Source organism: Streptomyces viridochromogenes DSM 40736, assembly GCF_000158955.1.
In the GTDB taxonomy this organism is placed as follows: domain Bacteria; phylum Actinomycetota; class Actinomycetes; order Streptomycetales; family Streptomycetaceae; genus Streptomyces; species Streptomyces venetus.
This window is the reverse complement of sequence record NZ_GG657757.1, coordinates 805,805-858,260: the sequence shown is the minus strand read 5'-3', so window position 1 is coordinate 858,260 and position 52,456 is coordinate 805,805. Positions and strand designations below refer to the sequence as shown.

The 52,456-nt window shown below is 71.8% G+C and carries 50 protein-coding genes and 5 pseudogenes; 29 read left to right on the top strand and 26 right to left on the bottom strand.

All coding sequences use genetic code 11. The features are described from left to right. Positions 1–143 precede the first annotated feature (143 nt). Both SSQG_RS03920 and SSQG_RS03915 read right to left on the bottom strand, forming a co-directional pair. On the bottom strand, positions 144–932 hold the full coding sequence (locus SSQG_RS03920) for a pectate lyase (protein ID WP_003988404.1): 789 nt from the start codon (positions 930–932) through the stop codon (positions 144–146). Between the two features lie 106 nt (positions 933–1,038). Then, complete coding sequence (locus tag SSQG_RS03915; RefSeq protein WP_003988403.1) at positions 1,039–2,016, bottom strand: pectate lyase family protein; 978 nt, start codon at positions 2,014–2,016, stop codon at positions 1,039–1,041. A gap of 358 nt (positions 2,017–2,374) precedes the next feature. Here SSQG_RS03915 and SSQG_RS03910 point away from each other — a divergent pair, with 358 nt between their 5' ends. After that, on the top strand, positions 2,375–3,646 hold the full coding sequence (locus SSQG_RS03910) for an extracellular catalytic domain type 1 short-chain-length polyhydroxyalkanoate depolymerase (protein ID WP_039931898.1): 1,272 nt from the start codon (positions 2,375–2,377) through the stop codon (positions 3,644–3,646). 19 nt (positions 3,647–3,665) lie between these two features. Here SSQG_RS03910 and SSQG_RS03905 read toward each other — a convergent pair whose 3' ends face one another. Further along, a complete protein-coding gene (locus SSQG_RS03905) occupies positions 3,666–4,745 on the bottom strand; it encodes an NADH:flavin oxidoreductase/NADH oxidase (protein ID WP_003988401.1) in 1,080 nt (359 codons plus the stop codon). 157 nt (positions 4,746–4,902) lie between these two features. Between SSQG_RS03905 and SSQG_RS03900 the strand changes: the two genes are divergently transcribed. Further along, complete coding sequence (locus SSQG_RS03900) at positions 4,903–5,250, top strand: ArsR/SmtB family transcription factor (RefSeq protein WP_003988400.1); 348 nt, start codon at positions 4,903–4,905, stop codon at positions 5,248–5,250. A 228-nt stretch (positions 5,251–5,478) separates the two neighbouring features. Here the strand turns inward: SSQG_RS03900 and SSQG_RS03895 are convergent, their stop codons facing one another. After that, positions 5,479–6,825, bottom strand: coding sequence for an FAD-dependent oxidoreductase (locus tag SSQG_RS03895; protein WP_003988399.1), 1,347 nt, complete (start codon positions 6,823–6,825; stop codon positions 5,479–5,481). 210 nt (positions 6,826–7,035) lie between these two features. On the opposite strand from SSQG_RS03895, the gene SSQG_RS03890 reads away from it, so the two are divergent. Beyond that, the gene (locus SSQG_RS03890; RefSeq protein ID WP_039931897.1) at positions 7,036–7,497 is read left to right on the top strand and encodes a DUF6214 family protein; all 462 of its coding nucleotides are present in this window, start codon (positions 7,036–7,038) and stop codon (positions 7,495–7,497) included. 33 nt (positions 7,498–7,530) lie between these two features. On the opposite strand, the gene SSQG_RS03885 is transcribed toward SSQG_RS03890, so the two are convergent. The 5 genes and pseudogenes from SSQG_RS03885 to SSQG_RS03865 form a co-directional block, all read right to left on the bottom strand. Further along, positions 7,531–8,214 carry a TetR/AcrR family transcriptional regulator gene (locus SSQG_RS03885; protein WP_003988397.1) on the bottom strand — a complete coding sequence of 228 codons (684 nt, stop codon included), beginning with the start codon at positions 8,212–8,214 and terminating at the stop codon, positions 7,531–7,533. Between the two features lie 166 nt (positions 8,215–8,380). Continuing rightward, entirely contained in the window at positions 8,381–9,070 is a 690-nt protein-coding gene (locus SSQG_RS03880) for an HAD family hydrolase (RefSeq protein WP_003988396.1), read from the bottom strand. A gap of 10 nt (positions 9,071–9,080) precedes the next feature. Beyond that, positions 9,081–9,776: a phosphatase PAP2 family protein gene (locus tag SSQG_RS03875; protein ID WP_003988395.1), complete on the bottom strand. Its 696-nt coding sequence runs from the start codon at positions 9,774–9,776 to the stop codon at positions 9,081–9,083. A gap of 151 nt (positions 9,777–9,927) precedes the next feature. After that, positions 9,928–10,864: pseudogene (locus tag SSQG_RS03870) on the bottom strand (M56 family metallopeptidase). A 98-nt stretch (positions 10,865–10,962) separates the two neighbouring features. Next, positions 10,963–11,520, bottom strand: a complete 558-nt coding sequence (locus SSQG_RS03865) for a DUF5134 domain-containing protein (protein ID WP_039931895.1) — start codon at positions 11,518–11,520, stop codon at positions 10,963–10,965. A gap of 150 nt (positions 11,521–11,670) precedes the next feature. Here SSQG_RS03865 and SSQG_RS03860 point away from each other — a divergent pair. Together SSQG_RS03860 and SSQG_RS03855 are read left to right on the top strand one after the other, a co-directional pair. Next, positions 11,671–13,342, top strand: a pseudogene (locus SSQG_RS03860) (FUSC family protein). Between the two features lie 239 nt (positions 13,343–13,581). After that, positions 13,582–14,118 carry a MarR family winged helix-turn-helix transcriptional regulator gene (locus SSQG_RS03855; protein ID WP_052310434.1) on the top strand — a complete coding sequence of 179 codons (537 nt, stop codon included), beginning with the start codon at positions 13,582–13,584 and terminating at the stop codon, positions 14,116–14,118. 43 nt (positions 14,119–14,161) lie between these two features. Here SSQG_RS03855 and SSQG_RS03850 read toward each other — a convergent pair whose 3' ends face one another. Then, the gene (locus SSQG_RS03850) at positions 14,162–14,923 is read right to left on the bottom strand and encodes a VOC family protein (RefSeq protein WP_003988390.1); all 762 of its coding nucleotides are present in this window, start codon (positions 14,921–14,923) and stop codon (positions 14,162–14,164) included. A gap of 179 nt (positions 14,924–15,102) precedes the next feature. Here SSQG_RS03850 and SSQG_RS03845 point away from each other — a divergent pair, with 179 nt between their 5' ends. Continuing rightward, positions 15,103–16,017: a hypothetical protein gene (locus tag SSQG_RS03845; RefSeq protein ID WP_003988389.1), complete on the top strand. Its 915-nt coding sequence runs from the start codon at positions 15,103–15,105 to the stop codon at positions 16,015–16,017. Between the two features lie 2 nt (positions 16,018–16,019). Here the strand turns inward: SSQG_RS03845 and SSQG_RS03840 are convergent, their stop codons facing one another. After that, entirely contained in the window at positions 16,020–16,412 is a 393-nt protein-coding gene (locus SSQG_RS03840; protein WP_003988388.1) for a VOC family protein, read from the bottom strand. 236 nt (positions 16,413–16,648) lie between these two features. Here SSQG_RS03840 and SSQG_RS03835 point away from each other — a divergent pair, with 236 nt between their 5' ends. Further along, positions 16,649–17,188 carry a GNAT family N-acetyltransferase gene (locus tag SSQG_RS03835; RefSeq protein WP_003988387.1) on the top strand — a complete coding sequence of 180 codons (540 nt, stop codon included), beginning with the start codon at positions 16,649–16,651 and terminating at the stop codon, positions 17,186–17,188. A gap of 3 nt (positions 17,189–17,191) precedes the next feature. On the opposite strand, the gene SSQG_RS03830 is transcribed toward SSQG_RS03835, so the two are convergent. Next, positions 17,192–17,875: a glycerophosphodiester phosphodiesterase gene (locus tag SSQG_RS03830; RefSeq protein ID WP_003988386.1), complete on the bottom strand. Its 684-nt coding sequence runs from the start codon at positions 17,873–17,875 to the stop codon at positions 17,192–17,194. Between the two features lie 250 nt (positions 17,876–18,125). Between SSQG_RS03830 and SSQG_RS03825 the strand changes: the two genes are divergently transcribed. From SSQG_RS03825 to SSQG_RS03815, 3 genes are read left to right on the top strand one after another with little or no spacing between them, the layout of a single operon-like run. Beyond that, complete coding sequence (locus tag SSQG_RS03825; RefSeq protein WP_003988385.1) at positions 18,126–19,523, top strand: DUF6421 family protein; 1,398 nt, start codon at positions 18,126–18,128, stop codon at positions 19,521–19,523. A gap of 50 nt (positions 19,524–19,573) precedes the next feature. Beyond that, entirely contained in the window at positions 19,574–20,323 is a 750-nt protein-coding gene (locus tag SSQG_RS03820; RefSeq protein WP_039931893.1) for an SDR family NAD(P)-dependent oxidoreductase, read from the top strand. Further along, complete coding sequence (locus tag SSQG_RS03815; RefSeq protein WP_003988383.1) at positions 20,320–21,390, top strand: threonine aldolase family protein; 1,071 nt, start codon at positions 20,320–20,322, stop codon at positions 21,388–21,390. The genes SSQG_RS03820 and SSQG_RS03815 overlap by 4 nt, the downstream gene beginning before the upstream one ends. A gap of 16 nt (positions 21,391–21,406) precedes the next feature. On the opposite strand, the gene SSQG_RS03810 is transcribed toward SSQG_RS03815, so the two are convergent. Further along, on the bottom strand, positions 21,407–22,771 hold the full coding sequence (locus SSQG_RS03810) for a hypothetical protein (protein WP_003988382.1): 1,365 nt from the start codon (positions 22,769–22,771) through the stop codon (positions 21,407–21,409). Between the two features lie 169 nt (positions 22,772–22,940). On the opposite strand from SSQG_RS03810, the gene SSQG_RS03805 reads away from it, so the two are divergent. Beyond that, positions 22,941–23,513 (top strand): transglutaminase domain-containing protein, encoded by a 573-nt coding sequence (locus tag SSQG_RS03805; protein ID WP_039931891.1) that lies wholly within the window; start codon positions 22,941–22,943, stop codon positions 23,511–23,513. A 20-nt stretch (positions 23,514–23,533) separates the two neighbouring features. Here SSQG_RS03805 and SSQG_RS03800 read toward each other — a convergent pair whose 3' ends face one another. Both SSQG_RS03800 and SSQG_RS03795 read right to left on the bottom strand, forming a co-directional pair. After that, on the bottom strand, positions 23,534–24,262 hold the full coding sequence (locus SSQG_RS03800) for a lysophospholipid acyltransferase family protein (protein ID WP_003988380.1): 729 nt from the start codon (positions 24,260–24,262) through the stop codon (positions 23,534–23,536). A 188-nt stretch (positions 24,263–24,450) separates the two neighbouring features. After that, complete coding sequence (locus SSQG_RS03795) at positions 24,451–24,867, bottom strand: DUF4395 domain-containing protein (RefSeq protein ID WP_003988379.1); 417 nt, start codon at positions 24,865–24,867, stop codon at positions 24,451–24,453. A 77-nt stretch (positions 24,868–24,944) separates the two neighbouring features. Between SSQG_RS03795 and SSQG_RS03790 the strand changes: the two genes are divergently transcribed. The 4 genes from SSQG_RS03790 (at position 24,945) to SSQG_RS03775 (ending at position 27,958) form a co-directional block, all read left to right on the top strand. Further along, the gene (locus SSQG_RS03790; RefSeq protein ID WP_039931890.1) at positions 24,945–25,358 is read left to right on the top strand and encodes a thioredoxin family protein; all 414 of its coding nucleotides are present in this window, start codon (positions 24,945–24,947) and stop codon (positions 25,356–25,358) included. An 83-nt stretch (positions 25,359–25,441) separates the two neighbouring features. Beyond that, entirely contained in the window at positions 25,442–25,933 is a 492-nt protein-coding gene (locus SSQG_RS03785) for a flavin reductase family protein (RefSeq protein WP_039931889.1), read from the top strand. 219 nt (positions 25,934–26,152) lie between these two features. Further along, positions 26,153–26,941, top strand: a complete 789-nt coding sequence (locus SSQG_RS03780) for an electron transfer flavoprotein subunit beta/FixA family protein (protein WP_003988376.1) — start codon at positions 26,153–26,155, stop codon at positions 26,939–26,941. A gap of 54 nt (positions 26,942–26,995) precedes the next feature. Beyond that, positions 26,996–27,958, top strand: a complete 963-nt coding sequence (locus SSQG_RS03775; RefSeq protein WP_003988375.1) for an electron transfer flavoprotein subunit alpha/FixB family protein — start codon at positions 26,996–26,998, stop codon at positions 27,956–27,958. A 56-nt stretch (positions 27,959–28,014) separates the two neighbouring features. Here SSQG_RS03775 and SSQG_RS03770 read toward each other — a convergent pair whose 3' ends face one another. Beyond that, positions 28,015–28,920, bottom strand: coding sequence for an endonuclease/exonuclease/phosphatase family protein (locus tag SSQG_RS03770; protein WP_003988374.1), 906 nt, complete (start codon positions 28,918–28,920; stop codon positions 28,015–28,017). Between the two features lie 194 nt (positions 28,921–29,114). Between SSQG_RS03770 and SSQG_RS03765 the strand changes: the two genes are divergently transcribed. Next, positions 29,115–30,416, top strand: a complete 1,302-nt coding sequence (locus SSQG_RS03765) for a DUF6986 family protein (protein ID WP_003988373.1) — start codon at positions 29,115–29,117, stop codon at positions 30,414–30,416. Positions 30,417–30,575: 159 nt separating this feature from the next. Then, positions 30,576–32,240: a serine/threonine-protein kinase gene (locus tag SSQG_RS03760; protein ID WP_003988372.1), complete on the top strand. Its 1,665-nt coding sequence runs from the start codon at positions 30,576–30,578 to the stop codon at positions 32,238–32,240. Here the strand turns inward: SSQG_RS03760 and SSQG_RS03755 are convergent. Both SSQG_RS03755 and SSQG_RS03750 read right to left on the bottom strand, forming a co-directional pair. Then, on the bottom strand, positions 32,186–33,001 hold the full coding sequence (locus SSQG_RS03755) for a hypothetical protein (RefSeq protein WP_003988371.1): 816 nt from the start codon (positions 32,999–33,001) through the stop codon (positions 32,186–32,188). The genes SSQG_RS03760 and SSQG_RS03755 overlap by 55 nt on opposite strands. A 7-nt stretch (positions 33,002–33,008) precedes the next feature. After that, positions 33,009–34,073 carry a LacI family DNA-binding transcriptional regulator gene (locus SSQG_RS03750; protein ID WP_003988370.1) on the bottom strand — a complete coding sequence of 355 codons (1,065 nt, stop codon included), beginning with the start codon at positions 34,071–34,073 and terminating at the stop codon, positions 33,009–33,011. Between the two features lie 161 nt (positions 34,074–34,234). Here SSQG_RS03750 and SSQG_RS03745 point away from each other — a divergent pair, with 161 nt between their 5' ends. From SSQG_RS03745 to SSQG_RS03715, 7 genes and pseudogenes are all read left to right on the top strand, one after another. Then, positions 34,235–35,188 (top strand): ROK family protein, encoded by a 954-nt coding sequence (locus SSQG_RS03745; protein WP_003988369.1) that lies wholly within the window; start codon positions 34,235–34,237, stop codon positions 35,186–35,188. Between the two features lie 121 nt (positions 35,189–35,309). Then, complete coding sequence (locus SSQG_RS03740; RefSeq protein WP_003988368.1) at positions 35,310–35,750, top strand: helix-turn-helix transcriptional regulator; 441 nt, start codon at positions 35,310–35,312, stop codon at positions 35,748–35,750. 10 nt (positions 35,751–35,760) lie between these two features. Continuing rightward, entirely contained in the window at positions 35,761–36,177 is a 417-nt protein-coding gene (locus SSQG_RS03735) for a VOC family protein (protein ID WP_039934688.1), read from the top strand. Positions 36,178–36,309: 132 nt separating this feature from the next. Continuing rightward, positions 36,310–38,700: pseudogene (locus SSQG_RS03730) on the top strand (ATP-binding cassette domain-containing protein). Between the two features lie 245 nt (positions 38,701–38,945). Next, complete coding sequence (locus SSQG_RS03725; protein WP_003988364.1) at positions 38,946–39,170, top strand: hypothetical protein; 225 nt, start codon at positions 38,946–38,948, stop codon at positions 39,168–39,170. Between the two features lie 67 nt (positions 39,171–39,237). Next, positions 39,238–39,456, top strand: coding sequence for a hypothetical protein (locus tag SSQG_RS03720; protein WP_039931885.1), 219 nt, complete (start codon positions 39,238–39,240; stop codon positions 39,454–39,456). A gap of 147 nt (positions 39,457–39,603) precedes the next feature. Then, positions 39,604–40,647: an NUDIX hydrolase gene (locus SSQG_RS03715; RefSeq protein WP_003988362.1), complete on the top strand. Its 1,044-nt coding sequence runs from the start codon at positions 39,604–39,606 to the stop codon at positions 40,645–40,647. 254 nt (positions 40,648–40,901) lie between these two features. On the opposite strand, the gene SSQG_RS03710 is transcribed toward SSQG_RS03715, so the two are convergent. Both SSQG_RS03710 and SSQG_RS03705 read right to left on the bottom strand, forming a co-directional pair. Then, positions 40,902–41,612 (bottom strand): MBL fold metallo-hydrolase, encoded by a 711-nt coding sequence (locus tag SSQG_RS03710; RefSeq protein ID WP_003988361.1) that lies wholly within the window; start codon positions 41,610–41,612, stop codon positions 40,902–40,904. A gap of 61 nt (positions 41,613–41,673) precedes the next feature. Continuing rightward, positions 41,674–43,029, bottom strand: a complete 1,356-nt coding sequence (locus SSQG_RS03705) for a dipeptidase (RefSeq protein ID WP_003988360.1) — start codon at positions 43,027–43,029, stop codon at positions 41,674–41,676. Between the two features lie 134 nt (positions 43,030–43,163). Here SSQG_RS03705 and SSQG_RS03700 point away from each other — a divergent pair, with 134 nt between their 5' ends. After that, positions 43,164–44,408, top strand: coding sequence for a geranylgeranyl reductase family protein (locus SSQG_RS03700; protein ID WP_003988359.1), 1,245 nt, complete (start codon positions 43,164–43,166; stop codon positions 44,406–44,408). On the opposite strand, the gene SSQG_RS03695 is transcribed toward SSQG_RS03700, so the two are convergent. Then, a complete protein-coding gene (locus SSQG_RS03695) occupies positions 44,392–44,841 on the bottom strand; it encodes a nitroreductase family deazaflavin-dependent oxidoreductase (RefSeq protein WP_003988358.1) in 450 nt (149 codons plus the stop codon). The two genes, SSQG_RS03700 and SSQG_RS03695, sit on opposite strands and share 17 nt — an antisense overlap. A 152-nt stretch (positions 44,842–44,993) precedes the next feature. On the opposite strand from SSQG_RS03695, the gene SSQG_RS03690 reads away from it, so the two are divergent. The 3 genes from SSQG_RS03690 to SSQG_RS03680 are packed head-to-tail and all read left to right on the top strand — an operon-like array spanning position 44,994 to position 47,707. Next, positions 44,994–45,728 (top strand): TetR/AcrR family transcriptional regulator, encoded by a 735-nt coding sequence (locus SSQG_RS03690; protein WP_003988357.1) that lies wholly within the window; start codon positions 44,994–44,996, stop codon positions 45,726–45,728. Between the two features lie 59 nt (positions 45,729–45,787). Then, complete coding sequence (locus tag SSQG_RS03685) at positions 45,788–47,005, top strand: sensor histidine kinase (protein WP_086025065.1); 1,218 nt, start codon at positions 45,788–45,790, stop codon at positions 47,003–47,005. A 36-nt stretch (positions 47,006–47,041) separates the two neighbouring features. After that, the gene (locus tag SSQG_RS03680) at positions 47,042–47,707 is read left to right on the top strand and encodes a response regulator (protein ID WP_003988355.1); all 666 of its coding nucleotides are present in this window, start codon (positions 47,042–47,044) and stop codon (positions 47,705–47,707) included. On the opposite strand, the gene SSQG_RS03675 is transcribed toward SSQG_RS03680, so the two are convergent. Both SSQG_RS03675 and SSQG_RS03670 read right to left on the bottom strand, forming a co-directional pair. Next, positions 47,668–47,952, bottom strand: coding sequence for a DUF6332 family protein (locus SSQG_RS03675; RefSeq protein WP_003988354.1), 285 nt, complete (start codon positions 47,950–47,952; stop codon positions 47,668–47,670). The two genes, SSQG_RS03680 and SSQG_RS03675, sit on opposite strands and share 40 nt — an antisense overlap. A 70-nt stretch (positions 47,953–48,022) precedes the next feature. Further along, a pseudogene (locus SSQG_RS03670) lies at positions 48,023–49,505 on the bottom strand (MFS transporter). Positions 49,506–49,590: 85 nt separating this feature from the next. Between SSQG_RS03670 and SSQG_RS03665 the strand changes: the two are divergent. Further along, a complete protein-coding gene (locus SSQG_RS03665) occupies positions 49,591–49,992 on the top strand; it encodes a MarR family winged helix-turn-helix transcriptional regulator (protein WP_039931883.1) in 402 nt (133 codons plus the stop codon). Positions 49,993–49,998: 6 nt separating this feature from the next. Here SSQG_RS03665 and SSQG_RS03660 read toward each other — a convergent pair whose 3' ends face one another. From SSQG_RS03660 to SSQG_RS03650, 3 genes and pseudogenes are all read right to left on the bottom strand, one after another. Then, positions 49,999–50,727: a maleylpyruvate isomerase family mycothiol-dependent enzyme gene (locus SSQG_RS03660; protein WP_039931882.1), complete on the bottom strand. Its 729-nt coding sequence runs from the start codon at positions 50,725–50,727 to the stop codon at positions 49,999–50,001. 43 nt (positions 50,728–50,770) lie between these two features. After that, entirely contained in the window at positions 50,771–51,649 is an 879-nt protein-coding gene (locus tag SSQG_RS03655; RefSeq protein ID WP_003988350.1) for an SDR family oxidoreductase, read from the bottom strand. Positions 51,650–52,085: 436 nt separating this feature from the next. Further along, a pseudogene (locus SSQG_RS03650) lies at positions 52,086–52,456 on the bottom strand (MFS transporter); the annotation flags it as partial.

Sequence of the window (52,456 nt, the reverse complement as noted above, 5' to 3'; positions counted from 1 at the left end):
TATCAGGGGGAGCTGACCCGGGACGTGGGCACGGGGGCCCGGGACATGGGCGCACGCCCCGCATGACGCCGACGGCCGTGCGAAACGCCCGCAGGGACGCTTCGCACGGCCGTCTTCACCGTGGGGGGAACGCCCTGAGGGGGCTACCGGTAGGTGATGTCCGAGGTGGAGTAGAGGCAGTTCTTGCTGTCGGGCCCGGATCCGACGGCGGTGTTGTTGTTGTACTTCTGGCAGGGCACGACCTTGCGGCCGGAGTCGTTGCGGATCGTGATGCCCCGCAGCGTCGCCACGTCGTCGCGGTTGACGTTGATGCCGACGATCCGCGCGGTGGAGCCCGTGCCGGTCACGTCGATGGAGTTGAGGTTGACCTTGCGGGTGTACTGCGTGGAGCAGTCGCCGCAGGAGCGGTAGAGCGTCTTGAACTCCTGCACCGCGAAGTTGGAGATGGTCAGGGTCCCGCCGCCGTTGTGCTGGAAGACCTTGTCCGCCGCCTTCTTCGCGCCGCCGCCGATCACCTGGTAGGTGGCGCCGTTGCCGCCGCGGAAGGTGGCGGCGTCCTCGCCGACGTCCTCCCACCAGACGTTCTGCAGCGTGCAGCTGCCCTCGCAGTGGATGCCGTCGGCCGCGGGGGCACCGAGGATGACGTTCTTCAGCACCGCGCCGTCCGCGAGCTTGAAGATCGGGTCCTGGCCTTCCTCCTGGCCGTCACCGGCCAGGTCTCCGGTGCCGTAGAACCGCTTCATCCCGTAGTCCTTGGTGCCGGACACGGAGATGGTGGAGGAGGTCCCCTGGCTGCCGTTGGGGGTCGGCCACGTGGCGGCGCTCGCGGCGGGCGCGTTGGTCGTCATGATCATGCCAACCGACAGGCCGAGCGTGGCCAGTGCGCCGGCCAGCGCGCGCCTGCGGGCGCGCGGACGTGTCGCAGAAGTCATGTCCCGATTCCTTCTGTGGTCTGAGCGGACGTGTCGTCTGAGCGGGATGTGTCACTGAGTGGATGTGTCACTGAGCGGATGCGGGGTGTCCCGGCGGGCGGGGGTGTCAGAGCCTTCCGGCGCCCGCGCCCGACGTCACCGAGGCGACGACGGACGAGGCCGGCTCCGCCGAGTAGCCGTAGGGCGGGCTGGTGAAGGTGCCGACCCGCGAGACCTCGGTCGCGGCTCCCCCGAGGTCGTTCCCACGCACGTTGGCGTATCCGTCGACGTCGCTGCTGCGGTTCGTGGTGACCGCGACCTTCGTCGAGCGGAAGACGTTGTTCTCGACCAGCATCTGGGCGCCCATGCGCGAGTGGCAGGCGGTCTCGGCGCCCTCGACGTAGTTGTTGTAGAAGTGCCCCGTGCCGAAGCGCAGGCTGGGGATGCGTGAGTACACGTCGGCGAAGTGGTTGTGGTGGTACGTCACCTTCAGGTGGCCCGTGTCCTGGCTCGCGTTGTTGTCGCTGTGGCCGACGAGCGAGCCCTTGAAGTGGTTCTTGAAGGTGTTCCAGGACACCGTGACGTTGTCCGCGCCGTGGTTGACGTCCAGCAGGCCGTCGTAGAAGTCCTTGTCGTGATCGCGGTCGGCCGAGAAGGAGTTGTGGTCGATCCAGACCTTGGTGGACGCCTCGACGGTGATGCCGTCGGCGGGCGCGACCGGCTTGCTGATGTTCAGGTTGCGCACGACGACGTTCGACACCTTCTTCAGCCGCAGCCCGCCGCCGGTGAAACCGGACGACGAACCCACGCCCAGGACGGTCGTGTTGGAGCCGACGTCGACCTGTCCGCTCAGCGAGATCAGGCCGCTGACCCGGACGACCTTGGCCGAGTTGCCGGTCACGGCCGACTTGAAGGCGCTCAGGGTGGAGACGGTGACCGCCGTGGCGTTGCCGCCGCCCGTCGTGCCCGCGCCGAATCCGACGGGTGAACTGTCGGCGGCCCCGGCCGGCTGGGGAACGGCCAGGACCGCCATCGTCGCCAGGGCGGATGCGGCGGCGACGACCAGAGTGGATCTCTGTACGCGAGTGCGTGGGGGAGTACGCATGTGGGGTGCGTCCCTTCGTGGTGCCTTCATGGAGCCAGGTGGTCATGTACTTGAATGACGTTCGCCATGTTGTTCACCGCGCATGCTATGTGCGACCCATCTGCGCTTCCGGGTCACACTGATGAACGGAACGTAAGGGGCAAGCGCTTTCTAGTCAACGCCTCGCGCAGTACACATTCGGACAGCCCTGGTCACGGCGGGGAAGGTGTGGGAGCGCTTCCATGAAGGCCATGCCCATGTCACGATGCTTTCCATCTGCTGGACGCCGCACCACGCCCCGAGAGCCGCTCCCCACGACGGAAGGGACACAGGCGTGTCTGCCACTGCCCACCCCACGGCGAGGAGACCACTGCGGTCGATGCTCCTCGCGCTCGTCGCCGCCCTGCTGCCGTTACTGGCGGCCACCGTGCTCACCGCGCCCGTGGCCGCCGCCCGGGAGAGGGCCGTACCCGCCGCGGCCCTCACCGAGGTCACGAACTTTGGCACGAACCCCAGCAATCTGCGGATGTACCTGTACGTGCCGCAGAGCGTCACCCCGAACCCGGCGGTCGTGGTCGCCGTGCACTGGTGCACCGGCTCGGGCCCGGACATGTACAACGGCACCGAGTACGACACGCTGGCCGACCGGTACGGGTTCATCGTGCTCTACCCGTCCGTCACCCGCAGCAGCAAGTGCTTCGACGTCTCCTCGCCCCAGGCGTTGCGACGCGGCGGCGGCAGCGATCCCGTCGGCATCAAGTCGATGATCGACTGGGTGACGCGCACCTACGACGCGGACACCGACCGGGTGTTCGCCACGGGCATCTCCTCCGGCGCGATGATGACGAACGTCCTGCTCGGCGACTACCCGGACGTGTTCGCGGCGGGAGCCGCCTTCTCCGGCGTGCCGTTCGCCTGCTTCGCCACCACCGACGGCTCCGAGTGGAACAGCGCCTGCTCGGGCGGCACAGTCACCCACACCCCGCAGCAGTGGGGCGACCTGGTCAGGAACGCGTATCCCGGCTACAGCGGCCCCCGCCCGCGGATGCAGACCTGGCACGGCACCCAGGACGACGTCCTGCGCTATCCCAACTTCGGGGAGCAGATCAAGCAGTGGACGAACGTCCAGGGGGTGAGCCAGACCCCGGCCGCGACCGACACCCCCCAGTCGGGCTGGACCCGCACCCGCTACGGCGGCACGGGTGACCAGGCCCCCGTGGAGGCCATCAGCCTCCAGGGCGTCGGCCACAACCTGTACGCCCAGGGCATGGCCTCCCGCGTGCTCACCTTCTTCGGCCTCGACAAGTCGGGCCCGGCTCCCCAGCCGCAGCCCGGCGCCTGCAAGGTGACGGCCGGGGTGAACGCCTGGAGCACCGGCCTGACCGCCTCCGTCACCATCACCAACACCGGCACGACGACGGTCGACGGCTGGAAGCTCGGCTTCACCCTGCCCTCGGGGCAGACGGTCACGGGCGGCTGGGGTGCCACCTATGCGCCGTCGTCCGGGGCGGTCATCGCGACCAACGTCTCGTACAACGGCACCATCGCGCCCGGTGCGAGCGTGAGCATCGGCTACCAGGCCAGTCACGGCGGCAACAGCGCCGCTCCCGCCGCGTTCACCCTCAACGGGACGGCGTGCGCGGCCGGTTGACGTACTCCCGGGTGCCGGCTCAGACCGACCGGTGGTACTGGTCCGGCACCCGTACCTCACCGCCGAGCTCGCGCGCCGCGAGCCGGGCCCACGAGGGGTTGCGCAGCAGCTCGCGGCCCAGCAGGACCGCGTCCGCCTCGCCGTTGGCCAGGATCTTCTCGGCCTGCTCGACCTCGGTGATCAGCCCCACCGCGGCGACCGGCAGCGTCGTCTCCCGCTTCACCCGGGCGGCGAAAGGCACCTGGTAGCCGGGGCCGGTCGGGATGCGGACGCCGGAGGCGTTGCCACCGGTCGAGACGTCCAGCAGGTCGACACCGTGGGCCTTCAGGTCGGCGGCGAAGCGGACGGTGTCGTCCGCGCTCCAGCCGTCCTCCTCCAGCCAGTCGGTCGCCGAGATGCGGAAGAACAGCGGCTTGTCCTGCGGCCACACCTGACGCACGGCGTCGACGACCTCGAGCGCGAAGCGGGTGCGGTTCTCGTAGGAGCCGCCGTAGGCGTCGGTGCGGTGGTTGGAGTGCGGGGAGAGGAACTCGTTGATCAGGTAGCCGTGGGCACCGTGGATCTCGGCGATCTCGAAACCGGCGGCGAGCGCGCGGCGGGCCGCGGCGGCGAACTGCCCCACCACGTCCCTGATCTGGTCGGTGGTCAGCTCGGCCGGGGCCGGGTGACGGTCGTCGAACGCGATCGGGCTCGGCGCCACGGAGTCCCAGCCGTGCGCGTCCGGGCCGATCGGGGCGCCGCCCTTCCAGGGGCGGTCCGTCGACGCCTTGCGGCCGGCGTGGGCCAGCTGGATCGCCGGCACCGTGCCCTGCGAGGCGAGGAAGCGGGTGATCCGGCGGAAGGCCTCGACCTGCGTGTCGTTCCAGATGCCGAGGTCGTACGGCGAGATGCGGCCCTCCGGCGACACCGCGGTGGCCTCCACGATGATCAGGCCCGTGCCGCCGGCCGCGCGGGCGGCGTAGTGCGCGAAGTGCCAGTCGGCGGGGGCGCCGGTCTCCGGGCCCTTGGGTGCCGCCGAGTACTGGCACATCGGGGGCATCCACACGCGGTTGGGGATCGTCACATCGCGCAGGGTCCAGGGCTCGAAGAGCGCGGTCACGGCGGACTCCGTTCGTCACGGGGAAGCTGGCAGCTCGTACGATAGGCATCGTAGTACGGTGGATGTCAAACTACGAGGGTTCTCGTACTATGGGGTCCCCGGAAGGAATATCGGGGTCCCGTGAAGAGACGGGGTTCCTCGAAGGAGTGGAGTTGCCGTGACCTCGCCCGCCGTCAGCAGCCGTGACCTCCCGCATCCCGGGTGTGACGAGATCCGGCTGGAGGGTGTGCTGCACGCGCTCTCCGACCCGATGCGGTTGCGGATCGTGCGGGAGCTTGCCGCCGTGAGCGGGGAGTTGTCCTGTTCGGACTTCGAGCTGCCGGTCACCAAGTCGACCACGACGCACCATTTCCGGGTACTGCGGGAGAGCGGGGTGATCCGGCAGGTCTACCGGGGGACGGCCAAGATGAACGGGCTGCGGCGGGACGATCTGGACGGACTCTTCCCCGGGTTGCTGGATGCTCTGCTCGATGCGGCGGGGCGGCAGGCAGCCGGTGGTGGGTGAGGGTTCGTGGCGTGAGCAGGGCCGCATGCCGCATGCCCCTTGCTCGTTGACCGCGGCCCCTGCCACAGGCGGTCAGCCGATGCCGCACCTCTGATGTCACGTCAAGTGGGACTGGGCGCTCGTTCGTCACCGGGGCCGAGTTCGTCGTCGACGGCGGGCTCACCGCGCGCTGACGTGTCGGTACTTCGCGGCGCGGACGAACCTCATGGCGGCGCGGAGCCCGCGAACCTACTGAAGGACGTTGTGGTGCGCGGCGTTCAGCAGGGACTGCCAGTCGGCGAGCTTCACCACACCTCTGCCGAGCGATGCGCCCAGTTCCGCCTCCGCCCGCTCGATCGACTGCCAGCCCAGCCACTCGACGGGGTCGGTGCCCGCCGCGCGCAAGGCCGTGAGGGAATCCTGAGGGACGTCCTTGAGGGCGAGTGACGGAGCGTCCTCCAGGACGGACGTCGCCGTCTCCTTCGCGCAGGGGCGGTTCGTGCCGATGACTCCCGTCGGCCCGCGCTTGATCCAGCCGGCCACGTACTGGCCAGGGGTGACGATTCCCTCGCGCAGGACACGCCCGGCCAGGTTCGGCACCGTGCCGGTGGTGGTGTCGAACGGCAGACCCTCCAGCGGCACTCCGCGGTAGCCCACCGAGCGCAGCACCAACTGCGCCTCGATGTCCTCGTAGCGGCCCGTGCCCGTCACGCCGCCCCGCCCGTCCGGTGCGGTCCGTTCGAAGCGGACCGCGCCCACATGGTCCCCGTCGGCGAGCAGAGCGACCGGACGGAGGAAGAAGCGCAGCCTGATACGGCGCGGGGCGCCTCCCGGCGGTGCCCCGGCCCAGCCGCGCAGCGCTTCCACGTTCCGGCGCTGCGGGGCCGGCAGCGCGGACGGGTCGGTGTACCCGGGGTCCGGTGCCACCTCAGCCGGATCGACGGTGACGTCCGTCTTTGGGAGGGTGCCCAGCTCGCGCAGTTCCTTCGTGGTGAAGCGGGCCTGCGAGGGTCCGCGCCGGCCCACCATGTGGATCTCGGTCACCCGGCTCGCCGCCAGCGCGGTCAGGGCCGCCTGCGGCATGTCGGTCGGGCTCAGCTCGGCGAGGCCGCGCGCCAGCATCCGGGTGACGTCCACGGCGACGTTCCCCACGCCGATCACCACGGCCGACCGGGCGTCCCGCAGGAACCTGTCGTCCACGGCGTCCGGGTGGGCGCTGTACCAGGCGACGAACTGGGTCGCCGACCAGCTTCCGGGCAGGTCCTCCCCGGGGATGCCCAGGCGCCGGTCCGTGGCGGCACCCACGCAGTACACCACCGCGTGGTAGATCTCCCGCAGCCGGGCGACCGGCACCCCGCCGGGGCCGGCCTGGACGCCCCCGAGGAACCGGATCCGGTCGTGCTCCAGGATCGCGCGCAGATTGTTCTGCAGGGACTTGATCTTCTCGTGGTCCGGAGCCACGCCGTAGCGGACCAGACCGTACGGGCACGGCAGCCGGTCCAGGACGTCCACGCGCACCTGGGAGTCCAGCTGGACGAGGCTCTGGGCGGTGTAGCACCCGCTCGGCCCGGAGCCTACGACGGCGACTCGCAGCACGGCACAACTCCTTACCCGAGGGATCCCGGCGGATCTCAGGAGGGCGCTGACGCCTCCAGCATCGCACCGGTGGGGCTCCGCTGACAGGGTGCTGTGCTCCGCTCGGGGCGCGTGTCCGATCTGTAGGGAAGGTGATCATTCGGTTACGTTTCGTGTGTGCTGGAAGCATCCTTTCTTAATCTTTCTGATCGCTCTCCGGCGGACGGAGCGGTGTCCGTGCGGCCCGCCTGGGAAGTGCGGGAGAACCAGGACGCCACGCGGTGGTTCGACGTCCGGCTGGCCTTCGCGGACGGCGCCTGTGTCGACGCGCTGGCCGTCGTGACCGGGGGAGGGGTCGGCGTCGAGGAGGTACGCGCCGAACCCGCGCTGTCCCTCGACGATTTGGCGGTGCTGGCCGACTGGATCGAGGCGCCGCTGGCCGAGGCTTGCGGCGCCGCCGCCGACACGGTCGGTAGCCGTGGTGGTCAGGGGCGTCGCGCGCGGCAGGACTGGCCGCGCGGCGCTGAGGGGCGGTGGCTGGTGGCGCAGGAGTACCGCGCGGCCCAGCAAAACGGCGCCGACCCGGTCCTCGCCGTGATGTGCGCGACCGGGCACAGCCGCCGCACGTCGCTCCGGCTGATCGGCCAGGCCCGGGACGCGGGCCTGCTGTCCCCACGCCGCGCCCGGCGCTGAGCCGGCTGCCGTGAGGGGCAGGCCCCCCGACCGCTAGGCCTGGACCTCCGGTTCGCGTCCCTGTGCGCTGCCCGTCGCGAAGAACCGGGACAGATCCGCGTCGCCCGTCCCGCCGGGCACCGTCGCCTCCGGCGGGACGCCCATCTCCCAGTCGAGCCGGTAGCGCTTGAACAGCTCGGCCCGCAGTACGGGCACCGGCATCGGCACCCCCGGCACCAGGACCGCGTACACCGCGCCCATCAGCAGGGCGCGCAGCATCGGGTAGTCGCTGTCGACGTCCCGCGAACCGCGCCGGGCGACGGTGTCCCGCAGCAGTTCGGCCAGTCGGCGCTGTTCCGGGCAGGGCATGAAACCCTCGGCCTGCAGCAGCCCGGCCATGTGCTGGCGCATCAGCACCGGCCGGTCCCTGGCCAGGCCCAGGATCGCGTCGATGGCCCGGGCCATCCGCTCCCGGCCGTCCTCGGTGCGCGGCTCGCGCTCCAGCGCCTCCTCCAGCGTGCGGTGCATCAGCCGGTGCACGGCGGACTGCACCAGCTGGCGCTTGCCCGGGAAGTAGTACGAGACCAGACCACGCGCCGAGCCCGCCCGGTCCGCGATGTCGCCGAGGGTCGTGGCCTCGAACCCGTGCTCGCCGACCAGCTCGACCGCCGCCTGCAGAAGCCGCTCCTTCGAACGTCTCCGCAACTCTTCGTTGACCGAGGCGCTGCGCGGGGACATGCTGTAACTCCTGCGTTGACTGGCTGCCAGCCAACTATACTCGGATACGTCCGGCCGGGACCGTGCGGTCCAGGGCGGTGATGCCGTCTGCCTCGGGCGACGCGGGGGATCGTCCGAGGCGGGCGAGCAGACGACCAGGTGGTGGCCTCGGGCTACTTGTTGGCCCTCAGCCCACCAGTTCCAGAACCGGAAGCAGCCCATCCGGCCGGTCGGTCACGGGCAGGTGGTCCACGAAGTGCACCCCGCATCCCAGAGCGGTGGCGCCGCCGTCGGCCCTGCGGTCGTCGCCGACCATGAGCGTCCGGCGCGGATCGGCGCCGAGCGCCTCGCAGGCGGTGGCGAACAACCGCGGATCGGGCTTCTGGATGCCGTGCTCGTACGACAGGACGTACGCGTCGACGTAGGGATCCAGGCCGTGCTCGCGGAAGACCGGGCGCAGGTCCCAGCCGATGTTGCTGACCACCGCGACGGGGATGCCCCGCTTCCGCAGGGTGCGGAGCACCTCCACGGCGTCCGGATAGGGGGCCCACGCCGCGGGGCTCATGTGGCGGTCGTAGAGCGCTTCGTGCAACGCCGGGTCGGGCAGCGTCACTTGGCGGGACAGACCGGTGTAGGCCGCCCGGTGCAGTGCGGCACTCCGGTCGCGGATCACCCAGGCCTCGGCGAGTTCCTCCGGCACGCGCGCCGGATCACCACCGCCCGGCAGCGCCCCGACCGCCTCCAGCGCCCGCGCCGCCGCGGTGAACTCCGCCTCGGCGAGCCGGAGTCCGGCGTCCGTGAGGGTGCCGCGCAGCCAGGAGTCGGTGGACTCGACACGGAAGAGGGTTCCCGAGAAGTCGAACAGCACAGCCGTCATGGGGGCGATCCTATGAGGCCGCCGCGCCCGGCGAGGTCCGCGGCAGCCGGCGCTCGTACGTCCACACGGCCAGGGCCACCACCAGCGCGCCCAGCAGCCAGCCGCCCACCACGTCCGACGGCCAGTGGACTCCCAGCCAGATGCGGGTCAGCCCGACGCCGACCACGGAGACGACGGCCACGGCCAGGGCCGTGCGCCACACCGCACGGCCGACGCCGTGACGGTGCAGCAGCCACAGCAGCAGGCCGCACACGACGGTGGCGGTCATGGCGTGCCCCGACGGGTAGGCCGAGTAGTGGGCCGAGTCGACGGGGTCGGGCCACACCGGGCGGGGGCGGTCCACCAGCGCCTTGATGCCCTGCTGCAGCAGCGTGCCCAGCGTGACGGCCAGCGCCAGCCACACCGCCGTCCAGCGGGCCGCGAGCCGCACCACCAGCCACACCACGACGACCGCCGTCAGCAGACGCATCGTCCACGGGTCCCACACCCAGTCGGTCAGGATGCGGCACGTCCGGGTGAGGGCGGGCTCCTCGACCGCCCAGTCGTGGGTGGTGGCGGCGATGTCTCCGTCCGCGCTCATCAGCGGGCTCCATCTGACCGCCACGAGGCTCAGCAGCAGAACCGAGCACAGGGCCAGGACACCGGCCGAACCGGCGGCGGTGCGGTGCTGGGGGCGGGGCGGGGACTCGACGGACTGGGTGTGCATGATGCGATCCTCGCCGAACCGGGGGGTCCGGATCCAGTACGGTGACGATCTTCCGGCCCGGAAGGGCGGCCTTCGGCCACGCCGCGCCTGCGGCTTCGGCCACGCCCCCGCTCCGGACGTGGACCACCGGGTACCCGCGATCCGGGCCTGGTCAACCCAACGCGCGCAGTCCCGGCACGAAGGCCACCAGCACCGGCACCACGGGCACCAGCGCGGCCGCAGCCGTCAGCCGCAGACGCCGTGCGGCGGGCAGCCGGTCCGGGGGAGTCAGCAACCGGTGCACCCGGGCCGGTACATGGGCCTGCGGTGTCGGGCAGGGGCCGAACGCGCCGCGGTGCTCGTTGAGTTCGACCAGGGCCAGGGCGGTGGTCAGACGGCCGAAGCGGCGGGACGCCGTGTCGTCGGCGGCGAGTTCGACCAGGCGGTGCATCTCGTCGCGGAAACGCGGCGAACACCGGCACCTGCGGAAAGCCGCCCGCCAGGGCGGAGGAACAGTTCAGCAGCCAGTCGTGGCGGGCCCGTGCGTGTCCCTGCTCGTGGGCCAGCACGGCGTCCAGCTTCCGGCCCTTCAGGCGGCCCAACGCGGCCGTGGTGACGACCAGTTGGGGCGGAGTGCCGGGCAGCCACCACGCGTCGGGACGCTCGCTCTCCAGCACGACGAGCCGACCGGACACGGCCACCTCGCCCGGCAGCAGCGGGGCCCGGACCAGCAGGTCCGCCCGCCGGCGGCGGCGCCGGGCGCGGGTCAGCCCGACCTCGCGGACCAGCATCGCCACGCTCCACAGCCCGCCGCAGGCCAGCGCGACCGCGGTGGTCGCCGCCCAGGGGCCCGCCGTACCGAGGGCGTAGGCCTCGACGACCCGGCCGGGCGCCGTCGCGAAGACGTGCCCGCCGACGGCGTGCCAGGCCGCCGCCGCGCTGAGCGTCATCGACAGCGCACAGCACACGATCACGGCCGCCACCACGCACTGCCACACCCACAGCGCCACCACCGGCTCACGATCGGGCCAGTCCGCCCGGGCGAGCAGCCGGGGAGCGACCACAGCGGTCAGGGCGCCGAGCAGCAACAGTGCCGCGGGGAGCATCATGAAGGGCAGCTTATGAGTGCGGCACCGCCCACGGGTACGACTTGCGCCGCCCAAGTGACGCAGGCAACGGAGTCCGCATGCCGTGCCGCCCCCCCTGATCACAGCGTCAGCAGCATCGCCACCATCGCGATCCCCATGGACAGCCGGCAGGCCCGCGCCAGCTCCGGCCGGTCGCCCCAGCCGCCGGACCCGCCCCGGGCCCCGCTCCCGGCCACGGCGGCCACCGGCACCAGCCGGACCCCGGTCAGCAGCACGTATCCGGCGAAGTAGAGCAGCAGCGCCCCCGTCAGGAGCGGGATCCCCGATCCGCCCCGACCGTGCAGGTGCGCGGGGGAGCCGGCCATGACGACGGACATGTAGACCATGGCCGCGGCCCCCACCAGGTGGTGCAGGTGGTGCGCACCGGCCCGCGCGGCCCACAGCGCGCGCACCGCGGCCGCGCCGAACACGGCCGCGTAGAGGGGCCAGGCCCACGAAGGCGGGGTGTAGACGGCCGCCGGCACGGCCATCGCGGCCATTCCGAAACCCATCAGCGCCTCGCCGCCCGCGGCGCTGCGCTGCTCCCCGGCGCCACTGCGCATCCGCAGCAGGCAGTAGGCGCCGGCCGCCGCGCACAGCGCCACCAGCAGCCAGCCGGACGAAGCCGGTCCGTGCACGGGCACCTCCCCGCTCGACAGTCGGTCATTCGATGCCCGGGCCATGTGGCGCGCACGCGAGCGCAAGGGTGTACACGGGGAGCATTCGACGGAGCACCCCAGATGAGAGACTGTGTTTTACCGGTAAAACACCTGCTAACCTTGTCAGCTATGAGCAGTGCGACCCCTGTCCCGCCCCCCACGCCCGCCCGGCGTCTTCCGCTGGCGGGCGTGCTGCGCGTCGGCCGTCCCTCGGAGATCTGGTTCAAGCCCGCGCTGAGCGTGGTCGCGGCGATCGCCCCGCCCAACCTCACCCTGCTGGCGCTCGGCCGGCTCGACCTCGCGATGTACACGATGGCCGGGTCCCTGTGCGCGCTGTACGCCCACAACCGTCCGTACGCCGCCCGGGCCGGGACCCTGGTGCGGGTCGTGCTCGGCATGCTCGGCGGCCTCGCCGTCGCCCTGGTCGCGGCGTCGCTCACCGGCAGCGCCGTGGTGCTGGTCACCGTCGGCGCGCTGCTGGCCGCCGCGCAGAAGGTGCTGTGCGACGCCACCCGGATCGGCCCGCCGGGCAACGTCGTCCTGACGTTCGTCAGCTCCGCCTCCCTGTTCGCGCCGCAGACCCTCGGCCAGGTCCCGGGCCATCTGGCCCTCGCCGCCGCGACGGGGGCCTGGGCCTGGCTGGTCTGCATGGCGCCCGCGCTCGTCCGCCCGCACGGCCCGGAGCGCCGCGCCACCGCCCACGCCCTGAAGGCAGCCGCCGCGTACGCCGACACGGGCGGTGCGGGCGAGGGGCACGCCCGGGCCCGGGCCGCGGGCTACGCCGCCGTGCACGCGGCCTGGCAGTCGCTGCTCGCCACCGACGCCCGCTCCCGGACCCGGCGCGGCCTGGAACGGCTCGTGGTCCGGGCCGAGGTCGCGCTCGCCGCGCCGGCGGAGGCCGACGCCGGCCGGCTTCGCGCCTGGGCACACTCCCTGCGCGGCACCGGGCCCGTCCCGCGGGGCCGGTCTGCCCCGGGCGGCCGCCGACGAACTCCTCGGTGTGGATGCGGCCAGGTCCCTCTGGAGGCGGCTGGGCCCCTTGACCCCCCTCGCCGTGCGTACCGCGCTTCGGCTGCGCGCTCGCCGGCTACGCCCTCCCTCGCGCTCGGCATCGGACGCCCCTACTGGGCCCTGGTCACCGCCGCCTCGCTCTACCAGGCCAACATCGCCCTGTACCTGGAGCCGTGCCGTGCAGCGCGTCGTGGGCAACGTCGTCGGGGTGCTCGTCTTCGCGGCCGCCGTGCCGCTCGCGCACCTGGGCCGGACGGCCCTCGTGCTGTGCTGCCTCGCCTTCAGCTTCGGAGCGGAGCTGCTGATCAGCCGCAACTACTGGCTCGGCAGTGTCTGCGTGACCCCGATGGCCCTGCTCATCACCGAGTTCGCCGGACAGCAGAAGCCGGGCGAGCTGGTGACGGAGCGGGTCGTGGACACTGTGGTCGGCGCCGTCGTCGGCTTCGTCGCCGCCGTGGCCGTCACCAACCGCCGCGCGGGCGACCGGGTCGAACACGCCCTGACCACCGCCGACCAGGCCCGTGAGCGGGCCGCCCGTCTCCTGGCCGAGCCGGACGCCGATGCGGCCGCCCTGGACACCGCCCGCCGCGGTCTCGCCGTCGCCCTGATCGACCTGCGAGCCACGGCCGACGCCGCGGCCGGCGAATGGTGGCAGCCCGCCCTGCCCGAGGAGCGGGTCGTGCTCACCGAACAGTCCGGACACCGTACGCTCGCCGCGACGGTACGACGCCAGGGGCTGCTCCCGGACCGGGGCGCGGGCGCCGAGAAGACGGAGGACGTACGGCCATGACGGCGACGGAGGGACCACCGCCCACGGGGGGAGCACCGGGGGCCGGCCTGGATCCGGTGGCCGGGACCGGACGGGGGCCCGGCTCGCGGTCCTCGGCCGAAGGCGACCCGGTGACGGACGGCCGGGCGGCCGGCGGGGAGGCTTCGGCCGGCGGGGACCCGGCCAAAAGCGCGGCCGTGGTCGGCGAGGACCGGGACGGCGGGGCCTTCGCTGCGGGTGACGATCAGGCCGGAGAGCCCCTGACGGGCGGGAACGGCCTGGACGGCGTCCGGCGGGGTGACACCGTCGCCGCTGTCGTCGGGCAGTGGCAGGCCGTTCACCCCGGGCTCGACACCGGGCCGATGGAGATCATCGGGCGGATCAACCGATGCGCGGCCCTGCTTCAGCAGGCCGAGGACGCGCCACTGCGCAGGGCCGGTCTCAGCCGCCCCGAGTTCGATCTGCTCGGGGCACTGCGCCGTACCGGGCACGAACTGACGCCGGGGGAGCTGGCCCGGGAGACCTTCTCCTCCGGGGCCGCCGTCACCAAGCGGGTGAAACAGCTGACCGAACGCGGTCTGGTCGAACGCCGTGGCGACAGCCGCGACCGCCGAGTCGCCCACCTCCGCCTCACGGACACCGGGCGCGACCTCGTCGACGCCATCCTGCCCGCCCAGCTCGCCTACGAGGCCGCCGCCCTGTCCGGCATGGACGCCCCCGACCAGGGCGAACTCGCCGCCCTGCTGGGGGCGTTGCTGGGCCAGCTGGAGGGGCGCCTGGGCGGGCTGCGGACCTGAGCCGGGCCGCGTCACTCCTCAGTCCCCGCGGGCACGGAGGCGATCAGTCCTCCTCGCCCGCCCGGTACACGCCGAACACCGCCCCCTGCGGATCCCGCAGCACCGCGACACGCGGCCCGTCGGGCACGGACGTGGGCAGCATCAGGACATCGCCGAACTCCTGGACGACGGCGGTCGTGGCGTCCACGTCCGCCACGGCGAAGTACGGCAGCCAGTGCGCCGGCACCTCGGGCGGGAACTTGTCGTCCATCGTCACCATGCCGCCGAAGTCCGCGCCCCCGACGCCCCACCGGGGGTAGCGCTCCGACGGGCCGACGGTCCAGCCGAACACGCGCGTGTAGAAGGCCACGGCCTGTTCCGGGTCCCGGGTGTACAGCTCGACCCAGCCCAGCGAACCGGGCGCGTTGAACAGCCCCGCGCCCGGGAACGTCCCCGCCTGCCACAGCTGGAACACCGCACCGGTCGGATCCGAGGCCACCGCGAAACGGCCCACGTCGAACACGTCCACGGGGCCGAACAGCACCGTCCCGCCCGCCTCGGTCACCGCGCGAACGGTGGCGTCCGCGTCCGTCACCGCGAACGACACGTTCCACGTGACGGGCTGCGACGGCTGGTACAGCGGTGCGAGGGCGGCGACGGCCGCGTCTTCGAGGTGCGCGACGGTGTAGCCGCCCTCCTCCTGACGCGGATCCGTCTCGGCCCGCCAGCCGAACAGCCTCGTGTAGAACCGCTGGGCCGCTGCCATGTCCGTGGTCCCCAGCTCGGTCCAGCAGGGCCCGCCGGGCACCGGTGCGTCGAGCTTCATGGCGTTCCTTCCGCAGGGACAGCCCCGGGCATGAGCTACCCCAGCACGCTAAGCCGCGGCCCGTTGCCTCTGCCATCCGGGGAAACCCACTGGTGTGCCGCTCGGGCCCCGTCGTACGCTCGGCCCGTACCGCACCGAGTGGCGGCCACCGGCTCCTTCACCCTGCCCGGAGGTTTCCCATGCCCGCTCTCGAGGTGCGGCCGTTCCGCCGAGTCGACCGCGACCAGCTCACCGACCTGGTCAACCTGCACGTGGCGGCCGTCGTCCCCGGCGTCTCCGTGTCCGTGAACACCGTCCTCAGCGACCTGGAGCGGCAGCCCGGCGAGTTCATCACCGACCCGTGGGTGGCCGAGCGGACGACGCTCGTCGCGGAGCAGCGCGATCACGTCGTCGCCGCGGCGCACCTGCTGCGCTACCGAGCCGGCGCCGAGGTCGGCGAGGCCTACCGGGACGCCGCCGCGATCGACTGGTTCGTGTGCCGTCCGGCGGCGTCCTTCTGCCCGGACGCCGACGGGGCCGCCGACCTGCTGATGCGGGCGTGCCTGGCGCGGTTCGCCCGCTGGAACGTCCGCGTGAGGTACGCCGACGGCGCGCTGCCCGCCCCCCTCGTCTACGGCCTGCCCCGCAACTGGCCGCACATCCGGTCCGTCTACCGACGCGCGGGCTTCCGGCACGTCGGGGACACCGAGGTCGTCCTGATCGCCCGGGTGGCGGACCTTCCGGAGCGGGAGCCCATGCCGGGCGTGACGGTCGAGCGCACGCTCGGGGAGTGCGGCACCCGCTTCACGGCCCGCGCCGACGGGCACGCCCTCGGCTTCGTGGAGATCGACACGACCCTGGCCCGGCCGGAACGCCACGCCCGCGCCGCGGGCCTGGCCGACATCGGCAATCTGCACATCGACCCCGGCCGGTACGGCACCGGACTGGAGCACTGGCTGCTCGCCCGGGCCGCCGACTGGCTCCGCCTGTGCGGCGTCGACCGGCTCGCCGCCTACGCGTCCGCGGCCGACGGCGCCGAGCTCGACCTCCTGACGGCGGCGGGCTTCCACGAACTGACCCGCACCGACCGGGGCTGGGAGCACCGCCCGGGGTGACCTCAGATGCCCGGCCGGTAGCGCATCGGGTGGTCCGCCGGGACCTCCACCAGCACGACCGGCGTCCCGTCCGGATCCGCGATCCACATCTCGACCAGGCCCCACGGCTCCTTCACCGGGGGCCGTACGATCTCGACCCCCTTCGCCTTCAGCTCGTCCCGCGCCGCCATCACGTCGTCGACCTGGAGCCACAGCCGCGTGGCCGGCGCCGGGGGTGTCTCGGACCGTCCCGAGACCTCCAGGAAGCCGCCGCCGAGGAAGTAGACCGTGCCGCGCTCCGGTCCCGTGCCGAACTCCCGGTAGACGGCGAGGCCGAGCTGGTCGCCGTAGAAGGCCCGGGACCGCTCGGGGTCGGTGGGGCGGAGCAGGATCCGGCTGCTGAGTACATGCACCATGCAGCGGAGCCTAGTGCCGCGGCAGGCAACGTTTGCCCGTCAAGGAGCGGCGTCCGGTGCGTGCTCTCGGCGTGCCGGCCGGAAGTCCTCGTACTGGACGTACTTGGGCTTTCGGCCGGTGCGGCGAGAGTGCGTACCGGGCGTCGCGACGGGGCGAACGTTGCCTGTCGGGGCACTAGTGGTGGCGCTACTCTCGTCCCTGCCCGAGCCGCGCCAGGAAACGGAGACATACGCCCATGGACACCGCCGCCACCGGACTGACCTTCCGCGACGCCGCCGACGCCGACGTGGACGAGCTGGTCGTGCTGATCGAGTCGGCGTACCGGGGGGACGCCAGCCGGGCCGGGTGGACCACCGAGGCGGACATCCTCCAGGGGCAGCGGACCGACCCGGAGGGCGTGCTGGCCGTCATCAAGTCGCCCGAGAGCAGGCTGGTGACCGTGGAGCAGGAGGGGCGGATCGTCGCGTGCTGCCAGCTCGAGCACCGGGGTGATCACGCCTACTTCGGGATGTTCGCGGTCAGCCCGCGGCTCCAGGGCGCGGGTCTCGGCAAGGTGATCATCGCGGAGGCGGAGCGGCAGGCCCGCGAGACGTGGGGCGTGACGGAGATGCACATGACCGTGATCTCCGTACGCGACGACCTCATCGCCTGGTACGAGCGGCGCGGCTACCGCCGCACGGGACGGATGACCCCGTTCCCGTACGGCGACGACCGCTTCGGGATCCCGCAGCGCGACGACCTGAGGTTCGAGCTGCTGGTCAAGGAGCTCGTCTAACCGCTAGGCCGTGAAACGGCCCGTGCGCTTGATGTCCGGGTGGTCGGTGGTGGCGCCGTCCAGTCCGAAGGCCCGGACGAGACGCAGATGGTCCTGCGTGTTCACCACCCAGCCGATGATCCTCAGGTCGGCCTTGCGGGCGCGCTCCACGATCTCCAGGGTGAGCCGGCGGATGTTCAGGCAGACGGTCTCGGCGCCGACCGCGACCGCGCGGTCCACGATGTCGGTGCCGTAGCGACTGGCGATCAGCGCCGTGCGCACACCCGGCACCAGCGGCTTGATCTCGGCGATCGCCTCGTCGTGGAACGAGGAGACCTCCACCCGGTCGGCCAGCCCGCGCCGGTTCATGACCTCGGCCAGGGCCCGCGCCGCCTGCGCGTCCTTGATCTCGGCCTGCAGCGGCGCCTGAACAGCCTCGAGGACCTCCTCGAAGACCGGCACCCGCTCGCCCCGCCCCGCGTCCAGGGCCCGCAGCTCCGCGAGGGTCTTCTCGGCGATCGGCCCGGTGCCGTCGGTCGTGCGGTCCACCTCCGTGTCGTGCATGACGACGAGCGCGCCGTCCTTGCTCAGGTGCAGATCGAGTTCGATGGCGTCGAGGCCGGCCTCCTGGGCGGCGACGAAGGACCGGAGGGTGTTCTCGGGCTCCACGCCCATGACTCCGCGGTGACCGATGGTGAGGAAGTTCAAGACGCGACTCTCTTCCGTCGACAGGCGGCATTGGGGGCCTTGCGGCCCACCTGGACCGTATCGCCTGCGCCCGCACTGTGCAGAGGGTGAGGGCATGGTCGCCACGCATTCGGGCACAAGCATGACCGACAGTAAAAAATGCGGTGAAGGTCAGGGTGAGGCAGGATAATTTCCTGAGGTTGCCCTTGCTGGGAGGAACCTCGTGTGTATACCGTCTGGGCACGCGAGATTCTCCCGTGGAAGGTGGGACATGACGGAAATTCTTGTGCAGGTGGGTTCGGAGGACCAGGTTCCTCCCGTGGCCAGGGTGGTGGAGCACCCGGCATGGCCCGTGCTCAAGGATGCCGTGGAGCGGATCAGGCCATGGCAGTCCAAGGACGGGTCGATCGACTTCGACGCCGAGGACGCGCCCGCCCCCGCGGACGCCGAGCTCGCCGTCCGCCAGGCCGCCGACGCGGTCCTGGAGCTCTCCCCGCTGCTCCCGCACGACCGCGCCTATCACGAGGCCCTGGTCAAGGACCTCGGACGCTGGGCCGACAGCGGCTTCCAGGTGCCCGACTTCCTCGACTCGCTGCTGGCCTTCCAGCCCGCCGCGCACCGCGCGGACGGCCTCCAGCACCTGGTCGTCTTCCCGATGTACACGCAGAACGGCAACCCGGACCGCAACCTGGAAGCGGTCGTGCTGCGCATGGTCTGGCCCGAGTGGCTGGCCGAACTGGAGCGCACCCGCTACGACAACCCGCTGTTCTGCGGCATCAAGTTCGAGGACTTCACGGCCGGCTACGACACCAACTCGGCCGTCCTCTTCCCCGAGACCATCGCCGTCCGCGAGGCCCCCGCGCGGTTCAGCTGGGGCGGCATCTTCTGCGACCGCGAGGCCGCGCGCTTCCGCCGTGTGACCGACGCCGCCGTCGACATCCTCGGCCTGGAGCTGCCCGAGGACGTCGCCGCCATGGTCCACGACCAGAAGCGCTGCGAGGAGGCGTTCGTGCTGTGGGACATGGTCCACGATCGCACCCACAGCCACGGCGACCTGCCCTTCGACCCGTTCATGATCAAGCAGCGCCAGCCGTTCTGGATGTACGGCCTGGAGGAGCTGCGCTGCGACCTCACCGCCTTCAAGGAGGCCGTGAAGCTCTCCGCCGACGGCGTCCCGCAGGCCCGTGACGTGCAGGTCGCGGTCCTCTTCGACCGCATGTTCCGCTTCCCGGTCACCGGTGAGCGCGTGCGCAACTACGACGGCCTCGGCGGCCAGCTGCTCTTCGCCTACCTGCACAAGCACGACGTCGTCCGCTGGACCGACAACAAGCTGACCATCGACTGGGAGCGCGCGCCGCAGGTCACCAACCAGCTGTGCGGCGAGATCGAGCAGCTGTACCGCGACGGCATCGACCGCCCCAAGCTCGTCCACTGGTTCGCCGGCTACGAGTTCGTCTCGACCTACCTCGCCCCGCACCCCGGCTCCAAGTGGGCCAAGGGCCCCGACGCCCTGGACGTGACACAGCCGCCCCGGAAACTCGTCGATGACGTGCTTCCGGACGAGTTTCCGCTGAGCATGTTCTATGAGGCACTGTCCAAGAAGCTGAAGAACGTGATCGCCTCGACCAAGGGCATCACGGCGGACGGCGCCGAGCGGATCGCCGCATGAGCGGCGGAGTCTTCCGCACAACCGGGACCACTGCTCAGGAGGCGAAGAAGATGGCGGGGAACGGAGCTCTCAGCGGTGCGGTGATCGCGGTGGCCGGTGCGGGCGGGCCCGCCGGCCGGGCGGCGCTGCTGCGGCTGGCCGAGGCGGGGGCGACCGTCGCCGCCGCCGACAACGATCCCGAGCGGCTCGCGGAGGCCGTCGACGCGGCCCGGTACGCCTCGGGCGGGGCGACCGTCACCGGCGAACCGGTCGATCTGCTCGACCTCCAGTCGACCCGTGACTGGGCCGCCCATATCGAGAAGGAGTTCGGCCGCGTCGACGGCCTGGTCCATCTCGTCGGCGGCTGGCGCGGCAGCGAGACCTTCATCAAGACGAGCCTCGACGACTGGGACTTCCTGGAGCTGCTGCTGATCCGCACCGTGCAGCACACCTCGCTGGCCTTCTACGAGGGACTCCAGCGCAGCGACCGCGGCCGGTACGTGCTGATCAGCGCCGCCGGCGCCTCGAAGCCGACCGCCGGTAACGCCTCGTACGCCGCCGCCAAGGCCGCCGCCGAGGCCTGGACGCTCGCGCTGGCGGACGCCTTCCGCAAGGCCGGGGGCGCCGAGGGCCCGACCTCGGCGGCTGCCATCCTGGTCGTGAAGGCACTGGTGCACGACGCCATGCGCGCCGATCGACCCAACGCGAAGTTCGCGGGCTTCACCGACGTCAAGGACCTGGCCGAGGCCATCACCGGGGTCTGGGAGAAGTCCGCCGCCGAAGTGAACGGAAACCGTCTGTGGCTCACCGAGAAGCCGTGAACCCGCCGAAGACCGACGCCCGTCGCCATCACGACCCCGAAGTCCGTGGCTTCGCCAGCGACAACTACGCCGGCGCCCACCCGGAGGTGCTCGCCGCCCTGGCCCTGGCCAACGGCGGGCACCAGGTCGCGTACGGGGAGGACGAGTACACCGACCACCTCCAGGGCCTCGTCCGCAGCCACTTCGGCCCCACGGCCGAGGCGTTCCCGGTGTTCAACGGCACCGGCGCCAACGTCGTCGCCCTCCAGGCGGTCACCGACCGCTGGGGCGCGGTGATCTGCGCCGAGAGCGCGCACATCAACGTCGATGAGTGCGGCGCGCCCGAGCGGGTCGGCGGTCTGAAACTGCTCACCGTGCCCACCCCCGACGGCAAGCTCACGCCCGAGCTGATCGACCGGCAGGCGTACGGCTGGGACGACGAGCACCGGGCCATGCCCCAGGTCGTCTCCCTCGCCCAGGCCACCGAACTCGGCACGCTCTACACACCGGACGAGATACGCACCCTGTGCGAACACGCGCACGCACACGGCATGAAGGTGCACCTCGACGGCTCCCGGCTGGCCAACGCCGCCGCCACCCTGAACGTCCCGATGCGCACGCTCACCAACGCGGCCGGCGTCGACATCCTCTCCCTGGGCGGCACCAAGAACGGCGCCCTGTTCGGCGAGGCGGTCGTGGTGATCGACCAGGACGCCGTCAGCCACATGAAGCACCTGCGCAAGCTGTCCATGCAGCTCGCCTCCAAGATGCGCTTCGTGTCGGTGCAGCTGGAGGCGCTGCTCGCCCGCGACCTGTGGTTGCGCAACGCCCGGCACGCCAACGAGATGGCCCAGCGGCTCGCCGAGGGAGTGCGGGCCGTGCACGGGGTGGAGATCCTCTACCCCGTGCAGGCCAACGCGGTCTTCGCCCGCCTGCCGCACGACGTGAGCGAGCGCCTCCAGAAGCGGTTCCGCTTCTACTTCTGGGACGAGGCGGCGGGCGACGTCCGCTGGATGTGCGCCTTCGACACGACCGAGGAGGACGTGGACGCCTTCGTGGCGGCCCTCAAGGAGGAGATGGCCCGCTGAGCGGCGTCCGCGCCGCTCACCGGTTGACGACGATCTCCGTCCTGTTGTTGCGCAGGTTCGGGTCGAACTCCCTGATGGACAGCTCCGGATCGTCGTCGATGGTCTCGACGGTGGTGCGCGCCCCGCGCACCACCCGGTCGATCCGCAACGGGATCCCGAAGCTGTACGACGCCTTGTCGTGCAGGTGGATCGGCGTCTTGCAGAAGATGGTGGTGCCGGTGTCCTCCGGCTGCCTCCAGCACTCCTCTTCCGGCAGGTCGAGGACCGTCGTGCCCTCGGGCGCCCGGAACCTCACCGTGGCCACGGCCGCTCCGGCGCCCAGCGACGCCACCCAGGCCGGACCGCGGTTGAGCACGGTCACGCGGGCGGTGACGGTGTCACCGGCGGCCCCGCTCACCCTGCCGCCGGTGAGCTTCAGGTCGGCGGTGTTCCTGGCGCCGATAATGACGCTCCGGTCGTTGTCCTGCGGGTCGAGGTCCGGGTCGGCGACAGCGGCCGCGGCCACGGGGCGCAGGTCCAGCTCGGCGCCCGCTCCCCGGGTCCACGTCCAGTCGCCGCGGGCCTCCTCCAGTGCCTCGTCCGAATACGGCTGGACGGAGTGGTCGAACCGTTCGTACAGCGCCTTCCGCCCGACATCGAGCCCGGTGCTCAGCGCGTACCGCTGTCCCGGCGCCACCGGCTCGTCCAGCACGCAGAGGGCGGACGTACCGATGTCGTGCTCCCGGTACTCGCAGTTCGCGTGCCGCTCCCTGAAGCGCAGCCCGTACGAGGCGTAGAACGTCACCAGGGTGCGTTCCGCGGTGCGGTTGCCGCTGTTCGACAGCGTCGCCCGCACGGCGGTCCGCGTGCCCGGCCGCAGTCCCCGCTGGTCCTCGGCCTGGCTGAGCCCGAGATCCGGCCCGTTGGCCACGCCGACCCGGGTCTCTGCCGGGTGGGACGTCAGCCCTCCGGCGACGGCCGAATAGCGCACGTACCCCGAGGCGCTGACGTCCGCTCCCGGCAGCGCGCGCAGCTCGAACCCGGCGGCCGGCACGCTCTCCGTCCCGGCGGGCATCTCCGGGACGTCGCAGACCGCCCTGACCTCCGACTCCGGCAGGCAGTTCGCGGGCCACGACACCCGGGCGAACGAGGCGATCTCACTCACGTCGACGGTCAGTCGCCCGGCCGGCACCCGGCCCTCGGCGACATCGCGGCTGACCCGCACGTCCAAGCCGCGCGCACGTCCGTCGCCGTCCCCGTCCGCGCCGGGCAGCACCGTCTCGTACGGCGCGGAGATCCACAGCTCGTGCTGCATGGCGTTCGCGGGTCCGGCCCCGACTCCGGTGGCCGCCAGGGCACAGCAGACGAGCGCGGTACCGAGCAGGCGGTGTGGGTTCATCATCTTTCCCCCCTTGTCACAGATCTGCGCAGGGCGAGACCCGGGGCGGGGAGGAAGGGTTGTGGGCGGGGCCGGGGGTTGCGGTGGTGTTCGGCCGTTCTTCCATGTATAGCTATGCGATCGACGGTAAATTCATTGACGATGGTTGATCGTCTCTCTACGCTCTGCCTGTATGCAGCTGATCCAGGAAACCCCTGACCTGTCCGCCTACTTGGCCGCTGACGAGGCGATCGACCATCACCATGCACTCGTGCGGGAAACGGCCGCCAGGCTCGCCGAAGGAGTGGCGGACTCGTATGAGTATGCGCGGGCGGCGTTCGAGTATGTGCGTGACACCATCCCGCACTCGCAGGACTCCGGCGATCTCCGCGTCACCTGGCGTGCCTCCGACGTCCTGGAGCAGCGCACGGGCATCTGCTACGCCAAGGCCCACGCGCTGGCGGCGCTGCTGCGCGCCGAGGACATTCCGACCGCGTTGTGCTACCAGAAGCTGGAGGTGGTGCACGGGTTGGTAGCGGTGCGGTTCAACGGCGCCTGGCACCGGCAGGACCCCCGGGGCAACAAGCCGGGCGTGGACGCGCAGTTCTCCCTGGACGGCGAGCGGCTCGCCTTCACACCCGATCCGGCATCGGGCGAGTCGGACTCCTCACGTCTTCACGCCGCACCGCACCCGGCCGTGCTCGACGTGCTCAAAGCGGCCCGCGACCGGCCTCAGCTGTGGCGGACGCTCCCCACGGAGCTCTGAGGCGCGACGGCCCTCGGGGGTCAGTGCGCCTCGGCCGCCTTCACCTGCTCCGGCGTCGGTGCCGTGCCGCCGAGGTGGGCCGGCATCCACCAGGTGTCCTCCGGGCCCCTCGGGCGTACGGGGTAGGCGCGCTGGGCGGCCTCGAGGAGTTCCTGGACGCGCTCGCGCAGTTGGCGGGTGATGGCGCCCGCGTACTTGTCGCGGGAGGCTTCGATCGCCTCGCCGACGCGGATCGTGATGGGGATGTGGCTGCGCTTGAAGTTGCGGGGGTGGCCCTTGGTCCACAGCCGCTGCGTGCCCCACACCGCCATCGGGATCAGAGGGACGCCGGCCTCCTGCGCCATGCGCGCGGCGCCCGACTTGAAGCTCTTCAGCGTGAACGACTGCGAGATCGTCGCTTCCGGGAAGACCCCGACGATCTCGCCCGACCGCAGCGAGTCCAGGGCGTGCGCGTAGGCCGTCTCGCCCTGCTTGCGGTCCACGGGGATGTGCTTCATACCCCGCATCAGCGGGCCGGAGATCCGGTGCCGGAAGACGGACTCCTTCGCCATGAAACGTACGAGACGTTTCTGGGGCAGTGCCGCCAGGCCGTCGAAGACGAAGTCCAGGTAGCTGATGTGATTGCTCACCAGCACGGCGCCGCCCGAGCGCGGGATGTTCTCCGAACCCTGACAGTCGATCTTGAGGTCCCACACCTTGAACAGAGTGCGGGCGAAGCCGACGACGGGACGGTAGACGAGCTCTGCCATGGGCGGGTCGGACCCTTCCTGCTCTGCCTGGGGAGGGATTCCCAGCGAAGAAGTTACGCAGCCGTAGGTTTACGGCTTGTCGCAGATCGTGCCCGAAGAACGGCCGGGTAGCCAGTCCTCGTGCCCGCGCGTGAGGAGATTCTCGTCACGTCATCCCCCTGACCCCACCTCGGACTTTTACGGCCCCATTACTCGGCGCGTACCGCCACCCGCCGCACGAGCAGGTACAACTCGCATCCCAGGCAATACCCGAACGCCGCGTTCAGGAAGGCGGCCGCGAGGGCGGCGCCCGTCGCCGCGAGCCCCAGCCAGTCCGGCCCCAGCGTGAGGCCGACGAGTCCGAGTCCGGCGAAAAGCAGGCCAACCGCCTGGGCGAAACGGGGCGGTTCGGGCGACTCGAACTCGGTCGGCGGCCCGAGCCGTGGCCGCACGGCCTTGCCGAACAGGTAGCCGTACGGCGACCGGGTCACCCCGCCCGCGGCGCCCAGCAGGAACGCCAGTGTCTGCCAGGCCAGCAGCCACGCGCTGCCGGTGACCAGAACGGCCGCCAGGACGACGGTCGTCACGGCGGCACCGAATCGTGGCCCTCTTGCGTCGATGTCCATAGAACCAAGCATTCCGCATCGCGGCCCCCTCGTGCGGGCGGGAATCTTTGCGGTCTCGTGAACGCTTGCACCCGGTGATGACCGGACTGGTGGTGTGTGTGGTGGTGCTCGCGGCGGCGAGCGCCTACGGAGTGCTGCAACGGCGGCGGAGCGGGAGAGTGCGGGTGCGCGGGCGGGACGACGGCAAGCGGCTCGAAGCGGCGGAGCTGGGCGCGGAACTCGGCGAACGGGCCACGCTCGTGCAGTTCTCCAGTGCGTTCTGCGCGCCCTGCCGGGCGACCCGGCGCGTGCTCGGCGAGGTCGCCGGCATGGTTCCCGGCGTGGCTCACGTCGAGATCGACGCCGAGGCCCACCTGGACCTCGTGCGCCGGCTGGACATCCTCAAGACCCCGACGGTGCTGGTGCTCGACGCCGACGGCCGGGTGGTGCGGCGGGCCACCGGACAGCCCCGCAAGGCCGACGTGATCGCCGCGCTGGGGGAGGCGGTGTGAGCGAGGCGACGCGGTCGGTGAGTCATCTCCCACATCACGGAACGAACTTGACTGCGCGTACCATTTATCGTCAGCCTGACCCCATGCCTTCGGACCTTCTCACCGCGACCGACCTTCTGCGCTCGGTCTTCCGGCGGCATGCGGCGGGAGTCGCCGTGATCACCGCGCGGGATGACGCGGGTCCGGTGGGCTTCACCGCGACGTCCCTCAGCTCCGTCTCCGCCGAGCCGCCTCTGCTGTCCTTCGGGGTCGGCACCGGCTCCTCCAGCTGGCCCGCGATCGCCGCCGCCGACCACGTCGGCATCCATGTCCTCGGGGAGCACCAGCAGGAGCTGGCCGCCACCTTCGCCCGCAGCGGCGCCGACCGCTTCGCGGCGCCCACCCAGTGGCGCGAGGGGCCCGAAGGCGTCCCCGTGCTCGACGGCGTGATCGCCTGGCTGGTGGGCCGAGTCGTCACGCGGGTGCCCGCCGGGGACCATCGGATCGTGATCGCGGAGGTCGTGCACGGAGACCCCACGGGCAGCGGCCGGCCGCTCCTCTACCACCAGGGACGTTTCCGTCGCCTGGGTGACTGAGCCGGGCGCCCCTCGAGCTGCGGGACCGTCGAGTTCCGGTTACGCTGCGTTGCGAAGGTCACAGTTCAAAGCGCTTGCTTAGCGGGAATGAACTAGGTGTACTGACGAGTAATATTTCGCTCGGAGCGTGGGTCGCCCCGACCGGGATCGGCCGCTTGAGGCACCTATGCTGCCTGCAAGTAGGCAGCCTAGAAATGACGATGCAGTAGGAGAGCCGGCGTGAGCTTGAGGATCGTTGTCACTGTGAAGTACGTGCCCGACGCCACTGGCGACCGGCACTTCGCCGATGACCTGACCGTCGACCGGGACGACGTGGACGGTCTGCTCTCCGAGCTCGACGAGTACGCGGTCGAGCAGGCGCTGCAGATCTCCGAGAACTCCGACGACGACGTGGAGATCACCGTTCTGACGGTGGGCCCGGAGGACGCCAAGGACGCCCTGCGCAAGGCGCTGTCCATGGGCGCGGACAAGGCGATCCACGTCGAGGACGACGACATCCACGGCACCGACGCCATCGGCACCTCCCTGATCCTGGCCAAGGCGATCGAGAAGGCCGGCTACGACCTGGTCGTCTCCGGCATGGCCTCCACCGACGGCACCATGGGCGTGGTCCCGGCGCTGCTCGCCGAGCGTCTGGGCGTGCCGCAGGTGACGCTGCTGTCGGAGGTGTCGGTCGAGGACGGCACGGTCAAGGGCCGCCGCGACGGCGACGCCGCCTCGGAGAACCTGGAGGCGTCCCTGCCGGCGGTCGTGTCGGTGACCGACCAGTCGGGCGAGGCGCGTTACCCGTCCTTCAAGGGCATCATGGCGGCCAAGAAGAAGCCGGTCGAGTCCTGGGACCTGTCCGACCTGGACCTGGAGGCCGAGGAGGTCGGCCTGGAGGGCGCCTACACCACGGTCGACAACGCGGCCGAGCGCCCGGCCCGTACCGCGGGCACGATCGTCAAGGACGAGGGCGAGGGCGGCAAGCAGCTCGCTGAGTTCCTCGCGGGCCAGAAGTTCATCTGATCCCGCAGTCGCTGACCGTCCCTCATCTTTCGCAAGCAGGAGAGAAGAAGTCCCATGGCTGAAGTTCTCGTCTATGTCGACCACGTGGACGGTGCCGTCCGCAAGCCCACCCTGGAGCTGCTGACCCTGGCCCGCCGCGTCGGCGAGCCGGTCGCCGTCGCGCTCGGTGCGGGTGCCGCCGACACCGCCGCCACGCTCGCCGAGCACGGCGCGGTCAAGGTCCTCACCCACGAGGCCGCCGAGTACGCCGACTACCTCGTCGTACCGAAGGTGGACGCGCTGCAGGCCGCCGTTGCCGAGGTGTCGCCGGCCGCGGTGCTGGTCCCGTCCTCCGCCGAGGGCAAGGAGATCGCCGCGCGTCTGGCGCTGCGTCTGGGCTCCGGCATCATCACCGACGCCGTCGACCTGGAGGCCGGCGACGAGGGCCCCGTGGCCACCCAGTCGGTGTTCGCCGCGTCCTTCACCACCAAGTCCCGTGTCTCCAAGGGCACCCCGGTCATCACGGTCAAGCCCAACAGCGCCGCCGTGGAGGCCGCCCCGGCCGCCGGTGCGGTCGAGGCCCTTTCGGTGTCCTTCTCCGCGCAGGCCACCGGCACCAAGGTCACCGGCCGTACGCCGCGTGAGTCGACGGGCCGTCCGGAGCTGACCGAGGCCGCGATCGTGGTCTCCGGTGGCCGTGGCGTCAACGGCGCGGAGAACTTCGCGATCATCGAGTCGCTCGCCGACTCCCTCGGCGCGGCCGTCGGTGCCTCCCGTGCCGCGGTGGACGCCGGCTGGTACCCGCACACCAACCAGGTCGGCCAGACCGGTAAGTCCGTCTCGCCGCAGCTGTACATCGCCTCCGGCATCTCCGGCGCGATCCAGCACCGTGCCGGTATGCAGACCTCGAAGACGATCGTGGCGATCAACAAGGACGCCGAGGCGCCGATCTTCGACCTCGTCGACTACGGCGTCGTCGGCGACCTCTTCGACGTCGTCCCCGCCCTGACCGAGGAGATCAAGACCCGCAAGGGCTGATCGACCCCGGCTGCAGGAGGCCCCCGTGACCGCACGAACGGTCCGGGGGCCTCTTCTCATCCGAGGGTCATCGAGGCCTGCACCGGCAGGTGGTCGCTCGGGTACGTCCCGTCCCTGCTGAAGGTGTTCATCCCGGCCCAGTGCGTGGTCACCCCGGGCGTCGTGAGGATCCAGTCGATGCGCCGCCCGCCGGGTCTGGGCCCCCGGTAGCCGTGGTACGTCCCGTACGCCGGACCCCGCGAGGCCGCCGCGTCCCAGGCGTCCACCAGTCCGATGTCCAGCATGAGGTCGTACACCCGGTTGTCGTGGGCGCCCGCGTTGAAGTCGCCGGTGACGATGACCGGTAACGACCGGTCCCACCCGGCGATCGTCTCGCCGATGAGCCCCACCGAGCGTTCCCGGGCGTACTGGCTGACGCTGTCCAGATGGGTGTTGAGGACGTAGAACTCCCGTCCCCCCTCGGCGAGGTCGGCGAAACGGACCCAGGTCACCATGCGCAGCCAGTCCGCACCCCAGGTGTTCGAGGCGATCGCGTACGGGGTGCCGGAGAGCCAGAAGTGGTCGAACTCGAGGGGCTCGAGTCTGCGCGTGTCGTAGAAGACCGCCATGAACTCGTCCTTGCTGCCGCCCCCGCGTCCGGTGCCGATCCAGTCGTAGTGCTCGCCGAGGTCCTTCTCGATCGCGCGCACCTGCCGGTAGAGCCCTTCCTGGGTGCCGATGACGTGCGGTCGCTCGCGGCGCAGCAGTTCCCGCATCACCGGTCGGCGCACCTCCCAGCGCGGTGTCCTGTCGACGACGGTCCCGAAGCGGACGTTGAACGTCATCACCTTCAGGGCGCCCTTGTGCTCGCCGGCGGAAGCGGACGATGTGGGGCCCGCGGTGGTGAGCAGCGGTCCTGCGACGACGGCGGCGGCCGCCGCCTTGAGCCCGTGGCGGCGTGTCACGCCGGCCTCGTTCGGCACGTGGTCTCCCTCCCCTTGCACGTCAGGATGACGCTTGCCCTCTGAATACGGAAGAAGAGGGTGGGTCTGCAGCGACCGAGGGTGAAGGATGGGAAACGCCACCGTAAGACGGTGTTGACCAGGCCGAAGGTCGGCCGATAACTTCGCTCTACGGATTGTTGATTCCGTACAGCGGAAAAGAGGAGGGTCTCGGAATGGGTCAGGGCCAGCAGGAGAAGGTGGCGACGAGCCTCGCGGGCGCCGTCAGCGAGGAGATCAGCGCCTCCCTCGCGCCGGTCGACGCCGAGCTGGAGCGCCGCTACCCCGGCGACCCCGGCACCCGCCAGCCCGTCCACACCGTGTACGTCCCCGGCGACGTCTTCGCCGCCGACACCGTGCGCTCCTGGGGCGACCGCGCCCTGGACGCCCTCGAGAAACACGCCCCGGACGCCGCCTCCTTCGCCGCCGTCCTCGGCCTCACCGAGGAACTCGCCGAGCCGGTCCACGCCCGAGTACGCGCCAAGCTGGAGCGCGAGCCGATCGAGGACCTGCGCGTCGACTTCGAGGACGGATACGGCAACCGCCCCGACGCCGAGGAGGACGAGGCCGCCGCACGCGCCGCCCGCCTGATCGCCGAGGCCTACGAGGAGGGCACCGCCGCCCCCTACATGGGCATCCGCATGAAGTGCATGGAGGCACCCGTACGCGCCCGGGGCATCCGCACCCTCGACGTCTTCCTCACCGGCCTGATCGAGGCCGGTGGTCTGCCCGCCGGGCTGGTGCTCACCCTGCCGAAGGTGACGTATCCCGAGCAGGTCACCGCCATGGTGCGGCTCCTGGAGGCCTTCGAGAAGGCACACGGCCTGGAGCCCGGCCGGATCGGCTTCGAGATCCAGATCGAGACCAGCCAGTCCATCCTCGCCGCCGACGGCACCGCCACCGTCGCCCGGATGATCCAGGCCGCCGAGGGCCGAGCCACCGGTCTGCACTACGGCACCTTCGACTACAGCGCCTGCCTCGGCGTCTCCGCCGCGCACCAGGCCAGTGACCACCCCGCCGCCGACCACGCCAAGGCCGTCATGCAGGTCGCGGCGGCCGGTACGGGCGTCCGCGTCTCGGACGGCTCGACGAACGTCCTGCCGGTCGGCCCGACGGAGAAGGTGCACGCGGCCTGGCGCCTGCACTACGGCCTCACCCGCCGCGCCCTGGCCCGCGCCTACTACCAGGGCTGGGACATGCACCCCGGCCACATCCCCACCCGCTACGCGGCCGTCTTCGCCTTCTACCGCGAGGGCTTCGAGCAGGCGGCCGCCCGCCTGTCCCGCTACGCCAACCGCACCGGCGGCGACGTCATGGACGAGCCCGCCACCGCCAAGGCCCTCAGCGGCTACCTGCTGCGCGGCCTGGACTGCGGCGCCCTGGACATCGCCGAGGTCGCCCGGCTGGCGGGTCTGACCCGCGCCGACCTGGAGAGCTTCGCGACGCCCCGGCGAGGGGACCTGACGGCTTCCGCATGACGGTTTCCGCCCGACGGCGCTCCCGGCCTTTCCCGTCAGCGCGTACCGGCACTGTCACAGCCGTCCACGGCGGCCGCCGCCGTCACCGCCGCCCCGTAGTCTGTACGCCACGTACCGACGTGGCGGTGGATCCGTTGGGGTCACAGGAACGGGGCAGCGGTGTCGACGGGGGAGTACGGGCAGGCGGAGGGGGCCGGCCGGCTGCTGGCGGGACGCTACCGCGTCATGACCCAGCTGGGCCGCGGGGGCATGGGCGTCGTCTGGAAGGCCGTCGACGAGGTCCTCGGCCGTGAGGTCGCCGTCAAGGAACTGCGCACCTACACCGACGCGGCCGGACCCGAACTGGCCGGGCTGCGGCTGCGGATGCGGCGCGAGGCGCGCGCGGCGGCCCGGGTCCGTCACCCCGGCGTCGTCGCCGTGCACGACATCGCGGAGGTCGACGGCCGCCCCCTCATCGTCATGGAGCTGGTGGACGGGCCGTCCCTGGACGACGTGCTGCGCGAGCGCGGCACGCTGGACCCGGGCGAGGCGGCCGGTATCGGCGCGAAGGTGATGGACGCGCTGGCCGCCGCCCACCGGGCGGGCGTCCTGCACCGTGACGTGAAGCCCGGCAACATCCTGCTCGACCGCTCCGGCCGCGTCGTCCTCACCGACTTCGGCATCGCCACCATGGACGACCCCGGCGACGGCTCGGCCACCCACCTCACCCGCAGCGGCGAACTCGTCGGCTCCCTCGACTACCTGGCCCCCGAGCGCGCCCAGGGCGCCGACCCCGGTCCCGCGTCCGACATCTGGTCCCTGGGCGCCACGCTGTACGCGGCCGTCGAGGGCGCCTCGCCCTTCCGCCGTACGTCCACGTTCTCGACGCTCACCGCGATCGTCAACGAGCCGCTGCCGGAGCCCCGGCGCTCCGGACCTCTCGGCCCCGTCCTCCAGCGCCTGATGGACAAGCGCCCCGAGTCCCGCCCTCAGGCCGCCCAGGCCCGCGAACTGCTCCAGAACGTGGCCGACACGGGCGGCGGGGACACGCCCACGTCATCGCTGCGAGCGGGCCCCTCGCTCTCGCCGGCGCGGCCGGACACGGAGCGCGGTGTCCCGTCGGTACCGCCGGGGTTCGGGCCACCGCAGCAGGTGCCGCCGGGCGCCGCCTCGCCGGGGCAGGCCCCCACGGGCCCGATGGACTCGCGCACCGCGCCCCGCCGCGGAAAGCGTCGCGCCCTCCTCGCCGCCGCTGCCGTCACCGTCGTCCTCGCGGCGGCCGGTACCACGATCGCGCTGCTCGGCGATTCCGGCCGCACGGAAGGCGGAGCGCGGACCGATGCCGCCCGCGCGGACGACGTGCCCGCCGCCTCCGCGCCCGGCCGCACCGACGACGGTTCGACCGCGACCCGGCCGGGGGAACACAGCGACGAGAAGGGCAGGACCCCCTCCGAGAAGACCACCGAATCCGAGAAGACCACAGAGTCCGAGAGGCCCGCCGAGTCGGGAAAGCCCGCCGGCGGGAAAAAGCCCGAGCCCACCGGCGAGCCGTCCTCCCAGGCCCCGGCCTGCCACCCCATCGGCGGCGGCACGTACAACTGCCAGGTCTGGAAGACCGCCGACTCCCACACCGCCTCCGGCGCCAAGATCGGCGTACTCAAGGCGGGCACCAACTACTTCTACTGCCAGAAGAACCTGGGCCGCCGTGAGACGGCCGGTCCGTGGACCAACATCTGGTGGGCGAGGACCGACGACGACAGCGGCAACACGGACGTCTGGGTCAGCGACGTCTACATCAAGGGCGGCGACAACGACGGGCCGGTTCCCGGGCTTCCCTTGTGCTGAGCCCGCGCATCGCCGGCCACGTACCGCTCCAGCCCGGAGGCCGTCACCAGCTTCTCCTCGATGAACAGCCGCGTGCCCCGCTCGCACAACCGCCGGTCGGCGCGCGCCCGTTCACAGAACTCCTCGGGGACCACGCCGAACAGCTCCCGGAAGCGCGGCAGGCCGACGAGCAGCTCGGTGAGGATCTCCCGCTCGCCCGGATGGGTGCGCGGCACTCCCGTGCCGTCGTGCAGGACACCGTGCCGGTTGACGTACGCGTACGCGCCCGGCAGGCGGGTGCCGTCCGCGAGGTCGATCCGTACGTCGGGCGCGGGCAGCCACGCCCGGTCGAAGTTACCGCCCGGCACCGGGGCGCCCTCGCTCGCGTCGATCACCGTGAGCTGCTCGTCGTCGAGCCAGATGACGAACAGCTCGCGCACGGTGTCCGGGGCGCTGACCGGCGAGGCCGACACGTACCCCATGCGGCTCACGTGCGCCGAGACACCGGCGTCGACTCCAGCCACGCGGGCCTTCACCATCGGGATCGGCGACATGATCCCGAACTCCCGCATCTTGTGCCGCAGCTGCCCCGGGCAGGCGTTCGAGCCGATGGCGAGAACCGGCGTGCGGTCGTCGTGCACCAGCCGGTCCAGCGGCAGGAAGCACTCCCCGTCCAGGAGCCCGGAGTCGGCGGGCCACGCGCCCGGATACAGCAGCGGATGCTCGCGCGGCGCCTCGGCCAGGCCGAGCGCGCGCAGCGAGCGGTCGGTGACGTCGTCCATGGTCCGCTCAGTCCGCCGGGGGAAGCTCGCCCGAGCCGCGGGTGATCAGCCGGGTCGGCAGCTCGATGCGCTCCGGGGCGACCAGCGTGCCGTCCAGCTGCCGGAACAGGCGTTCCGCGGCGGTACGGCCGATGTCCGCCGCGTCCTGCGCGACGACCGTGACGCCCGGCCGCAGCAGGTCGGCGAGCTCGATGTCGTCGAAGCCGACCAGGGCGACACTGCGGGTCTGCTCGGCGAGCACCCGGACCACGGTGACCGTCACCCGGTTGTTGCCCGCGAAGACCGCGGTGACCGGGTCCGGGCCGGACAGCATCTCCTCGGCGGCCCTGCGCACCCGCTCGGGGTCGGTGACACCGAGCGACATCCAGGCGTCCGCCACCGGTATGCCCGCGTCCTCCATCGCGGCCCGGTAACCGCGCAGCCGCTCGGCGGCGGTGTGGATACGGGGCATGTCGCCGATGAAGCCGATCCGGCGGTGTCCGTGCGCGATGAGGTGGGCGACGCCGTCCCGGGCGCCGCCGAAGTTGTCCGACAGGACCACGTCGGCGTCGATGTGCCCGGCCGGGCGGTCCACGAACACCGTGGCGACACCCGCCTTGAGCTCCGGTTCCAGATACCGGTGGTCGTCACCGGCCGGGATCACCACCAGCCCGTCCACCCGCCGTGCGCACAGGGCCAGCACCAGCTCCTGCTCACGGTCCGGGTCCTCCGCGCTGGAGCCGTTGATCAGCAGGGCGCCGTGCGCGCGGGCCACCTCCTCGACCGACCGGCTCAACGGCCCGTAGAACGGGTCCGCGAGATCCTCCAGGACCAGGCCGATGCTCGCAGTCCGGCCCTTGCGCAGCACCCGGGCGCTGTCGTTGCGGCGGAACCCGAGCGCGTCGATGGCCTCCTGGACCCGCCGCTCCGTCTCCGGCGTGACGCCCGGCTCCCCGTTCACGACCCGGGAGACCGTCTTGAGCCCGACTCCGGCACGTGCCGCGACGTCCTTCATGGTCGGCCGGGTGCCGTAGCGCGTTGCGGATCGGAGGTTGGTCTGGGGCACGGTGCGGTGTCCTGTCCTGTCGTCCACGGGGGTGCGTCGATCCTGGGTTTGTATGAGGATGTGGCGTCGAGCATAGAACCTGGACAACGTTGTCAGGCTCGGGCGAGACTGTCCACCACCATCTCCGGACCGCGCCTCACCGCTGGCCGGCCGGTCCTTTTCACTGTCGACGGGGAGATCCGACGCTGATGCACACCGACCTCGTGGCTGCGCTCGACATCGGCGGCACCAAGATCGCCGGCGCTCTGGTGGACGGCCACGGCCGGATCCTGGTCCGCGCCCAGCGGCCGACGCCCGCCCGCGAGGACGGCGACACCGTGATGCGGGCCGTGCGAGAGGTGCTCGGCGAGCTCACCGTCTCCCCGCTGTGGGAGCGCGCCACGGCCGTGGGGATCGGCAGCGCCGGGCCGGTGGACAGGTCGGCGGGCACGGTGAGCCCGGTGAACGTGCCCGGCTGGCGCGACTACCCCCTCGTCGGACGCGTCCGGACGGCGGCCGGGGGCCTGCCCGTCGAGCTGATCGGCGACGGTGTGGCGATCACGGCGGCCGAACACTGGCAGGGCGCCGCCCGGGGCCACGACAACGCGCTGTGCATGGTCGTCTCCACGGGCGTCGGCGGCGGCCTGGTGCTCGGCGGGCGGCTGCACGCAGGGCCCACCGGCAACTCCGGTCACATCGGTCACATCAGTGTGGATCTCGACGGTGATCCGTGCCCGTGCGGCTCGCGCGGCTGTGTGGAGCGCATCGCGAGTGGCCCCAACATAGCCCGGCGCGCGCTGGAGAACGGCTGGCGGCCCGGCCCCGACGGCGACACCTCGGCCGCCGCGGTGGCCGCCGCCGCCCGGGCCGGCGACCCGGTGGCCGTCGCCTCCTTCGAGAGGGCCGCCCAGGCGCTGGCCGCAGGCATCGCCGCGACCGCCACCCTCGTGGAGATCGACATCGCGGTGATCGGCGGGGGAGTGGGCAAGGCGGGCGAGGTCCTCTTCGCGCCGCTGCGCAAGGCCCTGAGCTCCTACGCGACCCTCTCCTTCGTCCGGCACCTGACCGTGGCACCGGCCCAGATGGGCACCGACGCCGGCCTGGTGGGCGCGGCGGCGGCAGCGCTGACGGAGCGGACGGACGCGGCCGCCGCGGGGGTGTGAGACCGGGCAGGAACGTTCAGCCGGGGCACTTCGGCGGCCGTTCCGCGGGCGCCCGTCCGGGATACCGGGATTTCTCTCGGAAAGCGACCGAACGTCCGTGCGGTGTGGCACGATCTCGCATGTGAGCAGCAGACCCGCCCCGGCGCAGCGCCTGCGTGATCTCGCGCGACTGCGCCGGGTCAAGGACCGGATCGACCGGGAGTACGCGCAGCCTCTGGATGTGGAGGCGCTGGCCCGGGGTGTGCACATGTCGGCGGGGCACCTCAGCCGCGAGTTCAAGCTCGCCTACGGCGAGTCGCCCTACAGCTACCTCATGACGCGCCGCATCGAGCGCGCGATGTCGCTCCTGCGCCGCGGCGACCTCAGCGTCACGGAGGTGTGCTTCGAGGTCGGTTGCTCGTCGCTGGGCACCTTCAGCACGCGCTTCACGGAACTGGTCGGCATGCCGCCCAGCGCCTACCGCCGGGCGGCCCGCACCACCGCGGGGATCCCGACGTGCGTGTCGAAGCAGGTGACCAGACCGGTCAGGAATCGAGAAGCGCCCACCTCGAGCCGAAACTAGCGTGAGGGCCATGGACATCAGCATTCACGCCAGTTTCCTCCCGCACGACGACCCGGACGCCGCCCTGGCGTTCTACCGCGACACCCTCGGCTTCGAAGTACGCAACGACGTCGGGTACCAGGGCATGCGCTGGATCACGGTCGGCCCCGTCGGCCAGCCCGCCACGAACATCGTCCTGCACCCACCGGCCGCCGACCCCGGAGTCACCGAGGACGAGCGCCGCGTCATCGCCGAGATGATGGCCAAGGGCACCTACGCCAGCATCGTCCTGGCCACCCCCGATGTCGACGGCACCTTCGAGCGGGTGCAGGCCGGTGACGCCGAGGTGGTCCAGGAGCCCACGGACCAGCCCTACGGCGTACGCGACTGCGCCTTCCGCGACCCGGCGGGCAACATGGTCCGCATCCAGCAGGTACAGGCGCGGTAGCAGTCTTCGGACCGAGTCACCCGGCGGGACCTCGTCCCGCAGGCTTCCGCATCCCTGCGCCGCCCCGAGGGCCGCGCAGGGGAAAACGAGATCGTCCACGCGCGGCAGCAGCGCCTGAGAGATGGAGTCACCATGAGCAAGGCCGAGACGACGGACAGACGGTCGCCCGGGCCGCACGTTGCCGACAGCCATGACGTGATCGGTGTGCACGGCGCACGCGAGAACAACCTCAAGGACGTCAGCATCGAGATCCCGAAGCGCCGGCTGACGGTCTTCACCGGTGTCTCCGGCTCGGGCAAGAGCTCGTTGGTGTTCGACACGATCGCGGCGGAGTCGCAGCGGCTGATCAACGAGACCTACAGCGCCTTCCTGCAGGGTTTCATGCCGAACCTGGCCCGGCCCGACGTCGACGTCCTCGACGGGCTGACCACCGTGATCGCCGTGGACCAGCAGCGGATGGGTTCCGACCCCCGCTCCACCGTCGGCACCGCCACCGACGCCAACGCGATGCTGCGCATCCTCTTCAGCCGCCTCGGCAGGCCGCACATCGGCCCACCCGGCGCGTTCTCCTTCAACACCGCCTCGGTCAGCGCGAGCGGTGGACTGACGGTCGACCGGGGCGCCGACAGGACCCGGACCGAGAAGGTGACCTTCAGCCGCACCGGCGGCATGTGCACGCACTGCGAGGGCCGTGGCACGGTCTCCGACATCGACCTCACCCAGCTCTACGACGACTCCAAGTCGCTCTCCGAGGACCCGTTCACCATCCCCACCTACACGGGAGGCGGCTGGGTCGTGCGGGTCATCGCGGAGTCGGGCTTCTTCGACAAGGAGAAGCCCATCCGCGAGTACACCAAGAAAGAGCGGCACGACTTCCTCTACCGCGAGCCGACCAAGGTGAAGATCAACGGTGTCAACCTCACCTACGAGGGGCTGATTCCGAAGATCCAGAAGAGCTTCCTCTCCAAGGACCGCGAGTCGATGCAGCCGCACATCCGGGCCTTCGTGGACCGGGCGGTCACCTTCACCGAGTGTCCCGAGTGCGAGGGCACCCGGCTCAGCGCGGCGGCCCGCTCCTCGAAGATCGGCACGGTCAGCATCGCCGACGTCTGCGCGATGGAGATCCGCGACCTGGCCGAATGGGTCCGCGGACTGGAGGAGCCGTCCGTGGCGCCCCTGCTGGCCAAGCTCCAGCACACCCTCGACTCGTTCGTGGAGATCGGCCTCGGCTATCTCTCCCTCGACCGGGCTTCCGGCACGCTCTCCGGTGGCGAGGCGCAGCGCACCAAGATGATCCGCCACCTCGGGTCCGCACTCACCGACGTCACCTATGTCTTCGACGAGCCCACCATCGGCCTGCACCCCCATGACATCCAGCGGATGAACAACCTGCTGCTGCGCCTGCGCGACAAGGGCAACACCGTGCTGGTCGTGGAGCACAAGCCGGAGACGATCGCCATCGCCGACCACGTCGTGGACCTCGGCCCCGGCGCCGGAACGGCGGGCGGCACCGTCTGCTTCGAGGGCACCATCGAGGGTCTGCGCGCCGCCGACACCGTCACCGGCCGTCATCTCGACGACCGGGCCAAGATCAAGCCGACGGTCCGCAGGCCCACCGGCGCGCTGGAGATCCGGGGCGCGTCGGCGAACAACCTCCACCACGTCGACGTCGACATCCCGCTCGGAGTGCTCACGGTGGTCACCGGTGTCGCAGGCTCCGGCAAGAGCTCGCTCCTGCACGGCTCGATCCCCGCCGACGAGGGCGTGGTGGCGGTCGACCAGACCCCGATCCGCGGCTCCAGGCGCAGCAACCCGGCGACGTACACCGGTATGGCCGACCCGATCCGCAAGGCCTTCGCCAAGGCCAACGGTGTGAAGCCCGCGCTGTTCAGCGCCAACTCCGAGGGCGCCTGCCCCACATGCAACGGCGCCGGTGTCATCTACACCGACCTGGCGATCATGCAGAGCGTCGCCACCCCGTGCGAGGAGTGCGAGGGCAGGCGGTTCCAGGCATCGGTCCTGGAGTACCGCCTCGGCGGCCGCGACATCAGCGAGGTGCTCGGAATGCCGGTGACCGAGGCCGAGGAGTTCTTCGCCGGCGGCGAGGCCCACACCCCGGCCGCGCACCGGATCCTGAAGCGGCTCGCCGACGTCGGGCTCGGTTATCTCACCCTCGGCCAGCCGCTCACCACGCTGTCCGGCGGCGAGCGGCAGCGGCTCAAGCTGGCCACGCACATGGCCGACAAGGGCGGGGTCTACATCCTCGACGAGCCCACCACCGGCCTCCACCTCGCCGATGTCGAGCAGCTGCTCGGGCTGCTCGACCGGCTCGTCGACTCGGGCAAGTCGGTCATCGTCATCGAGCACCACCAGGCGGTCATGGCGCATGCCGACTGGATCATCGACCTGGGCCCGGGGGCGGGCCACGACGGGGGCCGGGTTGTCTTCGTGGTACGCCGGCCGACCTGGTCGCGGCCCGCACGTCCCGCCGGCGAGCACCTCGCGGCCTACGTCGGCGGCTGAGGGAGGCTCCGGGGACGGCCGTGGGCCAGGTGCGCCGTGCGGGCGCCGGCCACACGGCCGTTCCCGGGCGGGCGTTTGCGACATAAAGCGTGCCCACCTTCTTCGGCCTCGGCCTCGCCCTGTCCCACTGAACAGCAGGACGGGACCCTCACCGCCGAGGTCCACGAGTTCCGGCAGCCGCGGAAGGCCGGCTGAACGGCCCAGCCCGACGAGCCCGCGACGCCGTCCGCGCGCACCCTGGTGTCATGGCGTCCGTGAAACCCGTCGTGGTCTACCCGCCCGCCGCGGACGGTGGCCGGCGGGTCCGTGTGGACGACCAGTTCCTCGGGATCGCGTACGGACTGCTGGACGTCGCCGAGTTCCTGCGGCGGGCCGGGATCGAGGACGCCGACGAGGCGTACGCGGCCGTGTCGGGGCTGATCGAGTGGCGCGGCGGTGGGCCAGGCACCTGGGGTGACGACTCCCGGTGACGCCACTCCTTCGTCCGGTCGGGTCCGGATGCGTGACCCGGGGGCCGGTCCGGCCGTTGTGCGGGGCATGAAGAAGCGCAGCATGCTCGCCATCGCCTCCCTCGCCACCGGCTTCGTCGTCGCGGCGGTCACTCCGTCCCACGCGGTCGGTGAGGGCCTCGGCCCCATCAGCGTGGACGAGACCCTCAAGACGCTCAACCAGACCGTCGCCAAGGACGGCCTGGCCGTGGCCAAGAAGGGCGGCGTCAAGAAGGTCGTCAAGAAGGACGTCCGGAAGAAGGGCTGACGAGCCGCTCAGGCTCCGGTCCACGGCGCCGGCGCTTCCCGGGTGAGGGGGGCGTCGGCGCCGTTGTCGTGCGCCCTCAACTGGTCCTGGTTTCCGTGGCAGGGTGGAGCGGGCAAGCCTCAGGGGGCCAACAGAAGAGGGGGACCTGTGACCGTCGTCTGGATCAACGGCGCGTTCGGTGCGGGGAAGACCACCACCGCACGCGAACTGATCGAACTGATCCCGAACAGCACGCTCTTCGACCCGGAGGTCGTCGGCGGCGCGCTCGCCCACCTGCTGCCGCCCAAACACCTCGCCGAGGTCGGCGACTTCCAGGAGTTGCCGATCTGGCGGCGGCTCGTGATCGACACGGCCGCCGCGATGCTCGGCGAGCTCGGCGGGACCCTGGTGGTCCCCATGACCCTGCTCCGCCAGGAGTACCGCGACGAGATCTTCGGCGGCCTGGCCGCCCGCAGGATTCCGGTCAGCCATATCCTGCTCGCTCCGGCCGAAACGATACTGCGGGAGCGTATAGCGGGTCGCGAGGTTCCGCGGGACCTTCCCGACGGCGAGGTACGAATACGTCAGTGGTCCTTCGACCACATCAAGCCGTACCGGGCCGCGCTCGCCTCCTGGCTCACCGCCGACGCCCACCCGGTCGACACCAGCGACCTCACGCCGTACGAGACCGCTGCCCGGATCGCCGAGGCCGTCAACAACGGCACCGTGCCCGTCTGCGACATCGTGCAGACGCCTGAGCCCACCGCCGAGACACTCGCGGCGGGGGTGCTCCTCTTCGACGAGCAGGACCGGGTGCTGCTCGTCGACCCCACCTACAAGGCCGGCTGGGAGTTCCCGGGCGGTGTCGTCGAGCCCGGTGAGGCGCCCGCGCGCGCCGGAGTGCGGGAGGTCGCCGAGGAGACCGGCATCCGCCTCGACGAGCTGCCGAGCCTGCTCGTCGTCGACTGGGAACGCCCCGTGCCCCCCGGATTCGGCGGCCTGCGCCTCCTCTTCGACGGCGGTGTCCTCGACTCCGCGGAAGCCGGACGGCTGTTGCTGCCCGGGCCGGAACTGCGCGACTGGCGGTTCGTCAGCGAGGAGGAGGCCGCCGAACTGCTGCCCCCGGTGCGCTACGAGCGGTTGCGCTGGGCGCTGCGGGCACGCGAACGCGGAGCGGCGATCTATCTGGAAGCCGGAGTGCCGGTCGGCTGAGCCGGCCGGTCCGGGCCCCCTTTACACGGTGCGGGGGATTCCGAGGGAAAAGCAAAAGGAAACGGCTCCGCGGCCACTCCTGAGCGCTGCCCAAGGAATCTCCCGCACTCCTTCACGCTGCGGGTAATCACATTCCCCGCTCGCGTCAACACTTTTCCATGACCACGAACAATCCCTTTTCTGGCCCCTGCTCGTCTTGACCGGACTCGTACGGTGCGTTGCGAAAGTCCGCAATGTCTCACGGCGGCACTCGACTAGGCGGGGTGGACCGTGACCGCGCTCCGCAGTGCCCCGGCCGCCTGCCCCAGCACCGGATCCCCGTGACCAAAGCAGGCCACGTCCGCGTCCAGCTCCGCCAGCCGCCGGCAGGCCGTGAGGACCTGGGCGCGATCGAGGTTGAACACCCCGGGCATCACCGTGCCGTCCACGGGTGACGCCGCGACCGTGTCGCCCGTGAACAGCACGCCGTGCTCCGGGAGATGGAGCGCGATGCTGCCGGGCGTGTGCCCCGGCACGTGGACGACGTGCGCCCCGCCGCCCACGTCCAGTACGTCACCGTCCGACAACTCGGTGACCTGGGACGGGCGTACGTGATCCTCCCTGGGCAGGAGTCTCGCGGCCTGCTCGTACAGCGGCCGCTCCCAGTCCTCGAACACCGGGGGCGGGCCCGGGACGTCGCCGCGCACGGCAGGGGCGTCGAGCCGGTGCGCCAGCACCTCGGCACCGGTGAGCGCGGCCAACTCGCCCGCCCCGCCCGCGTGGTCCTCGTGGAAGTGGGTGAGCACGATCCGCCGTACGGCCCCGGGGGCCCGGCCCAGCGCGGCCACCGCCTCGGCGATCGGAGCACCGGAACCGGCCGGGCCGGCGTCGATCAGCGTCAGTTCGCCGCCGTCGTGCCAGAGGTAGGCCTGGCCGACCGGGAAGCGCAGCAGGTGCAGACGGGGGAGGAGCTCGATGACGTCCATGGGGCGACCCTAGGAAAGGCCCCCGTCCCCGGACGAGGGCCTCTGCTGAGGGCAGAGCCGGTCAGCTCGCCGCGTAGTTCCGCAGGAACAGCGCCTCCGCCACCGACAGCCGCTCCAGTTCCCCGGGGGACACGCTCTCGTCCACCGCGTGATCTGCGCCTCCGGCTCGCTCAACCCGATGAGCAGGATCTCCGCTGCGGGTAGAGGGCGGCCCAGCGTGTTGCACAGCGGGATGGAGCCGCCCTGCCCGGCGTACTGCATGCGCTGCCCCGGGTAGGCCGCCGCCATCGCGTCCGCCATCGCCCGGTACGCCGGGCTGGAGGTGTCGGCACGGAAGGCCTGGCCCTGCCCGATCTGCTCGGTGCTCACCCGCGCGCCCCCACGGCGTGTGCGCCTCCAGATGTGCCTGGAGCAGCTTGGTCGCCTCGGCCGCGTCCACGCCCGGCGGCACCCGCAGGCTGATCAGCGCACGGGCGCCGGCCTGCACGGACGGGGTGGCGCCGACGACGGGCGGGCAGTCGATGCCGAGGACCGTCACGGCCGGCCGGGCCCAGATGCGGTCGGCGACCGTGCCGGAGCCGATCAGCTCCACGTCGTCCAGGACCTTGGCGTCCTGCCGGAACTGCTCCTCGTCGTACTGAAGGCCCTCCCAGGCCGCGTCCGCGGCCAGTCCGTCGACGGTCGTCGAACCGTCCTCGGCGCGCAGCGAGTCCAGGACGCGGATCAGCGCGGCGAGCGCGTCGGGCGCGGCGCCGCCGAACTGGCCCGAGTGCAGGTTGCCGGCGAGCGTGTTGACCCGGACGCGGACGAGGGTCATACCGCGCAGGGTGGAGGTGACGGTCGGCAGGCCCACCCGGAAGTTGCCCGCGTCGCCGATGACGATCGCGTCGGCCTCCAGCAGCTCCGGGTGCTCCTCGGCGTACCGCTCCAGGCCGCCCGTGCCCTGCTCCTCGGATCCCTCCGCGATCACCTTCACATGGACCGGTACCCCGCCGTTCGCCTTCAGCGCGCGCAGTGCCAGCAGATGCATGATCACGCCGCCCTTGCAGTCGGCGGCCCCGCGCCCGTACCAGCGCCCGTCCCGCTCGGTCAGCTCGAACGGCGGGGTGCTCCAGCCGGCCTCGTCCAGCGGCGGCTGCACGTCGTAGTGGGCGTAGAGCAGGACGGTCTTCGCGCCCTCCGGGCCGGGCAGGTAGCCGTACACCGACTGTGTCCCGTCGGGGGTGTCGAGCAGGGCCACGTCCTGGAAGCCCTCGGCGGCGAGCGCGTCGGCGACCCAGCGGGCGGCGTCCTCGCTCTCGCTCCTCGGGAACTGGTCGAAGTCGGCCACCGACCGGAAAGCCACCAGTTCGGTGAGTTCCGCCTTCGCCCTCGGCATCAGCGAGGCGACGGTCTCGGCGACCGGATTCGACGACATGGGCACGCTCCTCGTGGGTGCGACGTTGTAGCTGTGGGTGCTGTAGATCCTCCCACAGCGGACTGTGACCAGGTCCGCCGTAGGATGCGGGGGGTAGCAGCGGCAGGCGGCTTGATCGGGAGCAGTAGACCATCGTGAGCAGCGAGAACTCTTCGGCGGACGACGTGCAGCAGGTGTGGGACGTCGTCGTGGTGGGCGCGGGACCCGCGGGCGCTTCGGCCGCGTACGCGGCGGCGGTCGCCGGAAGACGTGTGCTGTTGCTGGAGAAGGCGGAGCTGCCGCGGTACAAGACGTGCGGCGGCGGCATCATCGGCCCCTCGCGCGACTCCCTCCCGCCCGGCTTCGAGCTGCCGCTCAGGGACCGGGTGCACGCGGTGACGTTCTCCCACAACGGCCGCTTCACACGCACCCGCCGGTCCAGGCAGATGCTCTTCGGACTGATCAACCGGCCCGAGTTCGACCAGCAGCTCGTCGAGCACGCCCAGAAGGCGGGCGCCGAACTGCGTACCGGGGTCACGGTCCAGCGGGTCGAGCAGCACGGCTCGGCGGTGCCCGACCGGCGTACGGTCGCCGTACTCCTCCAGGGCGGCGAGGTCCTGCTCGCGCGCGCCGTGGTCGGCGCGGACGGCAGCGCCAGCCGCATAGGCGCCCATGTCGGGGTCAAGGTCGACCAGGTGGACCTCGGCCTGGAGGTCGAGATCCCCGTGCCGGACACCGTGGCCGAGGACTGGAAGGGCCGGGTGCTCATCGACTGGGGCCCCATGCCCGGCAGTTACGGCTGGGTCTTCCCCAAGGGCGACACGCTGACGGTCGGAGTGATCTCGGCGCGGGGCGAAGGCGCCGCGACGAAGCGGTACTTGGAGGAGTTCGTCGGGCGGCTGGGCCTCGCGGGGTTTGAACCCAGCATCTCCTCCGGGCACTTGACCCGCTGCCGGGCCGACGACTCGCCGCTGTCCCGCGGACGGGTGCTGGTGTGCGGCGACGCGGCGGGGCTGCTGGAGCCGTGGACCCGCGAGGGCATCTCCTTCGCGCTGCGGTCCGGGCGGCTCGCGGGGGAGTGGGCGGTCCGGATCGCCGAGGCGCACGACGCGGTGGAGACGCGCCGGCAGGCTCTCAACTACGCGTTCGCGGTCAAGGCCGGGCTCGGCGTGGAGATGAGTGTCGGCAAGCGGCTGCTGGCCGTGTTCGAACGCCGTCCCGGACTGTTCCACGCGGCGCTGACGAGTCTCCGCCCGGCCTGGAAGGCGTTCAAGGACATCGCGCAGGGCGCGACATCACTGGGCGAGATCGTCCGCAGCCATCCGATGGCCCAGCGTGGCCTGGCCGCGCTGGACCGTCGTCCCGCCGTGCCGGACGACGAGGTCAGCCCTTCAGGGTGATCTCGAAGACCGGGTGGTCGGGGGCGATCCGGCGGAGCTGGTCGTCCGGGGAGTCCGGGCCGACTCCGGCGAAGAAGACCCCGACCTCGGCCTTCCATCGCTTGAGGTAGGCGCGCAGGATCGGGGTCTTGTCGTCGTCGGCCACCTCGGTCGCGGTGAACGGGTCCACGTGCTTGCCGAGGTGCAGCTCGCCGCCGCCCGCCGCGCGCATGTTGTGCGTCCACTGGACGTGACCGCGGGGTGCGACGAGGTACTGCCGGCCGTCCAGGGTGAGCAGGTTGACCGGGGTGGTGCGCCACTGGCCGCTCTTGCGGCCGCGGACGGCGAGGACGCGCGAGCCCCAGACGCTGATGCCGCGGCGGGTCATCCAGGCCACGAGGCGGTTGAAGACGTTGACGGTGAACCAGCCGGGCTTCTGGACGTGTGTGGACATGAGGTCCCCCTGTTGTCTGATCGTGGAGCGGTGCTCTCTTCTGTGAGCACCGCTCTCGTTCGATGGATTCAGTCTGCCCGAGGTCGCCCCGCATAGCAAGAGCGGTGCTCTCGTTTGTGTGCAGTGCTCTGCTTTCATGGCACACTTCCCGCATGAGCACCGCACACGGCGCCCGTGCCCGGGCCAGGATCGAAGTCACCGCGGCCATCAAGGACGAGGCCCGCAGACAGCTCGCGGCGCAGGGCGCCGCCCGGCTCTCCCTGCGGGCCGTGGCCCGCGAGCTGGGCATGGTCTCGTCCGCGCTGTACCGCTACTTCCCCAGCCGTGACGACCTGCTGACCGCTCTCATCATCGACGCCTACGACTCCCTCGGCGAGCGGGCCGAGGCGGCTCATGAGTCGGCGGCCACCGACCCTTTCCGGCGGTGGATCGCGGTCTGTGAGGCGGTGCGGGGCTGGGCGCTGGACCACCCCCACGAGTACGCGCTGATCTACGGATCGCCCGTGCCCGGCTACACCGCCCCCGACACCACCGTCCCGTCCGCCGCCCGCGTCGGCCTCCTGCTCCTCGGCATCGCACGCGATGCCCATCACGGCTCCGGCCTGGCCGGACCGGCGCTGCCGTCCGAGCTGCGCCCTGAGGCCGAACGGATGGCCGCCGACCTCGCGCCCGACCTGCCCCCGGAGGTGGTGTCAGCTCTCGTCGCGGCCTGGGCCCAGCTGTACGGCCTGGTCGGCTTCGAGCTGTTCGGCCAGTTCCACCGCGTGGTGGAGGACCGGGCGCGGTTCTTCCGCCACGCGGTGGGGCAACTCGCTCGGGGGGTGGGACTGGTACCCGGTTCTGCCGAGGACGCAGCGCCGGGCGGCGGTGTACTTCCCGGGGAGTAGGCGTGATCGCCACGCCGGGGTGACGCCGGTGCGGGAGTCCGGCGTCTAGCGTGGCCGGTATGGACGAGCAGCGTGTGCGGGGCGGGCCGCCGCAATGGTGGCGGCACGGCCCCGCATGGTGGGACCGGTGGGAAGGGCGGGCCCCTCGGTGGCCCTGGCGGTCCACCGTCGTCGTGACCGCGTTCGTGCTCGTCGGGTCGAACTTCGCCGCCCACGGGCAGCAGGGAGAGCGGGCGGAGCTGGATGTCTTCGCGCGGGTGCTGCTGATGGTGGCGGGAGGGCTGCTGCTCTGGCGCAAGCGGTACCCGGTGGCCGTGGTGTTCGGCACGGCCGCCGCCGTCATGGTCTACCTGGGGGCCGGATATCCCTACGGGCCGGTGCTCCTCACCGTCGCCCTGGCGTGCTTCAGCGCGATCGTCGCCGGGCACCGCCGGGCCGCGTGGGCGGCGATGGGCATGCTCTGGGCCGGGCACGTCCTGGTGGCGCACTGGCTCTACCCGTGGCTGCCGCCGTCGGGGGACTCCGCCCTCTCCTGGGGCGAGGAGATCGTCGTCGCCACCTGGGTGGCGGCGATCGTGGCGGTGTCGGAGCTGTTCCGGGTCCGGCGCGAGCAGTGGGCCCGCGAGCGGGCCGAGCGCGCGGAGGCCGCACGGCGGCGGGCCGACGAGGAGCGGCTGCGGATCGCCCGGGAGCTGCACGACGTACTCGCCCACAGCATCTCCGTGATCAATGTGCAGGCGGGCGTCGGCCTCGCGCTCCTCGACACCGACCCCGAGCAGGCCCGCTCGGCCCTCACCACGATCAAGGCCACGAGCAAGGAAGCGCTCGGCGAGGTGCGCCAGGTGCTCGACACCCTGCGCGCGCCCGGTGAGGCACCACGCGCCCCGGCGCCCGGGCTGGACCGGCTGCCCGAACTGGTGGCGCAGGCGGCGAGCGCGGGCCTGACCGTCGACGTCGAGGGCGAGCCGCCACGCCTCGCGCCCGGCACCGACCTCGCCGCCTTCCGGATCGTCCAGGAGGCCCTGACCAACGTCGTACGGCACTCGGGCTCGCGGCACGCCCGCGTGCACCTCGCCCACGACTCGCGTGTGCTGCGGCTGCGCGTCGACGACGACGGGCCCGCGACCGGCGCCGAGGCCGGCGGCAGCGGCAACGGGCTGGCCGGTATGCGGGAGCGGGCCGCCGCGCTGGGTGGCACCATCGAGGCGGGGACCCGCCCGGACGGCGGTTTCCGGGTGCTCGCCGAACTGCCGATGACGGCGTCCGCCGGTCCGTGAGCCGACGGCAACTCGAGGACGACACATGGAGGACCGGTGATCCGCGTACTGCTCGCCGACGACCAGTCACTGGTCCGGGCGGGGTTCCGGGCGCTGCTCGACGCGCAGCCGGACATCGAGGTGGCCGCGGAGGCCGCCGACGGCGAGGAGGCTGTGCGCCGGATCCGTGAACTGCGGCCCGACGTCGTCCTGATGGACATCCGGATGCCCTCGCTCGACGGCCTGGCCGCGACCCGCCGGGTCACCGAGGACCCGTCCCTGAAGGACGTGAAGGTGGTCATGCTGACCACCTTCGAGCTCGACGAGTACGTCTTCGAGGCGATCCGCTCGGGCGCCTCCGGCTTCCTGGTGAAGGACACCGAGCCGGACGAACTCCTGCGCGCCGTACGGGCGGTGGTCGCGGGCGACGCGCTGCTGTCGCCGGGTGTGACGCGGCGGTTGATCGGCGAGTTCGCGGCCCGCTCCAAGGAGCCGGCGGCGGCCGATGCCCTGGCCTCCCTCACCGAGCGGGAGCGTGAGGTGATGGCTCTGGTCGGCATCGGTCTGTCCAACGGGGAGATCGCGCGTCGCCTGGTGGTCAGCCCACTCACGGCCAAGACCCACGTCAGCCGCACGATGGTGAAGCTGAACGCCCGCGACAGGGCCCAACTCGTCGTGCTCGCCTACGAGTCGGGGCTGGTGCGGCCGGGCTGGCTGGGCTGACCCGCCGACCGGAACCGGACCAGCACGCTGACGACCCGGGCGGCGAAGAGGACGGGCGCGAGAACCGACCCGATGCGCGGCAGCAGGAGTTCCGCCGTGTCCGGAAGGCCGAAGAGCAGCGCCGGACCGGCCACGGCCCCGAGGAGCACCGCCGCCGTGAAGGCCGCACTGCACGGCGCGTACCCGATCTCGACCGTGATCGCGTCCCGCTCGGCCTGAGTGCGCCGTCCCCCGTGATGGGTCATACGTCGAGTCGAACAGGGGCGCGCCCGGCGAGCAAGCAGTCCCGCCGGGCGCGCCTGGAAGGCGTTCCCCCTAGTCGCGTACGGGTACGCGCTCCGCCTCCCTGAGGGTGGACTTGGCGACCACGACGGACGGACGGCCCCGGCGGGTCCGCAGGCCCGTGAGGGTGATCAGCAGGCCGGCGAGGGCGATGAGGGTCACGACCACGAAGCCGGGGCGGTAGCTGTCGAGGACGGCCTGCGGGGTGACGGCACCCTTCTCGGGGGCGTTCGCGGTCACCACCGCCGTCACCACGGCGAGAAAGATCGCGCCGCCCACCTGGACCGAGGTGTTGAGCAGCCCGGAGACCATGCCCTGCTCGTGCTCGTCGACGCCGTTGGTGGCCTGGACGTTGAGGGACGGGAAGGTCAACGCGAAGCCCGAGCCGACCAGCAGCATCGTCGGCAGGATCGCCGCCGCGTAGACCGGGTGGAGGTCGACCCGCAGGAACAGTACGTAGCCGACCACCATCAGGACGAAGCCCAGCACCATCAGCCGGGCCGTGCCGAACCGGTCGATGACCGCTCCCACCTTCGTCGCGGACAGCGCCACCAACGCGCCTGCCGGCAGGAACGCCAGCGCCGTGTGCAGCGCCGACCAGCCGAGCAGCTGCTGCATGTACAGGGTGACCAGGAACTGGAAGCCGATGTAGCTCCCGATGAACGTCATCGCGCCCAGTTGGGCCCGCACCTGCGGCCCCGAGCGCAGAACCCCGAGCCGGATCAGCGGACTGGGGCTGCGCCGTTCGACGGCGACGAAGGCCGCCAGCAGTACGGCCACCGCCGCGAAGGACAGCACGGTCCGGGCCGCGGCCCAGCCCACCTCGGGCGCCTCGACGACGGTGAAGACGAGCAGCAGCATCGAGGCGGTGCCGAGGACCGCGCCGGGGATGTCGTAGCCGCCCTCGCCGCGCTCGCGCTCACTGCGCGGCAGCAGCTTGAGGCCCACGAGCAGGGCGATCAGCGCGACGGGGGCGGGCAGCAGCATCGTGAGCCGCCAGCTCGCCTCGGTGAGCAGGCCGGAGAAGACCAGGCCCATCGAGTAGCCGGTGGCGCCGCAGGTGGTGTATATGGCCAACGCCCGGTTGCGGAGCGGCCCTTTCGGGGAACGTCGTGGTGATGATCGACAGGCCGGCGGGGGCCGTGAAGGCCGCGCTCAGGCCCTTGACGAAGCGACTGGCGATGAGCAGAGGTCCCGAGTCGACGACGCCGCCCAGCAGCGAGGCCAGCGCGAAGACGCCCAGGGCCACCAGGAAGACCTGACGCCGGCCCAGCAGGTCGGCGGTGCGACCGCCGAGGAGCAGCAGACCGCCGTAGCCGAGGATGTAGCCGCTGACGATCCATTGCAGCGCGGAGGTCGACAGGCCGAGGTCGGCGCCGATGGACGGCAGCGCCACGCCGACCATGGACACGTCCAGGGCGTCCAGGAACATCGCGGCGCAGAGCACCAGGAGGGTGCCCCAGAGCCGGGGAGTCCAACGCCCGTCGGACGTGGGGGTGGTGAGCGGAGAGGTCATGCCGAGACACTACATGCGCATGCATGGAATGCAAGTGCATTTAATTCGGATGCAACAATCTTGGTTGTCTGTTACGGTTCCGCGCATGGCGGCGACCCAGGCCGAGCAGGCGCTCGTGGAACAGTGGCGGGACATTCTGGCGCTGCACGCGCGCACGCAGTGCGAACTCGACCGGGCCCTGCACGGCCATGGCCTGTGCGCCAGTGACTTCGAGGTGCTCGACGTCCTCGCAGGGTGCCGGGCGCCGAAGGGCACGCCCTCCTACCGTGTCCAGGAGATCTCCGAGCGGGTCCATCTCAGCCAGAGCGCGCTGTCACGGCTGATCGCCCGGCTGGAGAAGGAGGGGCTCGTCGAGCGCTGCATGTGTCCGCAGGACCGGCGGGGCGTGCGGGTCGCGCTCACGGCGAAGGGACGCGCGCTGCACGGCGAGGTGCTGCCCGTGCAGCGCGCGGTGCTCGCGCGGATGCTGACCGACGACACGCCCTAGGTCAGGTCAGACCGCGGAGGCCTCCCGCCACAGCGCGGCGAGCGCCTTGTCGCCCGTGACCCTGGGCAAGGGGGCCCGGTTCCACAGCGCCAGGTACAACTGCTCGGCCGGTCCGGAGAGTTCGCACTCGGCCTCCCCCGACGCGCCCGGGGAGGTCACGGGCGGCTCCGGGGACAGCCGTACGGTCCACACCGCGTCGGTGTCGTCCGTGCGCACCCGCAGCACGCGCGGCTCGGGAGTGTGGAGCCGGCTCCTGGGGCGGGCGCTGAACCCGCGCAGGAGTTCGTCGATGCCGTCGGTCGCGAACTCCGGCGCGAGCGCGGTGGTACCGCCGCCGCGGGCGGATTCCGCGTCGACGCGGTGCACCGCCGTCTCGTGCGCCTGCCGCCGGGCCCAGAAGGCCAGCGGGGACGGCGCGGGCAGGAAGGCCCAGCACTTCACGTCGGGCGAGGCGGCGGACAGCGTCCCGACGAGAAGGCCGTGGCTGTCGCGGTACCAGGCCACCAGCTCCGCACCGTCGAGACCGGTGGGTTCGGCCAGGGGGCGGCGCTCGGTCAGCCCCTGCGCGACGTAGGCGGCGGCCCAGCGGTGCACCGCGCCCGTGTGCCGCAGCAGGTCGCGCACCTGCCAACCCGGGCAGGCCGGCACCTTGGCGTCCGTCCCCGCCGCCTCGGCGGCCGCGGCGAGCAGCCGGCCCTCGTTCTCCAGCGCTTGAAGGAACTCGGCGGTCTCCATGCCGCCGAGTCTGCCGCATGGAGCACGCTCCATGCCCCGGGATTCACGGCAGCGGTGTGCCGCCCGTCGCGTTGAGGATCTCGGCGGTGATGTACGACGCCTCCTGGGAGGCGAGGAAGACGTACGCCGGAGCCATCTCGGCCGGCTGCGCGGGCCGTCCGATGGGGGCCTGCTTGCCGAACGTACGCGTGTCCGGCAGCGTCGCCGGGATCAGCGGTGTCCACACCGGGCCCGGTGCCACCGCGTTGACGCGGACGCCCTTCTCGATCAGCATCTGCGCGAGGCCCTGCGTGAAGGTGACGATCGCGCCCTTCGTCGTCGCGTAGTCCAGCAGATGCGGGCTGGGCTTGTAGGCCTGCACCGATGTGGAGTTGATGATGCTGCCGCCCTCCGGGATGTGCGGCAGGGCCATCTTGCACAGCCAGAACATGCCGTACAGGTTGGTGCGCATCACCCGGTCGAACTGCTCGGTGGAGATCGACTCGATGCCGTCGGGCTGCGACATCTGGTACGCCGCGTTGTTCACCAGGACGTCGATCCGGCCGAACTCCTCGACGGCACGGTCGATCAGCGCCCGGCAGTTCGCCTCCTCCCGCACATCGCACGGGACGGGCACGGCACGCCGGCCGGCCTCCTCGACCAGCCGGGCCGTCTCGGAGGCGTCGTCCTTCTCGTCGTCCAGGTGGGTGAAGAGCACATCGGCTCCCTCACGGGCGAACGCCAGGGCGACCGCCCGGCCGATCCCGGAGTCCCCACCGGTGATCACGGTCTTGCGGCCGGCCAGTCGGCCACTGCCCCGGTAGGACTCCTCACCGTGGTCCGGGGGCGGGTCCATGGGGCCGGTCCAGCCCGGGTGCGACTGGTCCTGGGAGGGAAACTCCGGGGTCGGGTGCTGCTCAGCGGGGTGCTGCTGTTCGGTCACGGGTCTGCCTCCTCGTCCACGGCGTGCCCGGTGATCACCGGGGGCGAGCCCCGAGTACCCCGACGCCGGGGTGTCGATCACCCGGTCGGGGACGCGGCCGGCGTCACACAGGGCCGCTCAGCGCTTCTCCGGGGCCCGCGCCGCCAGCGCCTCCAGCATGAGGTCCACCGCCTCCTCGAAGGAGCTGTCCGCCATCGCCGGCAGTTCGGGACGGACCGCGGTCAGGCCCGGGTACGTTTCCGGGTCCAGGCCCTGTCTTTGACGACATCACCGGCAGCATCACCGTCGGCAGGGCGGCCGATCTCGTCGTCCTGGACCGTGGATCCGTTCGCGGGCCCGTCCGAGGGAGATCGCCGCCACCCGCGTCCTGCAGACCTTCGTGGACGGGGCGGCGCGGTCCACGCGGCTCCCCGACGTCTGAGCCGCCCGGCCGGGATCAGCGGGCCGCGGCGGTGCGCGTCGCGAAGCCGATGACCGCGGCCAGGGCGGCCAGGATCGCCACGCTGGTCAGGGCGGCGGGGAGGGAGAACCAGTCCGCCATGAACCCGATGGCGGGCGGCCCCAGCAGCATCCCGCCGTAGCCCAGTGTGGAGGCGGTGGCGACTCCGCCGGGGCCGGCGAGCGCGCCCGCCCGTTCCACGGCGACCGGGAAGAGGTTCGCGAGGCCGATGCCCGTCACCGCGTACCCGAGCAGGGCCGCCCACAGGGACGGGGCGAGCGAACCGAGCAGCATTCCGGCCGCCGCCGTGGTGCCTCCGGCGACGACGGTCCTGGTCCGCCCCAGGCGTTCCAGGAGCGTCGTGCCGG

Bases quoted from the DNA above. Each gene is read 5' to 3' on its own strand.
- SSQG_RS03665 (WP_039931883.1), top strand. From the start codon at position 49,591: ATGGCGGCGACCCAGGCCGAGCAGGCGCTCGTGGAACAGTGGCGGGAC.
- SSQG_RS03705 (WP_003988360.1), bottom strand. From the start codon at position 43,029: ATGTCGTCGAATCCGGTCGCCGAGACCGTCGCCTCGCTGATGCCGAGG.
- SSQG_RS03660 (WP_039931882.1), bottom strand. From the start codon at position 50,727: ATGGAGACCGCCGAGTTCCTTCAAGCGCTGGAGAACGAGGGCCGGCTG.
- SSQG_RS03820 (WP_039931893.1), top strand. From the start codon at position 19,574: ATGGCGGGGAACGGAGCTCTCAGCGGTGCGGTGATCGCGGTGGCCGGT.
- SSQG_RS03735 (WP_039934688.1), top strand. From the start codon at position 35,761: ATGGACATCAGCATTCACGCCAGTTTCCTCCCGCACGACGACCCGGAC.
- SSQG_RS03685 (WP_086025065.1), top strand. From the start codon at position 45,788: ATGGACGAGCAGCGTGTGCGGGGCGGGCCGCCGCAATGGTGGCGGCAC.
- SSQG_RS03745 (WP_003988369.1), top strand. From the start codon at position 34,235: ATGCACACCGACCTCGTGGCTGCGCTCGACATCGGCGGCACCAAGATC.
- SSQG_RS03690 (WP_003988357.1), top strand. From the start codon at position 44,994: ATGAGCACCGCACACGGCGCCCGTGCCCGGGCCAGGATCGAAGTCACC.
- SSQG_RS03790 (WP_039931890.1), top strand. From the start codon at position 24,945: ATGACCGGACTGGTGGTGTGTGTGGTGGTGCTCGCGGCGGCGAGCGCC.
- SSQG_RS03875 (WP_003988395.1), bottom strand. From the start codon at position 9,776: ATGCACACCCAGTCCGTCGAGTCCCCGCCCCGCCCCCAGCACCGCACC.
- SSQG_RS03915 (WP_003988403.1), bottom strand. From the start codon at position 2,016: ATGCGTACTCCCCCACGCACTCGCGTACAGAGATCCACTCTGGTCGTC.
- SSQG_RS03675 (WP_003988354.1), bottom strand. From the start codon at position 47,952: ATGACCCATCACGGGGGACGGCGCACTCAGGCCGAGCGGGACGCGATC.
- SSQG_RS03710 (WP_003988361.1), bottom strand. From the start codon at position 41,612: ATGGACGTCATCGAGCTCCTCCCCCGTCTGCACCTGCTGCGCTTCCCG.
- SSQG_RS03800 (WP_003988380.1), bottom strand. From the start codon at position 24,262: ATGGCAGAGCTCGTCTACCGTCCCGTCGTCGGCTTCGCCCGCACTCTG.
- SSQG_RS03695 (WP_003988358.1), bottom strand. From the start codon at position 44,841: ATGTCCACACACGTCCAGAAGCCCGGCTGGTTCACCGTCAACGTCTTC.
- SSQG_RS03825 (WP_003988385.1), top strand. From the start codon at position 18,126: ATGACGGAAATTCTTGTGCAGGTGGGTTCGGAGGACCAGGTTCCTCCC.
- SSQG_RS03795 (WP_003988379.1), bottom strand. From the start codon at position 24,867: ATGGACATCGACGCAAGAGGGCCACGATTCGGTGCCGCCGTGACGACC.
- SSQG_RS03910 (WP_039931898.1), top strand. From the start codon at position 2,375: ATGCTCCTCGCGCTCGTCGCCGCCCTGCTGCCGTTACTGGCGGCCACC.
- SSQG_RS03845 (WP_003988389.1), top strand. From the start codon at position 15,103: ATGCCCGCTCTCGAGGTGCGGCCGTTCCGCCGAGTCGACCGCGACCAG.
- SSQG_RS03755 (WP_003988371.1), bottom strand. From the start codon at position 33,001: ATGGACGACGTCACCGACCGCTCGCTGCGCGCGCTCGGCCTGGCCGAG.
- SSQG_RS03885 (WP_003988397.1), bottom strand. From the start codon at position 8,214: ATGTCCCCGCGCAGCGCCTCGGTCAACGAAGAGTTGCGGAGACGTTCG.
- SSQG_RS03850 (WP_003988390.1), bottom strand. From the start codon at position 14,923: ATGAAGCTCGACGCACCGGTGCCCGGCGGGCCCTGCTGGACCGAGCTG.
- SSQG_RS03765 (WP_003988373.1), top strand. From the start codon at position 29,115: ATGGGTCAGGGCCAGCAGGAGAAGGTGGCGACGAGCCTCGCGGGCGCC.
- SSQG_RS03775 (WP_003988375.1), top strand. From the start codon at position 26,996: ATGGCTGAAGTTCTCGTCTATGTCGACCACGTGGACGGTGCCGTCCGC.
- SSQG_RS03810 (WP_003988382.1), bottom strand. From the start codon at position 22,771: ATGATGAACCCACACCGCCTGCTCGGTACCGCGCTCGTCTGCTGTGCC.
- SSQG_RS03720 (WP_039931885.1), top strand. From the start codon at position 39,238: ATGAAGAAGCGCAGCATGCTCGCCATCGCCTCCCTCGCCACCGGCTTC.
- SSQG_RS03835 (WP_003988387.1), top strand. From the start codon at position 16,649: ATGGACACCGCCGCCACCGGACTGACCTTCCGCGACGCCGCCGACGCC.
- SSQG_RS03920 (WP_003988404.1), bottom strand. From the start codon at position 932: ATGACTTCTGCGACACGTCCGCGCGCCCGCAGGCGCGCGCTGGCCGGC.
- SSQG_RS03880 (WP_003988396.1), bottom strand. From the start codon at position 9,070: ATGACGGCTGTGCTGTTCGACTTCTCGGGAACCCTCTTCCGTGTCGAG.
- SSQG_RS03725 (WP_003988364.1), top strand. From the start codon at position 38,946: ATGGCGTCCGTGAAACCCGTCGTGGTCTACCCGCCCGCCGCGGACGGT.
- SSQG_RS03840 (WP_003988388.1), bottom strand. From the start codon at position 16,412: ATGGTGCATGTACTCAGCAGCCGGATCCTGCTCCGCCCCACCGACCCC.
- SSQG_RS03805 (WP_039931891.1), top strand. From the start codon at position 22,941: ATGCAGCTGATCCAGGAAACCCCTGACCTGTCCGCCTACTTGGCCGCT.
- SSQG_RS03785 (WP_039931889.1), top strand. From the start codon at position 25,442: ATGCCTTCGGACCTTCTCACCGCGACCGACCTTCTGCGCTCGGTCTTC.